Annotated in this window: 62 protein-coding genes (1 of these 62 only partly in view); 25 read left to right on the forward strand and 37 right to left on the reverse strand. The window is 46.3% G+C overall.

Translation table 11 applies throughout. From position 1 onward, the window contains the following. Positions 1–29 precede the first annotated feature (29 nt). The 14 genes from JWV37_RS07560 to JWV37_RS07625 form a co-directional block, all read right to left on the reverse strand. Entirely contained in the window at positions 30–317 is a 288-nt protein-coding gene (locus JWV37_RS07560) for a nucleotidyltransferase family protein (RefSeq protein ID WP_205459184.1), read from the reverse strand. An 84-nt stretch (positions 318–401) separates the two neighbouring features. Further along, entirely contained in the window at positions 402–644 is a 243-nt protein-coding gene (locus JWV37_RS07565) for a ComEA family DNA-binding protein (RefSeq protein ID WP_205459185.1), read from the reverse strand. Positions 645–766: 122 nt separating this feature from the next. Next, positions 767–1,042, reverse strand: coding sequence for a type II toxin-antitoxin system RelE/ParE family toxin (locus JWV37_RS07570; RefSeq protein WP_205459186.1), 276 nt, complete (start codon positions 1,040–1,042; stop codon positions 767–769). Further along, positions 1,032–1,286, reverse strand: coding sequence for a prevent-host-death protein (locus tag JWV37_RS07575; protein ID WP_205459187.1), 255 nt, complete (start codon positions 1,284–1,286; stop codon positions 1,032–1,034). The genes JWV37_RS07570 and JWV37_RS07575 overlap by 11 nt, the downstream gene beginning before the upstream one ends. 160 nt (positions 1,287–1,446) lie before the next feature. Further along, positions 1,447–2,235: a 3'(2'),5'-bisphosphate nucleotidase CysQ gene (gene cysQ, locus JWV37_RS07580; protein WP_240332101.1), complete on the reverse strand. Its 789-nt coding sequence runs from the start codon at positions 2,233–2,235 to the stop codon at positions 1,447–1,449. Next, entirely contained in the window at positions 2,229–3,593 is a 1,365-nt protein-coding gene (locus JWV37_RS07585; protein WP_205459189.1) for a phosphomannomutase/phosphoglucomutase, read from the reverse strand. Before JWV37_RS07585 ends, cysQ begins: the two co-directional genes overlap by 7 nt. Positions 3,594–3,601: 8 nt before the next feature. Further along, positions 3,602–5,740, reverse strand: a complete 2,139-nt coding sequence (locus JWV37_RS07590) for an STT3 domain-containing protein (RefSeq protein ID WP_205459190.1) — start codon at positions 5,738–5,740, stop codon at positions 3,602–3,604. Beyond that, positions 5,737–7,062 carry a UDP-glucose dehydrogenase family protein gene (locus JWV37_RS07595; RefSeq protein ID WP_205459191.1) on the reverse strand — a complete coding sequence of 442 codons (1,326 nt, stop codon included), beginning with the start codon at positions 7,060–7,062 and terminating at the stop codon, positions 5,737–5,739. The genes JWV37_RS07590 and JWV37_RS07595 overlap by 4 nt, the downstream gene beginning before the upstream one ends. Then, on the reverse strand, positions 7,052–8,050 hold the full coding sequence (galE, locus tag JWV37_RS07600; RefSeq protein WP_205459192.1) for a UDP-glucose 4-epimerase GalE: 999 nt from the start codon (positions 8,048–8,050) through the stop codon (positions 7,052–7,054). The genes JWV37_RS07595 and galE overlap by 11 nt, the downstream gene beginning before the upstream one ends. Then, positions 8,050–8,865 (reverse strand): DNA ligase, encoded by an 816-nt coding sequence (locus JWV37_RS07605; protein ID WP_205459193.1) that lies wholly within the window; start codon positions 8,863–8,865, stop codon positions 8,050–8,052. The genes galE and JWV37_RS07605 overlap by 1 nt, the downstream gene beginning before the upstream one ends. Beyond that, positions 8,862–9,914: an NAD-dependent epimerase gene (locus JWV37_RS07610; protein ID WP_205459194.1), complete on the reverse strand. Its 1,053-nt coding sequence runs from the start codon at positions 9,912–9,914 to the stop codon at positions 8,862–8,864. Before JWV37_RS07610 ends, JWV37_RS07605 begins: the two co-directional genes overlap by 4 nt. A gap of 9 nt (positions 9,915–9,923) precedes the next feature. Next, positions 9,924–10,715 carry a 3'-5' exonuclease gene (locus JWV37_RS07615; protein WP_205459195.1) on the reverse strand — a complete coding sequence of 264 codons (792 nt, stop codon included), beginning with the start codon at positions 10,713–10,715 and terminating at the stop codon, positions 9,924–9,926. Continuing rightward, a complete protein-coding gene (locus JWV37_RS07620) occupies positions 10,712–11,485 on the reverse strand; it encodes a BUD32 family EKC/KEOPS complex subunit (RefSeq protein ID WP_205459196.1) in 774 nt (257 codons plus the stop codon). The genes JWV37_RS07615 and JWV37_RS07620 overlap by 4 nt, the downstream gene beginning before the upstream one ends. Beyond that, positions 11,472–13,205, reverse strand: a complete 1,734-nt coding sequence (locus JWV37_RS07625) for an ABC transporter ATP-binding protein (protein ID WP_205459197.1) — start codon at positions 13,203–13,205, stop codon at positions 11,472–11,474. The genes JWV37_RS07620 and JWV37_RS07625 overlap by 14 nt, the downstream gene beginning before the upstream one ends. Positions 13,206–13,382: 177 nt before the next feature. Here JWV37_RS07625 and rfaD point away from each other — a divergent pair, with 177 nt between their 5' ends. From rfaD to JWV37_RS07700, 15 genes are read left to right on the forward strand one after another with little or no spacing between them, the layout of a single operon-like run. Continuing rightward, positions 13,383–14,384: an ADP-glyceromanno-heptose 6-epimerase gene (rfaD, locus tag JWV37_RS07630; RefSeq protein ID WP_205459198.1), complete on the forward strand. Its 1,002-nt coding sequence runs from the start codon at positions 13,383–13,385 to the stop codon at positions 14,382–14,384. After that, the gene (gene rfaE1 / locus JWV37_RS07635) at positions 14,377–15,792 is read left to right on the forward strand and encodes a D-glycero-beta-D-manno-heptose-7-phosphate kinase (RefSeq protein ID WP_205459199.1); all 1,416 of its coding nucleotides are present in this window, start codon (positions 14,377–14,379) and stop codon (positions 15,790–15,792) included. The genes rfaD and rfaE1 overlap by 8 nt, the downstream gene beginning before the upstream one ends. Continuing rightward, positions 15,789–16,364, forward strand: coding sequence for a D-sedoheptulose 7-phosphate isomerase (gmhA, locus tag JWV37_RS07640; RefSeq protein WP_205459200.1), 576 nt, complete (start codon positions 15,789–15,791; stop codon positions 16,362–16,364). The genes rfaE1 and gmhA overlap by 4 nt, the downstream gene beginning before the upstream one ends. Continuing rightward, complete coding sequence (locus JWV37_RS07645) at positions 16,339–17,121, forward strand: lipopolysaccharide kinase InaA family protein (protein WP_205459201.1); 783 nt, start codon at positions 16,339–16,341, stop codon at positions 17,119–17,121. The genes gmhA and JWV37_RS07645 overlap by 26 nt, the downstream gene beginning before the upstream one ends. Next, positions 17,122–17,880 (forward strand): glycosyltransferase family 2 protein, encoded by a 759-nt coding sequence (locus tag JWV37_RS07650; RefSeq protein ID WP_205459202.1) that lies wholly within the window; start codon positions 17,122–17,124, stop codon positions 17,878–17,880. Beyond that, positions 17,877–18,794 carry a glycosyltransferase family 9 protein gene (locus tag JWV37_RS07655; RefSeq protein WP_205459203.1) on the forward strand — a complete coding sequence of 306 codons (918 nt, stop codon included), beginning with the start codon at positions 17,877–17,879 and terminating at the stop codon, positions 18,792–18,794. Before JWV37_RS07650 ends, JWV37_RS07655 begins: the two co-directional genes overlap by 4 nt. Continuing rightward, positions 18,791–19,828: a hypothetical protein gene (locus JWV37_RS07660; RefSeq protein ID WP_205459204.1), complete on the forward strand. Its 1,038-nt coding sequence runs from the start codon at positions 18,791–18,793 to the stop codon at positions 19,826–19,828. Before JWV37_RS07655 ends, JWV37_RS07660 begins: the two co-directional genes overlap by 4 nt. Continuing rightward, on the forward strand, positions 19,825–20,760 hold the full coding sequence (locus tag JWV37_RS07665; RefSeq protein ID WP_205459205.1) for a glycosyltransferase family 9 protein: 936 nt from the start codon (positions 19,825–19,827) through the stop codon (positions 20,758–20,760). Before JWV37_RS07660 ends, JWV37_RS07665 begins: the two co-directional genes overlap by 4 nt. 9 nt (positions 20,761–20,769) lie before the next feature. After that, positions 20,770–21,555 carry a glycosyltransferase family 32 protein gene (locus JWV37_RS07670; RefSeq protein ID WP_205459206.1) on the forward strand — a complete coding sequence of 262 codons (786 nt, stop codon included), beginning with the start codon at positions 20,770–20,772 and terminating at the stop codon, positions 21,553–21,555. After that, complete coding sequence (rfbA, locus tag JWV37_RS07675; protein ID WP_205459207.1) at positions 21,552–22,442, forward strand: glucose-1-phosphate thymidylyltransferase RfbA; 891 nt, start codon at positions 21,552–21,554, stop codon at positions 22,440–22,442. The genes JWV37_RS07670 and rfbA overlap by 4 nt, the downstream gene beginning before the upstream one ends. After that, a complete protein-coding gene (rfbC, locus tag JWV37_RS07680; protein ID WP_369407667.1) occupies positions 22,408–23,019 on the forward strand; it encodes a dTDP-4-dehydrorhamnose 3,5-epimerase in 612 nt (203 codons plus the stop codon). Before rfbA ends, rfbC begins: the two co-directional genes overlap by 35 nt. Continuing rightward, positions 23,012–23,884 carry a dTDP-4-dehydrorhamnose reductase gene (gene rfbD, locus JWV37_RS07685; protein WP_205459208.1) on the forward strand — a complete coding sequence of 291 codons (873 nt, stop codon included), beginning with the start codon at positions 23,012–23,014 and terminating at the stop codon, positions 23,882–23,884. The genes rfbC and rfbD overlap by 8 nt, the downstream gene beginning before the upstream one ends. Further along, on the forward strand, positions 23,881–24,888 hold the full coding sequence (gene rfbB / locus JWV37_RS07690; protein ID WP_205459209.1) for a dTDP-glucose 4,6-dehydratase: 1,008 nt from the start codon (positions 23,881–23,883) through the stop codon (positions 24,886–24,888). The genes rfbD and rfbB overlap by 4 nt, the downstream gene beginning before the upstream one ends. Then, positions 24,885–25,949 carry a glycosyltransferase family 4 protein gene (locus tag JWV37_RS07695; protein WP_240332102.1) on the forward strand — a complete coding sequence of 355 codons (1,065 nt, stop codon included), beginning with the start codon at positions 24,885–24,887 and terminating at the stop codon, positions 25,947–25,949. Before rfbB ends, JWV37_RS07695 begins: the two co-directional genes overlap by 4 nt. Then, the gene (locus JWV37_RS07700) at positions 25,946–27,166 is read left to right on the forward strand and encodes an O-antigen ligase family protein (RefSeq protein WP_205459210.1); all 1,221 of its coding nucleotides are present in this window, start codon (positions 25,946–25,948) and stop codon (positions 27,164–27,166) included. The genes JWV37_RS07695 and JWV37_RS07700 overlap by 4 nt, the downstream gene beginning before the upstream one ends. On the opposite strand, the gene JWV37_RS07705 is transcribed toward JWV37_RS07700, so the two are convergent. The 7 genes from JWV37_RS07705 to gmhB form a co-directional block, all read right to left on the reverse strand. Next, complete coding sequence (locus JWV37_RS07705; RefSeq protein ID WP_205459211.1) at positions 27,153–27,980, reverse strand: glycosyltransferase; 828 nt, start codon at positions 27,978–27,980, stop codon at positions 27,153–27,155. The genes JWV37_RS07700 and JWV37_RS07705 overlap by 14 nt on opposite strands. Continuing rightward, a complete protein-coding gene (locus JWV37_RS07710; protein ID WP_205459212.1) occupies positions 27,977–28,849 on the reverse strand; it encodes an NAD-dependent epimerase/dehydratase family protein in 873 nt (290 codons plus the stop codon). Before JWV37_RS07710 ends, JWV37_RS07705 begins: the two co-directional genes overlap by 4 nt. Continuing rightward, a complete protein-coding gene (locus JWV37_RS07715) occupies positions 28,849–29,835 on the reverse strand; it encodes a glycosyltransferase family protein (protein ID WP_205459213.1) in 987 nt (328 codons plus the stop codon). The genes JWV37_RS07710 and JWV37_RS07715 overlap by 1 nt, the downstream gene beginning before the upstream one ends. Further along, positions 29,832–30,914, reverse strand: coding sequence for a glycosyltransferase family 4 protein (locus JWV37_RS07720; protein ID WP_205459214.1), 1,083 nt, complete (start codon positions 30,912–30,914; stop codon positions 29,832–29,834). Before JWV37_RS07720 ends, JWV37_RS07715 begins: the two co-directional genes overlap by 4 nt. Then, positions 30,901–31,791 (reverse strand): lipid A biosynthesis lauroyl acyltransferase, encoded by an 891-nt coding sequence (locus tag JWV37_RS07725; protein ID WP_205459215.1) that lies wholly within the window; start codon positions 31,789–31,791, stop codon positions 30,901–30,903. Before JWV37_RS07725 ends, JWV37_RS07720 begins: the two co-directional genes overlap by 14 nt. After that, entirely contained in the window at positions 31,784–32,764 is a 981-nt protein-coding gene (waaC, locus tag JWV37_RS07730) for a lipopolysaccharide heptosyltransferase I (RefSeq protein WP_205459216.1), read from the reverse strand. The genes JWV37_RS07725 and waaC overlap by 8 nt, the downstream gene beginning before the upstream one ends. Positions 32,765–32,853: 89 nt before the next feature. Continuing rightward, a complete protein-coding gene (gene gmhB / locus JWV37_RS07735; protein WP_205459217.1) occupies positions 32,854–33,354 on the reverse strand; it encodes a D-glycero-beta-D-manno-heptose 1,7-bisphosphate 7-phosphatase in 501 nt (166 codons plus the stop codon). 115 nt (positions 33,355–33,469) lie between these two features. On the opposite strand from gmhB, the gene JWV37_RS07740 reads away from it, so the two are divergent. Then, complete coding sequence (locus tag JWV37_RS07740; protein ID WP_205459218.1) at positions 33,470–33,769, forward strand: c-type cytochrome; 300 nt, start codon at positions 33,470–33,472, stop codon at positions 33,767–33,769. Positions 33,770–33,774: 5 nt separating this feature from the next. Here JWV37_RS07740 and ccoS read toward each other — a convergent pair whose 3' ends face one another. Together ccoS and JWV37_RS07750 are read right to left on the reverse strand one after the other, a co-directional pair. Beyond that, positions 33,775–34,008 (reverse strand): cbb3-type cytochrome oxidase assembly protein CcoS, encoded by a 234-nt coding sequence (gene ccoS, locus JWV37_RS07745; protein ID WP_205459219.1) that lies wholly within the window; start codon positions 34,006–34,008, stop codon positions 33,775–33,777. Further along, positions 34,005–36,422, reverse strand: coding sequence for a heavy metal translocating P-type ATPase (locus JWV37_RS07750; RefSeq protein WP_205459220.1), 2,418 nt, complete (start codon positions 36,420–36,422; stop codon positions 34,005–34,007). The genes ccoS and JWV37_RS07750 overlap by 4 nt, the downstream gene beginning before the upstream one ends. 92 nt (positions 36,423–36,514) lie before the next feature. On the opposite strand from JWV37_RS07750, the gene JWV37_RS07755 reads away from it, so the two are divergent. From JWV37_RS07755 to JWV37_RS07770, 4 genes are all read left to right on the forward strand, one after another. Next, a complete protein-coding gene (locus tag JWV37_RS07755) occupies positions 36,515–36,910 on the forward strand; it encodes a hypothetical protein (protein ID WP_205459221.1) in 396 nt (131 codons plus the stop codon). A gap of 186 nt (positions 36,911–37,096) precedes the next feature. Continuing rightward, the gene (gene rho, locus JWV37_RS07760; RefSeq protein WP_205459222.1) at positions 37,097–38,428 is read left to right on the forward strand and encodes a transcription termination factor Rho; all 1,332 of its coding nucleotides are present in this window, start codon (positions 37,097–37,099) and stop codon (positions 38,426–38,428) included. Between the two features lie 2 nt (positions 38,429–38,430). Further along, positions 38,431–39,192: a glutamate racemase gene (gene murI, locus JWV37_RS07765; RefSeq protein ID WP_205459223.1), complete on the forward strand. Its 762-nt coding sequence runs from the start codon at positions 38,431–38,433 to the stop codon at positions 39,190–39,192. 195 nt (positions 39,193–39,387) lie between these two features. Next, entirely contained in the window at positions 39,388–40,959 is a 1,572-nt protein-coding gene (locus JWV37_RS07770; protein ID WP_205459224.1) for a DNA polymerase III subunit gamma/tau, read from the forward strand. 70 nt (positions 40,960–41,029) lie between these two features. Here the strand turns inward: JWV37_RS07770 and JWV37_RS07775 are convergent, their stop codons facing one another. Together JWV37_RS07775 and prfB are read right to left on the reverse strand one after the other, a co-directional pair. Beyond that, positions 41,030–41,356 (reverse strand): hypothetical protein, encoded by a 327-nt coding sequence (locus JWV37_RS07775; protein WP_205459225.1) that lies wholly within the window; start codon positions 41,354–41,356, stop codon positions 41,030–41,032. Continuing rightward, positions 41,353–42,459, reverse strand: coding sequence for a peptide chain release factor 2 (prfB, locus tag JWV37_RS07780; protein WP_205459248.1), 1,107 nt, complete (start codon positions 42,457–42,459; stop codon positions 41,353–41,355). Before prfB ends, JWV37_RS07775 begins: the two co-directional genes overlap by 4 nt. A gap of 67 nt (positions 42,460–42,526) precedes the next feature. Here prfB and panC point away from each other — a divergent pair, with 67 nt between their 5' ends. Genes panC through tilS form a run of 3 tightly spaced genes read left to right on the forward strand, consistent with a single transcriptional unit; the run spans position 42,527 to position 45,624 of the window. Then, entirely contained in the window at positions 42,527–43,348 is an 822-nt protein-coding gene (gene panC / locus JWV37_RS07785; RefSeq protein WP_205459226.1) for a pantoate--beta-alanine ligase, read from the forward strand. Position 43,349: 1 nt separating this feature from the next. Then, positions 43,350–44,663, forward strand: coding sequence for a 30S ribosomal protein S12 methylthiotransferase RimO (gene rimO, locus JWV37_RS07790; RefSeq protein ID WP_205459227.1), 1,314 nt, complete (start codon positions 43,350–43,352; stop codon positions 44,661–44,663). After that, positions 44,638–45,624, forward strand: a complete 987-nt coding sequence (gene tilS / locus JWV37_RS07795) for a tRNA lysidine(34) synthetase TilS (RefSeq protein ID WP_205459228.1) — start codon at positions 44,638–44,640, stop codon at positions 45,622–45,624. The genes rimO and tilS overlap by 26 nt, the downstream gene beginning before the upstream one ends. Here the strand turns inward: tilS and JWV37_RS07800 are convergent. The 7 genes from JWV37_RS07800 to JWV37_RS07830 form a co-directional block, all read right to left on the reverse strand. Continuing rightward, positions 45,599–46,132, reverse strand: coding sequence for a hypothetical protein (locus tag JWV37_RS07800; RefSeq protein ID WP_205459229.1), 534 nt, complete (start codon positions 46,130–46,132; stop codon positions 45,599–45,601). The genes tilS and JWV37_RS07800 overlap by 26 nt on opposite strands. Continuing rightward, the gene (locus JWV37_RS07805) at positions 46,125–46,646 is read right to left on the reverse strand and encodes a hypothetical protein (protein ID WP_205459230.1); all 522 of its coding nucleotides are present in this window, start codon (positions 46,644–46,646) and stop codon (positions 46,125–46,127) included. The genes JWV37_RS07800 and JWV37_RS07805 overlap by 8 nt, the downstream gene beginning before the upstream one ends. Further along, positions 46,643–47,695 carry a DUF8341 domain-containing protein gene (locus JWV37_RS07810; protein ID WP_205459231.1) on the reverse strand — a complete coding sequence of 351 codons (1,053 nt, stop codon included), beginning with the start codon at positions 47,693–47,695 and terminating at the stop codon, positions 46,643–46,645. The genes JWV37_RS07805 and JWV37_RS07810 overlap by 4 nt, the downstream gene beginning before the upstream one ends. A gap of 96 nt (positions 47,696–47,791) precedes the next feature. Next, a complete protein-coding gene (locus JWV37_RS07815; protein ID WP_205459232.1) occupies positions 47,792–48,244 on the reverse strand; it encodes a hypothetical protein in 453 nt (150 codons plus the stop codon). Next, entirely contained in the window at positions 48,234–48,800 is a 567-nt protein-coding gene (locus JWV37_RS07820; protein WP_205459233.1) for a lysophospholipid acyltransferase family protein, read from the reverse strand. The genes JWV37_RS07815 and JWV37_RS07820 overlap by 11 nt, the downstream gene beginning before the upstream one ends. A 52-nt stretch (positions 48,801–48,852) precedes the next feature. After that, entirely contained in the window at positions 48,853–50,160 is a 1,308-nt protein-coding gene (gene miaB, locus JWV37_RS07825; protein ID WP_205459234.1) for a tRNA (N6-isopentenyl adenosine(37)-C2)-methylthiotransferase MiaB, read from the reverse strand. Further along, positions 50,160–50,402 (reverse strand): HP0268 family nuclease, encoded by a 243-nt coding sequence (locus tag JWV37_RS07830; protein WP_205459235.1) that lies wholly within the window; start codon positions 50,400–50,402, stop codon positions 50,160–50,162. Before JWV37_RS07830 ends, miaB begins: the two co-directional genes overlap by 1 nt. Positions 50,403–50,593: 191 nt before the next feature. Between JWV37_RS07830 and nusA the strand changes: the two genes are divergently transcribed. Next, positions 50,594–51,712, forward strand: coding sequence for a transcription termination factor NusA (nusA, locus tag JWV37_RS07835; protein ID WP_205459236.1), 1,119 nt, complete (start codon positions 50,594–50,596; stop codon positions 51,710–51,712). On the opposite strand, the gene JWV37_RS07840 is transcribed toward nusA, so the two are convergent. Genes JWV37_RS07840 through gap form a run of 5 tightly spaced genes read right to left on the reverse strand, consistent with a single transcriptional unit; the run spans position 51,709 to position 56,407 of the window. Further along, positions 51,709–52,677 carry an ABC transporter permease gene (locus JWV37_RS07840; RefSeq protein ID WP_205459237.1) on the reverse strand — a complete coding sequence of 323 codons (969 nt, stop codon included), beginning with the start codon at positions 52,675–52,677 and terminating at the stop codon, positions 51,709–51,711. The two genes, nusA and JWV37_RS07840, sit on opposite strands and share 4 nt — an antisense overlap. Next, complete coding sequence (gene fabI, locus JWV37_RS07845) at positions 52,678–53,499, reverse strand: enoyl-ACP reductase FabI (RefSeq protein WP_205459238.1); 822 nt, start codon at positions 53,497–53,499, stop codon at positions 52,678–52,680. It abuts the gene before it with no gap. Then, positions 53,496–54,194: a triose-phosphate isomerase gene (locus JWV37_RS07850; protein ID WP_205459239.1), complete on the reverse strand. Its 699-nt coding sequence runs from the start codon at positions 54,192–54,194 to the stop codon at positions 53,496–53,498. Before JWV37_RS07850 ends, fabI begins: the two co-directional genes overlap by 4 nt. Beyond that, positions 54,191–55,399 carry a phosphoglycerate kinase gene (locus tag JWV37_RS07855; RefSeq protein ID WP_205459240.1) on the reverse strand — a complete coding sequence of 403 codons (1,209 nt, stop codon included), beginning with the start codon at positions 55,397–55,399 and terminating at the stop codon, positions 54,191–54,193. Before JWV37_RS07855 ends, JWV37_RS07850 begins: the two co-directional genes overlap by 4 nt. A gap of 9 nt (positions 55,400–55,408) precedes the next feature. Beyond that, a complete protein-coding gene (gap, locus tag JWV37_RS07860) occupies positions 55,409–56,407 on the reverse strand; it encodes a type I glyceraldehyde-3-phosphate dehydrogenase (protein WP_205459241.1) in 999 nt (332 codons plus the stop codon). 68 nt (positions 56,408–56,475) lie between these two features. Here gap and nadD point away from each other — a divergent pair, with 68 nt between their 5' ends. Continuing rightward, positions 56,476–56,778 carry the start of a nicotinate (nicotinamide) nucleotide adenylyltransferase gene (gene nadD / locus JWV37_RS07865; RefSeq protein ID WP_205459242.1) on the forward strand. The gene runs 561 nt beyond the window's last position, so 303 of the gene's 864 nt are visible here — the first part of the coding sequence; the start codon lies at positions 56,476–56,478; the stop codon falls past the right edge of the window.

The raw sequence follows: 56,778 nt of genomic DNA on the forward strand, positions 1-56,778 counted from the left end.
TAAAAAGCTCAAAATCTCTCTCTTCTTTTTTATGCATAAAGAATCTCTTTGGCAATTTTTTGTTTATAGAAGTCTCGAAAACTATCAAAATAGCCCACATCAACTGGTGTTTTAAAAGAATTTTGAAGATATTCTCTTAAATCCTCGCGAAGAAAAAAGTCTTTTTTGGTTGTAACGATAGCCAAATCAATATCACTGTTTTGATGTGCTGTTCCTCTTGCGTAACTACCAAATAGCCCTATTTTAGTGACAGCATATTTTTGGCGCAATTCATCTTTGTGTTCTCGCAAAAAAGTCAAAATCTCTTCTTTTGTCATGGACCACTCTCTTCTTTGGCTTTGATTGATTTTAGCGCACTTTAAATACAGAAAGGCAAGGCCCAAAAGCTTGGGCCTTTTGGATTACTTGACTTCGATGGATTCTTTTAAAGACTCGACGGTTTTTTCGCCGATACCTTTGACGTTGACGAGTTCTTCAACGCTTTTAAAACCACCATTTGCTTCGCGGTAGGTGATGATGGCCGTGGCTTTTTTCTCCCCAATGCCTTTGAGGGTCGCTAACTCTTCCGCGGTTGCGGTGTTGAGATTTACCTTGGCCCAGAGGGCAACTGCCAAAAACAAAAACAACATGATACTTCGTAGCATCATTTCTCCTTTTGGTAAGATAGGGAATAATAACATAAAGTATTATTTTATGTTGCTTAAACGTATTTAAAAATAAAAAAGAGAGAAAGCCTTACTGTTTTTGTTCAGAATGAGGTTGCTTGCTAATAAACCTCATCATGCACGCCAATATCTATGGGGATTATTTCTTTCTCATTGAGAATAAAATCTATGACTATTCTATATTGCATAGTAATAGAAACACTATAATAAACCCCTAATTTTCCTTTTAGTTTGTGCAGTCTTAACGAAGGGTGATAGGGGTCTAATTCAAGTAATTCTATGGTTTTTACATAGCGACTTAGCACGTCGGGGTGTTTTTTGATAAACTTTTTTAGCTTTTTAAAATACTCATCCGTTCGGATGATCTTATAGCGCATCCATCAACTCTTTCACGTGTTCTGAAGCTGTTTGGATTTTGTATCTTCCTTCTTTGACATCTTGCATTGCCTTCATATGCGCAATGTCTAACTCGTGCTCCCTAAAGGCCTTGTACCTTTCTATATCAAGAATCACGTATTTGTTTTTTCCGCGAACATTGACAATAAGTTCGTCGGTCTTTTGAAACATTTTTTCAAACATGGACACGCCGTTCACTTTGACTTCATTTGCTGTGATTATCATAATAGTACCTCCAATAGTACTTTTAATGGTATTTTACTCCAAAGAGGTTTAAAAGAACCAAAATAAAGTAGCGTAGTTGTTACCTTTGACCAACGAAGTAGCCGCTAAAAGCGCTTAGACATAGAAAAATATAGACGGGTTTGCTACTTTCTGCCAACGCCTACACAGCGATAAAGCTAGGATTATAGAGCGAGGGCTTGTTATAGATTAGGGGCGTAACGCCTTGGCGCAAGTAGTAGTGCGAGGGGGTGAGTTCGGGGTTGTACATGTAAATCTCGCCACCCGCTTCTTTTAAGATGGCATGACCTGCAGCGGTGTCCCATTCCATAGTGGGAGCGACGCGCGGGTAGAGGTGTGCTTTTCCTTCGGCAATGAGGCACAATTTGAGCGAACTTCCCCGTTGTTGGACTTCCACTTCTGTAACTTCTGCTTTCAAAGCAGCGATGAAACGCTTGGTCTTGGAAGAAAGGTGCGATTTACTCGCCACCACGATGCAATGGCGCGTGTCAAAAGGCGTTACATGTAAGGCTTCGCGCCCTTGTACGGTCTCTTTAAACGCGCCTTTTCCCTCTTGCGCCCCATAAAGCACATCCCAAACAGGCGCTTGCACCACCCCAAGCACGGGCACACCGTGACGAATGAGGGCGATGTTTACCGTAAAATCGCCCGTTTTTTTAATGAACTCTTTTGTCCCGTCGATGGGGTCCACACACCAGTACTCTTCCCATCCCTGCCGCTCCTCATAAGGCGCGGCTTTGGTCTCTTCGGAGAGGATGGGGATGTCTGGATATGCCGCGTTCAACGCATCACAAATGAGGGCATTGGCCAATAAGTCTGCTTCAGTGAGGGGCGAATTGTCCGCTTTATACGTAACCGCAACCTTGCGCCCGTACACCTTCAGCACCTCAGCACCTGCTACCTTGGCAATGCCCACAACTGTTTCTAGCATGAAGGACTGCATCTCTTAAGTGCCTCTTCTAGGGCTTTTTGATAGGTGCGCATCAATGCGTGGGTCTTTGCCTCAAAACGCGCCACAAGCACGGGCGTAGTATTGGACGCGCGCACGAGCCCCCAGCCTTCTTCAAACACCACCCGCACGCCATCCACGGTGATGATTTCTTTGATGGCAGGAAAATCACTCGGCGGGGTTTCCAAAAAGGTTTTGAGCTTCACGATGGTTTCAAACTTGGTTTCTTCGGTCGTGGGGATTTTAAGCTCTTCGGTGGTAAACATTGTGGGAAGTTTGGCCAGTTCCGCGTCCAAATCTAGGCCTTTGTAAAGCAACTCTAATGTACGTAGCATCGCGTAAATCGCATCGTCGTACCCAAAATAGCGGTCAGCAAAAAAGATATGTCCGCTCACTTCTGCGGCAATGTCGATGCCAAGCTCTTTCATTTTGACTTTGATGTTGCTGTGGCCTGTTTTGTACATGTACGCCGTGCCAATCTTGGCTACTTCGTCATACATCACTTGAGAGCATTTCACCTCGCCCAAGATTTTGGGATTTTTAAGAAGCTTGGCGTACAAAAGTGCCAACTGGTCGCCCTTGAAGTTGTTGGTTTGAGTGAGCACCGCCAAACGGTCGGCATCTCCATCAAAAGCAAAAGCGATGTCGCCATTTTGCGTTTTCAACAAGGCTTTTACATCGTGCAGGTTTTCTTCTTCGCTGGGGTCAGGGTGGTGATTAGGAAAGGTGCCATCGGGCTGGGCGTAAAGAATGGTGGTGTTTAGCTCCAACGCTTCGCACAGTTTTGGCACCACCACGCCCGCGGCTCCGTTGCCACAATCAATAGCAATGCGCGTTTTCATGCCTCTTAAGTGGGCAAACGCTTTGACTAAAAAATCCGTGTATAACGCAAGGGTATCTACGGCTTTACATGTAAGGTTATCAGGAATGTGTTGTGAAAACGCCATCACTTCTTGCCCAAGGGCAGTGATATCTGCGCCAAAAAACGGGGCTTGGTTTAGGGTGATTTTGAGGCCGTTGTATTCGGGGGGATTGTGTGAGCCTGTCACCATCACCGTCGCATCTGCTTTGTGCTCATGGTCAAAAAAACCGCCAAAATAGTTACACGGCGTGGGTACAAGCCCCATGTTTAACACCTCAAGCCTTGCGTGGTTGAGGCCACTGGTAAGCCACCCTGCAATGGTAGGAGAATGCAGCCTTGCATCGTACCCTATGGCTACGGTGTTGCCAACCTTAGCAATGCGTTTGCCCAACAAAAAACCGATGGTTTTAATGCTGTGTTCGTTTAAATCTTTTTCGTAAATGCCACGAATGTCGTATTCTCTAAAAATGTGTTGCATGGGTTTCCTCAACGGTTAAGTTTATAAATCTTTGCCCACGGCGTGAGCGAAACAGGTGTAAAAAATCTTTGGTCTGGGTTTTCTAACACAAAAAGTTGCACAAAAGTAGAAGCGAACATGGGCTCATCCACCAGTAAAAACGTCTGGTACGGCTCCATGAAAATGAGCGTGAGCGCACCATCTGGGTGTAGATTTTGAGCCTCATAAGCCAACGCGCCCGCTTCGTAACGGGTTTGTATGAAACGCTTTAAAGGCACTTGCTGATCTCCAAGGTGCATGATGCCGCGCACTTTATCAAGCTTAACGCCTCCACCAAGGTGCAGCGCCTCTTTGGTATCTTGAAAACGCGATGTCATAAAAAACAAAGGCGGGCGCTTGGAAGTACCGCTCATCACATCTAGGGCGCTAAATTGGGCAACAGTTTGCATAATGGGCATCATACGATAGGGCAAGTACATGTAAACCTCATGGTTTTTAGGCGGCAGTGCCACATGGGGCAAATCGTCCAAAAACGCATTAGCGTCTTCGTAGCCGTACTCGCTCATCATCCACGCGAGGTTTGAACGGGGCAAAAGCACACGGTCGTCTTTGGGCTTGGTGCGGTTGTCTTGGCCGATGTCGTAACGCATTTGGGTATATTCGACCTCCAGGCGCGCCATAGCTGCGGCACTTGTTTGGTCAGCGTGCAACATAAAACTCACAGGAAAATTCACCGCCCCAGAGTGCTTCCCCCCATCAATTAAAGTGCGCATTTTGCCATAGTAACGGAGTGGGTATCCATAATCCCACCATGAAACCACGTAAGCTTCCTCGCCCACACTCTCCCCAAGGGTTTCAAGTTGCGCCACTTCGTTCGCGTTCATGACTGTAGGTACACGGTAATTAATAACATGTGTAATGTTAGGGTATAGCGCCCCAAGTGTTGCCACGACTACCAACGCCCCGCCCATCAACACCACGTTACGCTCTTTGGCAAAGCGCGTCGCAAACCACTCTTTGCACCACACAATCCCATACCCAAGGCCCAAAGCAGCGATAGGAACGGCGTAAATTGTAAAGCGAAGCCCGCCCACATAGGCCAAAAATCCAAGACCAAGCAGGGGAAGACCAAGGAGCATCACGGGATGTTTGCGCACCAAAAGCAGGTACCCAAGAAGCGACACGACAAAGGTCGCTACATGCCCGCTAATGCGCACTGCAAAGGTTTCAAAGGGAATATGCCCTGCCTCGCGCACCGTTTGCATGACACTAAAAAAATGCAAAATGATTTCATCTTCATAACTTGCAGTGCTAGCGCGAAACACATACCCTTGCAGTTGCTTCCAAACAGGACCAAGCCCGCCCGTGGCAAAAAACAGCACAAGTGCCACGCCAAGTAGGGTCACAGAGTGCCGTTTTAAGGTTTCAACACGTTGGAGTCCAAAAAGCACAAATACGCCAACCAAGCGAACCACATCAGGCAAACCCATCATGGCAACAAGCATCATCGCAAGGAGTTGGTAGTTGTAAGTGTTTTTACGCTCATATACAAGCACATACAGCAAAACCAATCCAAAAAAAGCAAATTCAAGAGAGTAGCTTTGCGGGTACCACCACCGGTAGGCCACCATTTCAAGGCCTGTGATGAGCAGATATTTGGCTTCCTTAGTTTGCAGGGCAAGGGCTAGCGACCACACCAAGAGCATAGGAAATACGATGTTAAGCATGTCTGTGTCGTAATAACCCGACATCGTCCGGTTATAATAACTCACCCCAATACTTGCCACCAATGCCCCAATAAACGCAGCGCCTCGTTCATTTAGATGGTTTCCCAACAGCAAGATGGGCACCACCACCAAAGAACCAAGCACGGCGGGCATATAGAAAATAATAGTTTCAAAGGAAAAAGGTAGCACAAAAGCAAAAAGAGCCGTAAGTTGGGCGAGCGCGGTGCGAGTAGGCGAAAAAATACCCGCCTCGCCGCGCAACAAATCCCGCGCGCCCTCGGCAAAATAGTACCCATCATTAGTATTAATCATAAACACACCATTGTGGTACACGCTTTCTATGCCATCAAATTGGTACACCCAAATGAGGCGCACGGCGAAACTAAAGGCAAACGCAAGGGCAATGAGCACCCACAGCGGAAGCGTGTTTAAACGGCTCATAGCGCGCCTATTTGGTGGTATTCAAACCCGTATTTTTGCATTTTGCTTTTAGTGAATTGGTTGCGTCCGTCAAAGAAAATGGGGTTTTTGAGGCGTTGTTTCATCTCCACAAAATCAGGACTTCGGAACTCTTGCCATTCGGTCACGAGTACCAATGCGTCCACACCATCAAGGGCGTCGTATTTGCTCTTGACATAGTGTACATGTAAGGCCTCTTTAAGGTAGTGTTTTTGGGCTTCTTCCATGGCTTTGGGGTCATACGCTACCACTTTTGCGCCACGCTCGCCCAGCAAATGAATGAGCGTTAGGGAAGCGGCTTCACGCATGTCGTCGGTTTCAGGCTTAAAGGCAAGTCCCCACAGTGCAAAAGTAAAACCGTGCAAATCTTCCCCAAAACGGGCAACGATTTTTTGCACCAAAAGGGTTTTTTGGTCTGCGTTTACCGCTTCAACGGACTCCAAAATGCGCGGCGTGTAGCCGTAATCTTTGGCGGTTTTTACCAGCGCTTGCACGTCTTTGGGAAAACAGCTCCCGCCGTACCCGCACCCTGGATAGATAAAACTGTACCCGATGCGACTGTCTGAACCGATGCCATTGCGCACTTGGTTCACGTCCGCTCCCACGCGCTCACAAATGTTGGCTATTTCGTTCATGAAGCTGATTTTTGTGGCTAGCATGGCGTTGGCGGCGTATTTGGTCATCTCGGCACTTTTGATGTCCATGGCAATAAACCTGTCGTGGTGCAACATAAAAGGGGTGTAGAGTTCTTTAAGCACTTCCAGGGCTTCAGGCGCGTCTGTGCCCACCACCACGCGGTCGGGCTTCATGAAGTCTTTAATAGCAGCACCCTCTTTTAAAAATTCGGGATTAGAGGCCACATAAAAAGGCACAGCAAGGCCGCGTTTTTCAAGGGCTTTGGCGATGCTTTGGCGCACTTTGTCGGCTGTTCCCACCGGCACCGTGGACTTGGTCACGACCACCAAAGGGTGCTCCATGTGTTCGCCAATGCCCTGAGCAACAGCCAACACGTAGCGCAAATCCGCGCTCCCGTCTTCGCCCATGGGCGTGCCCACAGCGATGAAAACCGCCTGTGCGCCCTGCAAGGATTCAGGCAAGCGGGTTGAAAACACCAAAGAACCTTTTTGGGCATTTTGTTTTACCATCTCTTCAAGACCTGGTTCATAGATAGGGATAATGCCTTCTTGAAGCTTGGCGATTTTAGCCTCGTCCACATCCACGCACGTCACAGCGTTGCCCATTTGAGCAAAACACGTTCCTGTTACCAATCCCACATACCCTGTTCCGATGACACTAATTTTCATGCAGTTTTTTCTCCCATGCTAATGCTGTTTTGCAAATGTGTTCCAAGTCGTCGCATTGGGGTTCCCACCCCATGCGCGTTTTGATTTTTGTGCTGCTAGCTACCAGTATAGCAGGGTCGCCCTCGCGTCTTGGAGCCATTTCAACCTTAAAATCCACCCCACTCACGCGCTGCATAGTTTTAATCACTTCGCGCACACTAAAGCCGTGCCCGTATCCCACGTTAAAGGTATCGCTTGGGTGCGTTTTAAGGTATTCAAGGGCCTTTAAATGGGCATCTGCCAAGTCTTCCACGTGGATATAATCGCGCTCGCACGTGCCGTCTTTCGTGGGGTAGTCCGTTCCAAACACCGCCAACGCATCGCGCGCACCAAGGGCCGTTTGTGCCGCGACTTTAATAAGATGGGTTGCATCAGGAAAAGACTGACCAATGCTTCCGTCTCCCGCTACTCCAGCCACATTAAAATAACGTAAAATCACATGTTTGAATGCAGGATGAGCATTCGAAGCATCCCTCAGTACTGTTTCGCTCATGAGCTTGCTTCTACCATAGGGATTAATGGGCGCAAGCAAAACGGTCTCATCAACAGGGTTTGTCGCGGGCTCCCCGTACACCGCCGCAGTTGAGGAAAAGACAAAGCGTTTGACCCCAAAGTTTACACACAGTTCGATGAGCCCCGTGGTTTTAGCCGTATTGTTTTTATAGTATTTCAGCGGATTTTGCATCGATTCGGAGACTACGATAGACGCGGCAAAATGCAACACGTCCGTTACTTCAAAACGTTCGATGAGCATTTCGAGCATTTCGAGATTGTCAAGGTCAATCTTGGCAAAATGAAAATCCCGAATCTCCAAGAGCGCGTCGATGCACGCTTGGTTTCCAGTGGAGAGATTGTCCACCACGACGATGTTTTCCTCGGTTTTTTCCAAAAGCTGTTTGAGCACATGGGAACCGATGTAACCCGCACCGCCGGTGAGTAAGATGGCCATTAGCGCTCACTCCTTACATGTAAGAACACAGGAAAGCGTGGCAAGCCCGAATTTGTGGTGCCATAGAACTTGTATGTTACTGTAGCGCCAAGAGGGGGTGGTGTGCGACGGTCGGCATTTTTAAGACCTGAGCCAATGCGAAACTGTGTGCCGTTTTTGTCCTTACATGTAAAGGCCCCCAGCAAGCCTTCAAACTTCCCTTTGCCCTCATGGTGTGCCACTACTTCGCACTCGGCGTCTTCGTAGCGCTTGACCTTCAGGGCCAAGGGTGAACGACTGGTTAAATACCCGACATTAGGGTCGCGCACCACCACGCCCTCGCCTCCTTGGTCTTCCACAGTGGCTAAAAAATCTTCCAAAGAGGAGGTATCTTCGCACACATACTGAGGAATCACACGAACAAAAGGCGTGGGAATGCGTTTAAGGTAATCTTCCAAAACACTCAAACGTTGTGCCAATCCACCCTGCCCGTCTGGCACGTCAAACACATGAAAAGCAAGCTTTCTCCACCCCTCGTGGGGTGTAAGTTGCGCCGTGATAGAGGCAATCTCTTCAAACGCCCCGCGCCCACTCCACAGTTCACCATCAAGGGCAAAAGGTGGAAAATCTTCGGTAAACCACGGGGGTGCGGCAAAAAGGTTACCGTTGCGTGAATAGAGCGCCGTCCCATCCCAGTAGGCGCGCACGCCATCGAGTTTTTCGCTCATGAGCCACCCCGAAACGTTATGGTCACGGTAAGTTTCAAGAAGCATGAGGGCGGGTTTTTGCGCCCAAAGGGAAAGGGAGAGAAAAAGCAGTAACGCCCAAATCCTCACAACTTCACTCCAAAAAACTGCGCGTACCACTCCACAAAACGGTCAATGCCTTCTTGGATGGGCGTGGCGGGTTGGTAGTTCAAATCCTCCACCAAATCGCTCACGTCTGCATAGGTGGCAGGCACGTCGCCTGCTTGCAAAGGCAAGAGATTTTTTTGGATAGGCTTGCCAAGTTTTCGCTCAATGGCTTCGATAAAATCCATCAATTTCACGGGCGCATTGTTGCCGATGTTGTAGATTTTATAGGGAGCAAAAGAGCGTGAGGGGTCTTGGTGGTTCCATGTGGGATTAGGCGAAGGTGGGTTGTCGATGACCCGCACTACGCCCTCTACGATGTCATCCACGTAAGTAAAATCCCGTTGCATATTGCCGTGGTTAAACACGTCGATGGGTTTGCCCTCAAGTGCCGCTTTGACAAACAAAAACAACGCCATGTCGGGTCGTCCCCACGGTCCATACACCGTGAAAAACCGAAGCCCCGTGGTAGCGATGCCAAAAAGATGGCTGTAGGTGTGCGCCATGAGTTCGTTGGATTTTTTGCTCGCCGCGTAAAGACTGATGGGGTGGTCGACGTTGTCTTTGGTGGAAAAAGGAAGGCTTTCATTGAGTCCGTACACCGAACTGCTCGACGCGTAGGAGAGGTTGTTCACGCCGTGATGGCGGCAACACTCTAAGATGTTTAAAAACCCGATGATATTACTGGTCATGTACGCGTCTGGGTTGGTGAGTGAGTAACGCACACCTGCTTGGGCGGCAAGGTTGCACACGGCATCAAACTTTTCGGTGGCAAAAAGGGTTTGCAAGGTTTCTTTGTCTTCGAGGTTTGCTTGAATGAAACGGTAGTTGGCGTGTTTGGTGCTTTGGGTGAGGGTGTTTGGTGCGATGGCCTCCCCCGCAATGCCCGCTTCGCGCAACCTGCCGTACTTAACCCGCACGTCGTAGTAGTCGTTGATAGAATCAAGCCCGACCACCTCATCGCCTCTGGAGAGAAGACGGTTTGCAAGGTGAAAGCCGATGAAGCCCGCGGTGCCTGTGACTAAAATGCGCATGTTTTTCCTTTAATGTGTTGCTACTTTTTCAAGCGCTTTGGTGATGGCTTCTTGAAACACGGGGGTGTACGCTTTGTCTTTGGCAAGTTTTGCGCCCATTGCTTCAAGAGAGAGGGCATAATCTTCACATGTAAGGTTGCCTTTGAGCAGTTCGTACTTTAAATAGAGCCAGTAAGTGTTAAGCACGTCGCTTTCACAGTAGGTTTTGATTTTTTCCAATTCCCCTGCAAAATAGAGCGCCATCACTTGGTCGCCGCTCACGTCGTACTTGCCTGGCATCCCCGCCATGGCGCACAAATGGTCTAGTTTTAGCCCTCGCGCGGCCCCAAAGTCGCTGATGTGGTCCATCAAATCCACGTGAAAACGGTCGCTAAAGCGCGCGCGGTAATGTTCCCATTTGTTTTTCCCAAGCTCTTTGTTGTCCATCTCAAAATACGCAGGACACGAGAGGTTGTGCGCCAAGGCGCGCACCATTAACATAGGCATGTCAAAACTACGCCCGTTAAAGCTCACCAGTTTTGGGTTATGACGGTCGATAAACTGCAAAAACGCCTTAAGCAGCGCTTCTTCCGTGTCGCCTTCCATGCTATTTACACGCAAAAAGACGCCAAAATCATCGGCAATCACCGCCGAAATCGCCACGACTTTGTGAAAAGCAATGGGCAAAAACCCGCTGCCCGTTTTGGCTTCTTGCGCTTCCACGGCCGCTTGTGCGACGGCTTCGTCACTTCCTTCAAAGCCATGAACACGTCGCAACAACGCGCTATCAGGGATAGTTTCACAGTCAAATACACAAATCATGCTTCTTCCTTTAATGCCAACGTGCCAAGAATGCCAAGCAACCTAAACGCACTTTTAGAGTCTTGGTCTAGTACCTTTTGCGCTAGCGGGGTGTGCGCCAAGCGCGCTAACGCTCCAAAACTCCCAGCAAGGGCTTTGACACGTTTTGCCATGCCTTTTTTAGTGCGCGCCTCGTACAGGCCTATAAGCTTCGCATAATCAGCCTCAACCCTGTGTTTTGCAAGGGAAAACAAAAACAAAAAAAGGTCGCGAAATTGCAAATCTTCCAAAGGAATGGCTTTATCAAAAGCTTCTTCAAAGTCAAGAGCAAAGACTTTTCCTTCTTTACATGTAAAGTTTTTTATCTGCGCCCCACCGTGAAATTCTCCCTTTACATGTAAAGCACTCAACACCTCAACCACCTTTTCTAAAAGCCCTGGCACATTAGTGACTTCACCGTTACGGATGGCATTAAGGACGCTAGAACCTTGGTCTTCTAGGATAAAAAATGTTTCATTGACAGTTACAACGCTAGGGACATTGACACCTTTTTGCTCTAACCGCACAAGCTTACTTGATTCGTGCATAAGGGCTTGTTGAGGACTTTGCACGAGAGAAGGCACCAATAAAGGGTGTTTTAGCACCGCGTATGCGACACGGTGAATGCTTCGTGCGCCCGTTTTGCGCGCCCGTTTTACCCAATACTTCACCCCTTCGACGTCCATACTCACAACATCAAACGTCTGGTGTCGAGCCAGTGCGGCACTGGCTTCTTGCTCAATCCGCGTCATGAGCCAACGTTCCCGCAAGACGGCGGTATGCGTCGCAGTGCTCTAGCAAATAGGCCTCATTGCCCATATCCACAATCTTTCCACGGCGTAACACAGCAATTTTATCGGCTTGTTTGATCGTGCTAAGGCGATGAGCAATGATGATGGTGATACGGTTTTTACTCACCGCTTCGATAGCCTCGGTGATTTTTTGTTCACTTTTGGAATCAAGCGCGCTCGTAGCCTCATCAAAAATCAAAATCTGCGGGTCTACGTACAATGCCCTTGCAATGGCGATGCGCTGACGTTGACCGCCAGAAAGGTTGGTGCCATGTTCATCAAGCACCACCTCCACACCGCCCATTTCCTCCACAAAATCTAGCGCATTGGCTTGGTGCAAGCACGTCTTCACGCGCTCCAAGTCGATTTCTTTACCGTAGGCCACATTGGCCGCGATGGTGTCGTTGAAAATATACACCCGTTGTGTAACAATAGAAACACCGTTTCGCAACTGTTCCAATCCCACCTCACATAGGCGTGTCTCGTCTAGGTAAATCCCTCCCGTATCGGGGTCAAAAAAGCGCACAATAAGATTCACAATAGAGCTTTTCCCTCCGCCACTGTCTCCCACAAGGGCCAGTTTTTCCCCTTTTTTCACCTCAAAACTCACCCCATCAAGGGCTGTTTTGTCCCCATAACGTAGCACCACATCTTCAAAACGTAAGGCTTGCACACGGGGCATAGGGAGATTTTTTTCAGAAATAATACTGGGCTTTTGGTCAAAAATGTGCAAAATCCGCTCACTGGCCGCAATGGCATCTTGGATAGCGTTGTACAAATCCGAAATACGCCGAATAGGGGTGTAGAGCATAAAAAGAGCCGTTAAAAATGAAAAAAAGCTCCCTACCGTCATCTGCCCTTCGATAACTTCACGACCGCCTATCATGATGACGGTTGCTACCCCAATAGCACCCGCCACTTCCATCAACGGGCCTGAAAGCTCGGAAGTTTTGACCGACTTCATGTTGAGTTTAAAAAACTGCATGTTTTCTTTGGCAAAAATACCATGTTCGTGCTTTTCAGCCGCGTGGGCTTTGATGATTTCGATGTTGGTAAAAATCTCTGAAAGTTTAGAGGTAATGTCGGACGTTTTTTCTTGAGAATGATGAGAGAGTCTTTTTAGTTTTTTAGCAATAAGGCGTAGCGGAATGATGATGAGAGGAATGATGATGAGCGCAAAAAAGGAGAGTTTAGGACTTTGGTAAATCACTACCCCCAAAAGCCCACAAGCGGTCAACCCCTGTCGTCCCATCTCAGGAATGAGCGTAGAGACGATACTACGGATGCGCTCCACGTCGTTGACATTGCGGCTAATAAGTTCCCCTGAGCGCAAGCGGTGAAAAAAGACAATGTCTAGGTGTAGCATGGTTTCAAGGAGTTTATTGCGCACTTTACGGATGATGTCCTGTCCAATGAGTGCCGAATAATAGACTTGAATATACTTCCCGCCGCCTTTTAAGAGGTATACCCCGATGATGGCGTAAGGCAGCAAATAGAGCAAATCGATGTCTTTTTTAACAAAAATCTCATCCAGTACAGGCTTAACAAGATAGGCGGAGGAGGAGGCGCCGATGGCGGAGAGCACCATGCCCAAAATGGCCAATAAAAAATAGGGAATATACCCTTTAAAATAGGGAATAACGAGGCGACGAAGCACCATCCGAATGTCTTTCACACCCATCCTTTGAACTGTTTTTGAACTGTTTAGGGCATTGTACTTTGTCGTTGCTGTGCAGTTAATAAAAATAACCTAAAACAGGACACGTAAATTGGCACATCAATACTTTTACGTTCCTTAAAGTCCCCCGTGCTATAATTTTCCCTCATTTTAGCGCCACTTAACACCAAAGGACTTTTCGTGCCCACTACCACGCAAACATTTGAAAACAAAACCATCCTCATCACTGGAGGCGCTGGGTTTATCGGCAGCAACCTCGCTTTTTATTTTCAAGAACACCATCCCAAAGCCACCGTCATCGTCCTTGACACGTTTCGCAATGAAGAGCGTTTTAGCAACGGCAACCTCAAAAGCTTTGGCCATTTTAAAAATCTCCTTGGCTTCAAAGGCAAAATCCTCCAAGGAGACATCACCAAAGACTTAGGCATTTTAGAGTCCCTAGACATCGACTTCATCTTCCACCAAGCCGCCATCTCCGACACCACCGTGATGGACCAAGGCATCATGATGCAAACCAACGTCAACGCCTTTGAAGACTTGCTTGGCCTTGCCTTGCGTAAAAACGCTGTGATGGTCTACGCCTCCTCGGCCGCCACCTACGGCAATGCCCCAAGCCCTCAAAGAGTAGGCCATGAAGCCCCTGAAAATGTCTATGGTTTTAGTAAGCTTGCCATGGACAACCTCGCCCGCCTTTGGGCTGCTAAAACCGACCTAACCATCGTCGGGTTGCGCTATTTTAACGTCTATGGCCCACGGGAATTTTATAAGCAAAAAACCGCTTCCATGGTGGTGCAACTGGGCCATCAAATCCTTGGCGGGCGTGCGCCCCGCCTTTTTTATGGTTCGGACGCTATCGTGCGGGATTTTATCTACATCGAAGATGTCATCCAAGCCAACATTCTTGCCGCTACAAAGGGTAAAAGCGGGGTGTACAATGTGGGCACAGGCAAACCCCGAAGTTTCCAAGACATCGCCGATATTTTGCAACAAGAACTGGGCACGAATCTAGGCACAGACTACTTTCAAAACCCCTACAGCGCCTATCAAACCCACACCGAAGCGGACATTTCCCTTACATGTAAAGACTTGGGCTACGCACCTCGTTTCACCCTAGAACAAGGCATTCGCGCCTACGTTCCCGAAATCAAACGGTTGTTTGAAAGCGAGGTCAAGGGTGCATAGACTCCACGGACGCACCCCAACTCTTTTGGTGGTGGGGGATTTGATGTTGGATCATTACCTGTGGGGTGCGTGCGAACGCATCTCTCCCGAAGCGCCCGTGCAAGTGGTGGACATCAAAAACGAAACCACCGTCCTTGGTGGGGCGGGCAATGTGCTTTCCAATCTTGCTAGTCTTGGGGCCAAAGTGCATGTGGCTAGCGTCATTGGCAACGACGAAAACGGCAACGCATTAGTGGAAAAACTGCACACTCTTGGCATCAGTCACCAAAGCCTTGTGCGTCAAGAGGGGCGCAAAACCAGTAAAAAAAGCCGCGTCATGGCAAGCCACCAACAAGTCGTGCGCTTTGATGCAGAGTCCAAAGAGCCCATCACTGCCCAAAGCGAAGCCGCTCTTTTGACTCACGTGCAAGGGCTTTTGGACGCGGCAGATGCGGTGTTACTTTCTGATTACGGCAAAGGCGTGTTGACCCCCTCATTCACCCAACGCCTCATCGCTCTCTCAAATGCTCGGGGCATCCCTTGCCTTGTAGACCCCAAAGGCAAAGACTACAGCAAATACCGCGGTGCCACGCTCATCACCCCCAACCGCGCCGAAGCAGCCCTAGCTACCAACATCAGCATCACCGATGACGCGTCGCTTTTGGATGCTGGCATGAAGCTCAAAAACAACCTTGACTTAACCTACGCCATCATCACCCTCTCCGAAGATGGGATGGCTATCTTTGACCAAAACGTGGAAAAAATCCCCACCGTTGCGCGCGAAGTGTATGATGTTACAGGCGCGGGAGACACCGTGCTTGCCAGTCTTGGCTTTGCCCTGGCGTGCGGCATGAACATCACAGAAGCCGCTTTGTTTGCTACTTCTGCCGCAGCCGTGGTGGTGGGGAAACTGGGCAGTGCAACAGCCACTCTTGAAGAAATTATCCAGTATGAACGCTCCCTTGCCACCCCATCGCTCCATGAAAAAATCCTCACCGCGCAGGCGCTTAAACCGCTCCTTAGTGCCTACAAAGAGGGGACAGTTATTTTCACCAATGGCTGTTTTGACATCCTTCATGCAGGACACGTGCGCTACTTAGAAAAAGCCAAAAGCTTTGGAAACGTGCTAGTGGTGGGGCTAAACTCCGATGCGTCGGTGAAACGCCTCAAAGGTGAAAAACGCCCCATCAACCCCCAAGAGGACCGCGCCTTTGTGCTCTCAGGACTAAATTCAGTGGATTATGTGGTCGTGTTTGACGAAGAGACACCCTACCGCCTCATCCAAGAACTTTCGCCTGATATTTTAGTCAAAGGGGCAGATTATGAGGGCAAAGAGGTCGTGGGAAGCGACCTTGTCAAAGACGTGCGCCTTGTGGAGTTTTTAGAAGGGCGCAGTACAACGCAGATACTTAAAAAGGCACAACAATGAAAACAATGATTGCACGGGAAATGGCCGCCCACCAAGCGACGCTAGAAGCCACCATGCACAGCATGCAAGACGCCATCGAAGCCGCGGCTATCATGATGGTAGAAGCCTTAGAACAAGGGCACAAAGTCCTCTTTTTTGGCAACGGCGGGAGTGCGGCAGACGCGCAGCACTGGGCGGCGGAACTGAGTGGTCGCTACAAAGTAGAGCGCGGTGGGCTTGCAGGCATTGCCCTCACCACCGACACGTCCGCCCTCACTGCCATTGGCAACGACTACGGGTTTGAGTTTATCTTTTCACGCCAAGTCGAAGCCCTTGGACGCAAAGGAGACGTACTGGTGGGCATTTCCACGAGCGGCAACAGCCCCAACGTCTTGCGCGCCTTTGAAAAAGGCAAAAGTCTTGGGTGCAAAAGCATCGGTTTTAGTGGCAGAGGCGGCGGAGTGATGGCACCTTTGTGTGACGTGAACCTCATCGTTCCCTCCAACGACACGCCCCGCATCCAAGAGATGCACGGACTCATCGGACACATCTTGTGCCAAGCGGTCGATGACGCCTACGCGCCCAAAGGCTAACATGCGCACCTGCCGTTTTGAACTCTCGCCCGCTTACGCGCATTTGGAAGAGTTTTGCAAAAACATTGCACAAGAATTTGCCCAAAGCAACGCCACCATTCACCGCGCGCGCAACGAGCTAAAAACCTTACATGTAAAGGGTGAAGCACTGGTGGTGAAGTCTTTTAAAGTGCCCAATCTTTTTAACCGTATTGTGTACACATTTTTTCGAAAAAGCAAAGCCGAAAAATCTTTTAAGAATGCGCAAAAGCTTTTGGATTTAGGAATTTGTACCCCAGAACCTATCGCTTATATTGAGTTTTTCAAAAATGGCTTGTTACATACGAGCTATTTCATTGCCAAAGAATGGCCCTATGATTTCACTATCAGGGAACCTTTGTTGGAGGAAAATTTTCCAGATAAAGAGATTGTCTTAAATACTTTCGCACACTTTGTCCACACCTTGCACCATCAGCACATCACCCACAAAGACCTCTCCCCTGGCAATGTGCTCATTCGACGAGAAAATCTACAGATGTGTGTCGTAGATATCAACCGCATGGGCTTTTCTTCTTTAAACATGAAGCAAAAGTTAGTAAATTTCTCAAAACTGTGGGCAAAAGACGAGGATCTTGAAAAAATCATAACCGCCTATGCTGATAAAGAAAAAATCGATGTGCAAGAAGCTAATACAATAGCATTGCATTACTCTCAATCGCTAAAAAGAAAGAAGGGGTTAAAAAGAAAAATGAAAGCACTCTTCACAAAGCGTCCGTAAATGATAAAACATATTTCTGTCGTTATTATCGTAAAAAATGGTGCCCAAACACTCTCAAAGACTTTAGACAGCATAAGAGCGTTTGAAGACGTTATTGTTTATGACAACGGCTCCACAGACGCCTCCTTATCCATCGCCTCTTCGTATGCTAATGTTACTTTACACCAAGGAGATTTTTTTGGCTTTGGCGAAACAAAAAATCTAGCAGCAAGCCTTGCAAAAAACGACTGGATTTTTTCATTAGACTGCGACGAAGTGGTGAGTGCAGAACTTTTAAAGAACCTCCAAAAAACCATTTTTAATAATACTTTTGTATATGAAGTTTTTAGAAATAATTATTACAATAACAAACGCATTATGTATTGTGGGTGGGGGAAAGAATCTATTCCAAGAATTTACAACAGAATATTTACTTCCTTTACCGATAGCATGGTGCATGAAAAAATTCTCACAAAAGACTTAAGTCTTATGCCTATTTATGGTGAGCTAATGCATCATCCTTATGCTTCCTTAAGTGATTTTATCATCAAAGCTGACCGCTACTCTTCTTTGTATGCCACTAATAATGTGGGTAAGAAAAAATCCAGTCCCTCCAAGGCCTTTTTTAACGGACTCTACTCTTTTATGCGCACTTATGTTTTAAAACGAGGCTTTTTAGACGGTTGGGTGGGACTAGTTATCGCATTTTCGCACATGGTGACTAACTTTTTTAAATACATGAAACTCTACGAAGCCAACAAAGAAGCAGGGTATCAGTGAAGCTTCTCATCACCAGACACGATAAAATCGGTGATTTTATCACTGCGCTTCCCTTGGTAAAGGCCATCAAAACCCAATACCCCACCACGCACATCACCTTGCTTGTGGCTCCTGTCAATGCCCAGTTTGCAAAAACCCTCCCGTGGGTAGACCATGTCATCGTGTATGAAAAAAAAGGGTTTTGGTCCCTCGTGCGCACTTTGCGCCGTGAAAAATTTGACGCGTCTATTAGCTGTTTTATTACCACGCGGCTTGGAGGGTTGCTCTGGCTTAGCAATATTGGGGTGCGGGTTGCCCCTGCTACGAAATTTGCGCAAGTTTTTTTCAACCGTCGCATCACCCAACGCCGTAGCCTTGTCGCCATGACCGAATGGCAATATAACCTCGAACTTGGCATGGGGCTTTTCCCTGATTTTAACCCTGTTTTTACCCCGCCCTTGCTCACTTATAACACTCCTGTGTCTAGCGAAAAAAAAGTGGTTTTTCACCCAGGAAGCGGAGGTAGTACCGATAGAAACGTGCGGGTTGAAGAGTACGTACATCTTGCGCGCATCGCCAGTCACGTGCCTAACACCCGCGTCTTTTTTACCTTTGGGCCTGATGATGTGGCCCTTAAAACACAGGTGGAAGCGCAGGTAGATTTTCCCGCCACACTGCTACCTGCCTTTGAAAGCTTGGAAGCTTATTGCCGTTTTTTGAGTGACTGTGCCTTGTTTGTTAGCACATCCACAGGCCCCATGCATTTAGCGGGTGCAGTGAACATCCCTACGTTATCTTTTTTTGGTAGTTCCGCTTTTGCCTCTAGCAAACGTTGGGCACCCGTGAACGACCCACAAAAACAACACAATTTCATGTTGAAGCCTGATTACCTCCTTGCCCCCATCGAAACTGCCCTCAAAGAAGCTCTTGCATGAAACCCCCGTTTTCTTGGGATGCTTACTCTGACCAACCCGCCCTTTTAAAAGACAAAGCCTACAAAAATGCTATGCGGCGCGCCCAGTGGAGAGAACATCTTAAAACCCTTGGTACGGCACTTTTTGCCCTCCCTCTTGCGCTGTGCGCCATGCCTTTTTTCAAGCCCAAAAAGCGCTTTGAGTTAGGATTGTGCGTGAACCTTGACAAAGGGCACGAGCAAGTAGCCCTCGTGGAAGAGCTTGGTGTGAAACACCTGTTGTGCCGTTTTCCCCTGTGGGAGATGGAACATCTGGAAGCGTACGCGACGTTTATCAAGAGTTTTGGGAACGATAAAACCGTTGTGGTGTGCGTGCTTCAAGACCGTGAACACATCGAAAACCTCCCTCTTACTGCCTTACATGTAAGGAAAGTTTTTGAAGTGCTTTCCCCTTTGGCGAGGGAATTTCAAATAGGAAACGCTATCAACCGCGCCAAATGGGGCTTTTTTAGCGTGGGCGAATATTTGCGGTTTTTTGAGTGTGTCCAAGCGGTGCGCGACACCCACTTTCCTCACCTCAAACTCCTAGGCCCCTCCGTCATCGACTTTGAGTACCACTACACCGCGCGGGCACTCTTTCATGGGTTTAACACCCGCTTTGACGCCCACACGGCACTCTTATACGTAGACCGTCGGGGCGCGCCCCACAACAAACAGTTGGGTTTTAACACGAAAGCGAAAATCGCCTTTTTGTACGCCCTTGCGAAACTTAGCCCCAAAAGTAGCGATGACCTTTACATCACCGAAGTGAATTGGCCTCTCTCCAACACCGCACCTTACGCCCCAACCAGTGAAAAAGAGTGCGTGGACGAGGCGACCTATGCGCGCTATTTGAAGGCGTACGTCACCACCGCCAAGCAAAGTGGCAAGGTGCGTAAACTCTTTTGGCACCAACTCATCGCGCCAGGCTATGGGCTTGTCGACAACCGCGAAGGACTCCACAAAATGCAAGGATTTGATACCTTTAAAAAACTCCTCCAAGAAAGTGCCCGATGAGACTCTTTATCGAAGTGCCCGTGTGGCTAGGCGATACCATCATGGCAAGCGTGGCGGTGGAAAATGTCATGACCCATTTTAAAGGTGCGGAAGTAGTAGTCTTTGGCTCAAAAGTCGCCACGGAAGTGTACAAAGCCCATCCTAGCGTGAGTTCCGTGGAGGTGGATGAGAGCAAACAAAGTAAAAACCGCTGGCAGTGGCTTTATCAAAAAACTAAGACTTTGGGAGAATTTGACCTTGCTGTCTCGTTTCGCAGGCAATGGAGTACACGTTTTTTGCTCTGGTGCGTTAACGCGCGTCAAAAAGCGCGCTACCGTCGCCTTGACAAAGCAAGCATTCACCAAGTCAAACGCTACAACGATTTTGCCGCCCACGTTTTAGGCGTAGCGTTACCGCTTGGGGATTTGGTCTTGCCCTTTGCACCCCACTCCTTTGCGCGCCCTACCCTAGGGCTCAACCCTGGCGCAACCTACGGGAGCGCCAAGCGGTGGTATCCTGAAGAGTTTGCCAAGGTTGCCATCGCGCTTAGTTCCACCCACGACATCGTCATTTTTGGAGGGCCAAGCGAACAAGACATCGCCTTGGAAATCGAAACCTTACTCCATGAAGCACACGTCACCAACGTGCAAAACTTAGCGGGGAAAACCACTATCGCACAATTGTGCGCCTACATCGGAGGGCTAGCGTGGTTCATCACCAACGACAGCGGCCCTTTACATGTAAGCGCGGCGTACAAGGTTAACACCGTCGCCATCTTTGGTCCCACCATGAACACCGAAACCCACGGGTGGCACAACCCCAATGAGCGTATCGTAAAGCTCGACCTACCCTGCCAACCCTGCATGAAGCGTGTGTGTCCCTTGGGACACCATGCGTGCATGAGAGGGGTAAAGGCTAAGGATGTTTTAGATAAAATCGCACTTTTAGCATAAAGGGATTCTATGTCGTTTTGGATTATTGTTGCAAACCGTTTGGAAAAAATCTTGGGCACCGTGGTAAAAACTCTTGCGTATCCATTCCATACTCTTTTTCCAAAAAAACGCTTTACTATCCCTACACATGCGACACCTTTATGCACCTCTAAACACAAAAGTGCCATTCCTAAAATCATCTGGCAGACCAATTACACCAACCGCGTTAGCCTTCCTGTATATGCCAATTACCTCTTTAATCGCCTCATGGGATACGATTTTGAGTACCGCTATGTGAGCACTGAAGAGCGATTAGTGTTCATTAAACAGCACGCATCAGAACGTTTTATTTCAGCTTTTGAGCAACTCTCTGACGGAGCGGCCCAGGCGGATTTTTGGCGGATTTTTGTGCTTAACCACACGGGTGGCGTGTATATGGACATCGATGCGCATGCGGTATGGCCTTTGTCAAAAATGATTCGGCCTGAAGACAGCGAAGTTATTTTGATGACCAAACACAACTACAGTAATTATTTCATTGCCACTGCGCCCAACAATCCTCATCTGGCAAAAACGTTAGAGATTATTGTGGAAAATATCGAAAAAAAAGATGTAAGGGGTGGCGTTTATGATTTAACTGGTCCAACAGCCCTCAACAAAGCAATTGGAGAAAGTATGGTAAATCATCGCCATAGTAAAATCACTTGCATTCAAGGAAGCTTCACCAACGAACACTTCCAGTATATCGATAAACCAAAAGGGAAGTGGACACATAAAAAGCAAGATGAACTTTTAAAGCAAGGGGGTTTAGAATGAAAGGTATCATCCTAGCAGGCGGCAGTGGCACAAGGCTCTACCCCATCACCAAGGGCGTCAGCAAACAACTTGTCCCTATTTATGACAAACCGATGATTTACTACCCTCTTTCTGTGTTGATGCTTGCAGGTATTAAAGAGGTGCTTATCATCTCCACACCCCATGATTTGCCCCGTTTTGAAGAGCTTTTGGGCGATGGGTCGAGTATTGGGATGGCCTTTTCTTACGTGGCCCAGCCCAACCCTGATGGCCTTGCCCAAGCGTTTATCCTAGGAGAAGCCTTCTTGGGGAGTGATGATGCGTGTTTGGTCTTGGGGGACAATATTTTCTACGGCCATGGCCTCACTCATCTTTTAGCCCAAAGCGTTAAAAACGTTGAGCAAGAAAACAAAGCGACTGTGTTTGGCTACTACGTCAAAGACCCCCAACGGTACGGGGTTGCCGCTTTTGATACCAAGGGAAATGTGGTCTCCATTGAGGAAAAACCCAAAGAACCAAAATCAAATTACGCCGTGGTCGGACTCTATTTTTACCCTAACGATGTTGTTAAAAAAGCCAAAGAAGTACAGCCAAGTGAACGAGGGGAGCTTGAGATTACCACGCTTAATGAAATGTATCTAGGGGAACAACGCCTTAAAGTCGAGCTCATGGGGCGCGGTTACGCGTGGCTAGACACAGGCACCCACGAGAGCCTCCTTGAAGCGAGCCAATTCATCCAAACCATCGAAAACCGGCAAGCCCTAAAGGTGGCGTGTATTGAGGAGATAGCTTACGAAATGGGGTATATCTCCAAGGAACAGCTTTTGGTTCTTGCAGAACCTTTGCGTAAAAACCAATACGGCCAATACCTCCTTGAGCGCGCCAATCATCCACGGGGGGTACGCTAAGATGGAATTTGTACGCACTGCTATCCCTGATGTTGTTTTGATTAAGCCAACCGTGCACGGTGATCACCGCGGGTATTTTGTCGAGACCTTCCGTCAAGACGCCCTTGCGTCTTTTTTGGGATTTTCGGTGGCATTTTGTCAAGACAACGAAAGCAAGTCTAGCAAGGGCGTGTTGCGTGGCCTTCACTACCAACTTCCTCCTTTTGCCCAAACCAAACTGGTCCGTGTTATCCAAGGAAGTGTGCTTGATATTGCCCTAGATATTCGCCAAGGCAGCCCAACCTTTGGGCGTCATGTCAGCGTCTGCCTTAGCGAAGCCAACAAACACCAACTTCTCGTCCCCCGTGGTTTTGCCCATGGCTTCGTCGTTCTAGAGGAAGAGACTGTTTTTGCTTACAAGGTAGATAACTACTACAGTCCCGAAAATGACCGAGGCATTGCTTATAACGACCCAAATCTTGGCATCGACTGGCAACTTCCCCACGAAGCCCTTAAACTCTCCGCCAAAGACACCACCCAGCCCTCCTTCAACGAGGCCAAAGATTTCTTTTCTTACGGGGTAAATTATTATGGCTAACATCTTAGTCACGGGCGCGAACGGCCAAGTGGGTAGCGAAATCAACGCCTTGTACGCCTTTTATCCCAAGCATCGTTTTGTCTTTACATGTAAAGAGGAGTTGGACATCGCTGATGCCAGTGCCCTTACCCTTACATGTAAGGCTCACGCTATCACCCATCTTATCAACTGCGCCGCTTACACGGCCGTGGACAAGGCTGAAACAGACGCACAAAGAGCGCAACATGTTAATCACTTGGGTGTGCGCAATCTTGCCCTTACATGTAAAGCGTTGGACATCGCCCTAGTGCATCTTTCCACCGACTATGTGTTTGATGGCAAGCACTACAAACCTTACACCGAAACCGACACGCCAAACCCCCAAACTATCTATGGGCAGACCAAATTAGCAGGAGAGCAGGCTATCTTAGAGATAAGCCCAAAAAACACCCTCATCATCCGCACCGCTTGGGTCTACTCCTCTTTTGGGAACAACTTTGTCAAAACCATGTTGCGCCTTGGCAAAGAGCGAGAAAGTCTTGGGGTAGTGTATGACCAAGTAGGCTCACCCACGTACGCTAAAGACTTGGCAAACATGATTTTAGACCTCTTGCCACGCATCCAAACTTCCTCGCCTACAATGTACCATTACACCAATGAAGGCGTGGTGAGTTGGTTTGATTTTGCCAAAGAGATTATGCGCATGGCAAAGCTACCTTGCCGTGTCAATCCTATCGAAACAAAAGAGTACCCCACCCCCGCCAAACGGCCTCATTATTCCGTACTAAACACACAAGCCCTCAAGCGTGACTTTGGCATTGAAGTGCCCTACTGGAAAGACAGTTTGGACGCTTGTTTAAACGCATTAGGAGAAAGACGCTCATGAAACACCTTTTACTCACTGGCACCGCTGGCTTCATTGGCTCCAACTTCGTGCCCTACTTCCTAGACGCCCATCCAGACACCAAACTCATCAGTCTCGATGCCCTTACCTATGCTGGCACTCTGGATAACCTCCAAGAAGTTGCCACTCACCCCCGCCATGTGTTTGTGGAAGGCAACATCACTTCACGCTCTTTAGTACAACATCTTTTTGAAACCTACCCCATCGAAGGTGTCATCCACTTTGCCGCTGAGTCTCATGTGGACAACTCCATCAAAAACCCTGGCGTGTTCATCGAAACCAATGTCAATGGCACCTTTACCCTGCTGGATGTGGCCTATAAAAACTGGATGGAAAAACCCTTTACATGTAAAGCGGGATTGGAGCACGCTAGGTTTCACCACATCAGCACCGATGAAGTGTATGGAACCCTAGGTGAAACAGGACTCTTTACTGAAACCACCCCTTATGCGCCAAATTCTCCTTATAGCGCCAGCAAAGCCGCAAGCGATATGATTGTGCGCAGTTACCACCACACCTATGGGCTCAACACGGTCATCACCAATTGTTCCAACAACTATGGCCCCAAACAGCACGATGAAAAGCTCATCCCCACCATTATCCGCAATGCCTTGCAAGGCAGCCCTATCCCCATTTACGGAGATGGTAAAAACGTCAGAGATTGGCTGTATGTGCTCGACCACTGCAAGGGCATTGATTTGGCTTTTCACAAAGGCAAAGCGGGAGAAACCTATAATATTGGCGGAAGAAACGAAAGGACGAACCTGCAAATCGTCCATGCTATCTGTGAGATTCTAGACAACATACACCCAAGCCAAAGAAGCTACAAAGAGCTCATTACTTTCGTAGAAGACCGCGCAGGACATGACAGACGCTATGCCATTGACGCCACTAAAATCGAAACTGAACTTGGCTGGAGAGCCGATGAAGACTTCGAGAGTGGGATTGTGAAGACGGTAGCGTGGTATTTAAAGAGGCTTGCTTGAAAAAACTCAATACAGCCATTATTTGCCTCTCGCCAAACTCTGGAGGCATGGAGATTGATACAATCAAATTAGCCAAAAAGCTTTACCCGCACACATCAATTACTGTTATAGCCAAACAAGACGGGTACATTGCGAACACTTTTCGCGACCACCTCAGCGCGCCACAAGCCACGGTCGAAACAGTCCAGTTTCGCCATTCACTGAGCCTATCAATCATTGTAAATGTTAGAAAAATTATTAAAAAGCACAATATTGTCAATGTAATATTTTTTGGAGCAAGTGAACTAAAATCTTTATATTTTGCTTTTCTCGGACTCGAAATCAACCTTATTGTTAGACATGGAACAACAAAAAGTAACCCAAAAAAAGATTGGTTTCATAGACTCATCTACAGCAAAGTGAATTATCATGTTTCCATCTGTCAACACCTCCAAAACAATGTTAACTTTATTGTTCCTTTTGGAAAAAATGCAAAATCTGTATTGATTTATTTATCAGTGGACATCAAGGCAAAGCAAGTAGATTCTCCTCGTCTGCCAACACTTCTCCATGTGGGAAGAATAGCCCGAGGGAAAGGTCAAGCCGATGCACTACTTGCATGCGATATTCTTTATAAAAATAATATAGATTTTATATTTTATATTATTGGTGGTTTTGAGGATGGCTACAAAAAAGAATTTACCTCTCTTCTAAACTCACTTCCTTATAAAAACAATATTCAGCTTATAGGATTTACAAAAAATATCGATGAATATCTAGAAAAATCCAATATTTTTCTTTTTCCAAGCCACGGAGAAGGCCTTGGTAATGCTTTTCTTGAGGCGCTTAGTGCTGGTTTATCTTGTATTTGTTTCAATAATACCTCTTTTCCAGAACTTCTATCTTTGGGCTTTAATTTTCAAATGGTGGAAAATAAAAACTTGCCCGCCCTCAAAGAAGCGCTCATGAATTTAATTTCAAATAATGTTTTTCACAACAAAAATCAGCATAATCACGAGCTTGCAAAAAAGCTCTTCTCGCCCCAAAGGGAAATTTCTCAATATCTGGAGCTATTACGATGAACATCCTTTCCCGTGCCAAAGAAAATCCTTTTATCGGCTTTGTTTTTCTGTTTATTTTTTTAATGCCTTGGAATATAAACAATGGACAAATGAGTCTTCTTAGTATTATTTTACTCATTTGGTGGATGATTATTGGGCGGAAAAAAGGCTATTTTTCAAAACTTAAAAATATTTTTCACACCACTCCACTTGTACTATTGATATTTTTTCTTCTGTATGCTTACGGCTCCTTGCTCTGGTCCCAGAACATTGCTTTTGGAATTGATTCGACACTCAATTTTTATAAATACTACTGGATTATGGTACCCATACTTTTTACAGCTCTTTCTCGCCAAGATGCCCTCTGGGGAATGTATGTTCTTATTTTTAGCTTTAGTGTTTATGGTGTGCTTTCTCTCATGATTTTCCTTGACATAATTCACATTCCCTCTTCTTCTCCAAGAGACCCCAAAGGACATCTAGCGTACGCAGTAGTAACTGCTTACATGGGGCTGGGTTCGCTTTTAGCAATGGCTGCTTTCTTTTTTGCAACAAGCAAAAAATCCAAGGTTTTTTTCCTCGCCTGTTTTGCGATTTGCACAATTGGTTTATTTATAAACCAAGGACGTGCCAGTCAATTGGCATTTTTGGGTACCATTGTGGTTTTAGCCATTGTTTATAGAAAATACATTTTTACAAACTTAAAAATATCTTTAGCTTTTTTGGGAATTGCAAGTATAGCTTTCCTTCTTTTTTCCCAAACATCACAATTCGATAGATTTGCACAAGGTTTTAAAGAGTTACAACACATAGAAGAAAAACATTTTGCTGGGAGCTGGGGACAGCGGGCATATATGTGGTATGCCTCTGCACACATCATTAAACAAGAGCCACTCTTTGGCGTGGGAGTAGGGGACAACATTGATGCTTTTATAGATTACACCAAAGAGCATCCAAGCGAAGCCACATGGCTACGCTCCTTCCACAATCAACATCTTGACTATTTGACAAAATTTGGGCTAATAGGATATATGGTATTTTTATTAGGCATTTATGCACTCTTGAGAAAATGTTCAAAATCAACTATCTTTGGAAGCCTTGGAATTATATTTTTCTCTTTCGTGTTTATAAATTCACTCGGAGATATTTTGCTTTTAATGAAGCCTTTCAACAACATCTACATGCTTGTCTTTATCCTGATAACCATAGGTTGCATACGCCCCCCTAGTGCTGCTTGACTCCACTCTTGCACTCAAAAAGTCCGTTAGCTTTATTTAAGCGCATTTGCTCAAGAGCCTCAGTGGAATCCACTGAGTTTCGGAATCCTCTGGAATGATAAAGGTGAAAAACATTGGCAACATTTTTAACAGACCTAACCTCACATCCATAGGTCCTAAATCTCCACTCCAAGTCTGTATCATCACCAACGGCTGTTTCTCCATACCCCTCATCATACCCATTAATTGCCATCATGTCTTTCTTAAAGCAAGAATAATTACACCCTAAAAGCCCAGTACTTGCTCTTCGCTTGCTTAAAAACATTCGATATACAAGGCCTGTGGGTGAAAAACAAAACCCATCTTCGCTGTGATTTTCCTTGCAATCAAGCGCTATGAGTGGAAACCTCAAAGCAAAGGTACGTTCAAGTCTTAAGGAAGAAATTTTGCCACTTCTAAGCATTGCTGAATATCTTGGTCCGAGGTTTACTCTTCTTCCGCTTAGCACCACTCCTGCTTCTGCCAAAGCAACATGGTTTTGAATAAAAGTGCTATAAGGAACACAATCGCCATCAATAAAAATCAAGTATTCGCCCTCACTGGCGATAATCCCGTTGTTTAAAGAACGCGTTTTGCGAATACCCAAATCTTCCTGTGTTGTGTGTTTAACCCTAAGTCCCTGAATGCTTTTTATATACTTCTCCATGGCTTCATTTTGCCCATCTTCTGCAACCACCACTTCAAAATTTTTATAGGTCTGCTGTTTTAAAGCCTCAACAATGAGGCTTAACGCTTGCACATCTTTGTATACAGCAACAACAACACTGACTCTCATTTCAATACCCAATTTACAGATTGTAGCGTAGCAATATACTCGCGCACACTTCGCTTAGCACTCCATCCAAGGGCTTCTGTTTTATCAGTAACCACATCAGCGCTCATGCGATTTCCTTGTCTCTGGGGTAGCATTTCTATTGGGCCGCCAAACATTTGAGCGATTTCAAGAACACTATAGCTCTCAGGACTGCCAATACCAAACTCATCCCCATAGCCATGTTCGCCAACCAAGACAAGACCATCAACAATGTCATCAATATGGGTAAAGTTTCTTTTTTGAGCGCCAGGGCTTACCACGGTGAGGCTTTCCCCTTTGCGCATTTTTTCTGCAAAAAGAGCGATTAGAGTAGCATATTTGCCCGTGGCAATTTCTCGCTTTCCATAAACATTATAAAAGTAGACGATGGCATAGGGAATATTAAACCATTTTCCATAATTCTCAACCAATTCTGTGTTGGAAGCCTTTGTCCATGCATAAGGACTCTGACTTCTCCCCAGCCCCCCATCTCCAAATTTTGTACTGCTTCCCGCATAAATCAACTTTGCACCCGTTTTGCGCACAAACTCTAAAATACTAAAAATTCCATCCTTATTGAATCTCCACACCGTTTCTATGTCATCAAAACTTTGCTCTACGCGCGAATACTCTCCCAAATGATAAATCACGTCAGGTGCAAAATCAATAAGTTCAGAAACTTCCGCGGTGCTCCCTTTGATGTATTTCACTCCCTCTATATGGTTTTTCTCGCTACCCGTAAAATAGTTATCTAGAGAATAAACTTCATTTTTTTCATTTTCAACAAGTCTTTCACATAAATTTGAGCCAATAAACCCTGCGCCACCTGTTACAAGAATTCTTCTTTTCATTATTTTCCCATCTCTTTAATTTTTTTAAAAATATACGCCACCCTTTTTGTGTCCGTATGACAAGCAAGAAGCTTTTGATGCCCTTGCTTTGCTATTGATTCGCGCTTTTCCTCATGCTTCAGATAGTACTCTCCCAACTCCAACAAGTCAGATAAGTCATCTTGCGCAAAAACAATCTCTTTTTCATTTTCAAAATTATCAGGAATTACAATCCCTGGTTTTTGGCTTAGCATAAAACTCCCTACCGCAGGAACTTCCCAGTAGCGCATGGTATCCCATCCGCCGCCCCTTAAGTTGAGCACAACTTTACATGCTGCCAATTCTTGCAAATAAAACTCCCCTTTGCGCTTGTACTTACTCATTTTCTGATTTTTATATGTTCCGTTTTCCCTGCAATCAAAAACATTTTCAAGCATTTCCAAAGCCTTAGAGCGCACAGGGTCGGACTCCACTGCCCAAAAAGAGAAATCATACTTTTTCAGGGGTCCGATATCAGGAAGTCTGTCTAAATTAAAACTCATTGGAAGTGGAAACACATTAGCAGCATACTCTCCACCAATCAAGTATTCTCGTTTAAAAATGATATCAAATGGGCGTTTCTGGATTGCCTGTTCGTACAGCTCAGGTCTTCCGTATGTCGTTAAGTCCACGCCCACCTTATTTCCATCGCCACCGTCTATAAATACAACAGGAGTAGAGGCTGGAATTTTGTCCACAACTTCCAAGTACGTTTCAAAGGCTTCCACTTTGCATGCGCCAACAAACACATAGTCAACCGCCTTAAAGTCAACACTTCTAAACAGGGTTTGAAAAAAAGAGTGTTTCATGTAGCCATTGTTTTTTGGGTATTTTTTATAGGGAATGTGAAATTTTTTATTCCATTTATAATCTATGACATTGCTTAAACCAAACTCTTTCACAAGCCCGCTATAGGTTAAATCCTGAACATAATCAAAAGATGGAGTATTGATATAGAGTATTTTCATTTTTCTTTTCCCTGATAGTTTTTTAGCATTCCCCTGACTTCCCTAAACTGCTTCACCGCATCAAAACAAGCTTTTGCGCGCATTTGGCCCCCTTGGGCCAACTTGCTTCGCAGCTCCCCATCTCCCAAGACCATTGCCAGCTTCTTTGCCAAATCTTCCGCGCTCATGGGCTCAAATAACACTCCGCTCACCCCATCTTCGATGATCTCTTGGGGTCCTCCGCTGTTGCTTCCAAGCACACTCACGCCCGCATGCATCGCCTCCACGAGCACCAGCCCAAACGTCTCTTTTTCAGTGGCAAGCACCACACAATCACATGCTTGCATTAGCGCGCCAACTTCATGGCTAAACCCCACAAATACGTCTTTGCAAAAACGCTCTTGGAGTTTTTTCTCATAAGCCTTATCCATCGCCCCGCCGACCACGAGAGTCTTGACCTCCAGCCCTTGTTGGCGCAAGCGCTCTGCCGCCTCAAGTACCACATGCTGCCCTTTGGCTGGCTCAATGCGCCCAAAAATACCTACCACAAAGCCCCCATCAAGACCATAAGCGCGCCGCAACTCCATCGCCGCTTCAGGCGTCAACATCTGCGGCGTCTCTACGCCGATGTACGAAGTAAAAACCTTTGGTCGTACCGACTGGGGCACAAAAGCCTCAATCTGCTCATGCACGCGCTTGGTCACCGCAATCATCCCATCAATATATCGGTACAAAAATCGGTGATACATATCATCTTTAAACCGTGTCATATGCATGTGTCTTGTTTGGATTATCTTTGGTTTTTGGTGAGAGAAAAGCTTTGCAAAAACAGCCACAGAAAGGTCTTTTGTCCAGTGTACATGTAAAACATCTGCTTTACATGTATCAATAATTTTAGCTAATGCAAAAGGATTTTTTCTGCCAATTTTCTCATATTTTAAGTCTTCTTCCTCAAGATATCCTGCTAACTTTGAATCTTTTGCTATAACCATACTTGTTTTAAAGTGCTTGGCACAACGCAATACATACAGCTCCAACCCCCCAAGGTCAGGGGAAAGACACACTTCTAAAATGCGTACATCTTCTTTACATGTACGCATGAGCATGCTCCCCTTTCCAGCGTTTGTGAAACCAAAACCACTCATCGGGCTTAGCACGGATGGCCTCTTCGGTGACACACGCTTGGGCTTGGGTGGCTTCCAAGATGTCTTTTTCCATATCCTCGGTCTTAGCCACTTCAATGGATGGGTAAAAAGTCAGGGTAAAATGCTGATGGTCAACTGTTGTCATAAACACGGGCACGATAAGTCCATTAACGCGCCTTGCAATAATGCTAGCCGCTGGCGTATGGCGCACTTTTTTTCCAAAAAAATCCACCAATACCCCAGTCTTGGAACCCGTACTTTGGTCTACAAGCAATCCCAAGTTTCTCCCTGCTTTGGCTGCTTTTAGCATGGGGCGCATCGCGCCGCGCTTGTCGATGAGTTCGATATCTAGCTGCTCTCTGTTGGAGCGCACGATTTCATTCATTGCGCGGGAGTCTAGCGGACGGCCAACACCACTTAGGGGTCCGTATTTTGCCGCCAACGCTAAAGGCACCAATTCCCAATTTCCATAATGGGCCGTCTGAAACACCAAAATTCTTCCTTGGGCAAGTGCCTCATTTAAAACACCCTCATTAACAAAGGTAACTTTGCTTAAAATCTCTTCTTTAGTACTGTTTTGGTTGCGGATGAAATCTGCCCCGTTGAGTGCAAGATTGCGGTAGCACGCCTTTAAAATCCGCTCTTTTTCAGCCTCGTCCATACTCTCCCCATAAGCCAAATCCAAATTGATACGAATGATACGTCGGTGTTTTTTATTTACCCACCTTACACCATCTGCCAAGACGTGCAACAAGGGTTTTAGTACCTCAAAGGGTACCCAGCGCACCAATGTCCTAAACCCATAAAAAAGTGCTAAATACATCTTATCCATGCAGCAGTTCCTTTGCCCTGGCCACAATGGTCTCAGGCGCAATCGTCTTTATACACATTTCGTGTTTATTTAAGCGTTTTGCATCAATTTTCTTACCGCAGTCTATTGTCACATTAACCGGCGTTGTGTAGGTATTGCGCGCGCTTGGCGTAGGCCCAAACAGGGTGATGCTAGGGCGATTTTGCGCCCAAGCTACGTGCGTAGGCCCGCTATCTGGCCCAATCACTAAAGCACATTGTTCCACCAAAGTCACAAGCTCAGGCAAGGAAAGTTTAGGCAAAACCTGCGCGTGCGTATGCCCCGCAATCCACTGGGCCATCTCTTCTTCTGCCGCAGTTCCCCAACACAACCACACCGAAGCACTCTCTAGCCTTTCGGCAACAAGGGCCATTTTTTCTTTAGGGTAAACCTTGCTGGGCCAGCTTGACCCTAACACAAGTAACACATTGGGGGGCGTTTGCTCAAGCGTTACATGTAAAGGGGATTTTGAGAAAAGGCAAGGGGCTTTGGTGTCAATGGCACGCCTGTCAAAAGGGAGTTTGAGTGCTTCGCAGACCAATTTTACATTGCGCACAATCACATTTTCCTCATAGGCCACCACTGCACGAACGTCATACAATAAACTCGCAGGCCACTCCCGAGTCGAACGCCCCGAAAATCCAGCCACGCATCTACCGCCAAGCGCCCTGCTCACCACGGCGGATTTGATTAATCCTTGCAAATCAATCACCATGTCGTAGTTTTCTCTTTTTAGTGCTCGCAAAACCTGCCATTGCCGCCATGCGTTTTTCACAGAACCTTTGGCTTTTTTAAGTGACACAGCATGTACTTGGCGCAAAAGTGGGTGGCCTTCTAGCAAAGGTGCAAACCGCTCCTCCACCACCCAATCAACCTGCACATCAGGAAAATGGGCATGGATAATTTGCAAGACAATACTCGCATGCACAATATCACCAAGGGCAGAAAGTTTCACTAGGGCGATTTTCATAAAATATCTTCTTTACATGTAAGCTTTGGGGTTTCAAAAGCCTTTATTTTACAAAACCCAAACAAAAAAAGATGTTAATCAATCACTCCAAGTGCCTCATGCAGCGACCCGACACTGGGGTAGTCTTCACTTTTCAAACCCACCAGCAAACATTTCTCAACCCTTGCATTCTTGCCCGCTTCCATGTCGCTAAGCTTATCGCCCACCATCCACGAACGCGCAGGGTCGATGCCAAACTCTTCAATGGCCTCTTTTAACATGCCAGGACGCGGCTTGCGGCATTCACATTTTTCTTCTGGCGCATGGGGACAGTGGTACACTTTGGCAATGGTGACGCCATTTTTTTGAAACTCTCCAAGCATCCATGCCGTTAATATTTCGTAAGCTTCTTGGGTGCAATACCCCCGCCCGATGCCTGATTGATTCGTCACAATGATGAGCAAATACCCCCGCGCCTCAAAGGTGCGCAAGGCTTCAAAAACCCCTGCACAAAAGGCAAAATCCTCAATACGAGAAACGTATCCTTTGTCTTCATTAATCACCCCATCACGGTCTAAAAAAAGTGCTTTTTTCACGTCAATTTCCTTTACATGTAAGGATTATACCCTAGCTTTTAATACGTTGCAATAAGCTCACACAAAGGCAACTTCATTATAATAATGGAAAATTTTTATTGATTGGAGTGGTGTAATGAAAAAAGTACTTTTCGCACTTTTGGTCGTAGGTGTTTCTTCTTTGGTAGCTGCTGATGGCGCGGCGGTTTACAAAAAATGTATCTCCTGTCACGGAGCCAGTGCAGAGAAAAAAGCCCTTGGCAAATCTGAAGTCATTGCAGGCTGGGCAGCAGACAAACAAATCGCAGCCCTCAAGGGCTATAAAGACGGCACGTACGGCGGTCCTATGAAAAACCTCATGAAAGGCCAAGTAGCCAACCTCAGTGACGCGGAAATTGAAGCCGTTTCAAAATACGTCGAAAGTCTTGCCAAATAACCCTGTTACTCGGGCATTTTTTTGCCCGAGTTTTTTCTTCTCTCCTGCGCTTCTTTTCTCTTTTGCTCCATCATCGCCGCATCCCGCAACGCCTCTTCATCATCAAAATGCACCGCATTAATAAACTTACTCTGGTCATCAAATTGTCCCGTCCTAAGCCCCCACAATAGTGCCAGCAATGCAACCGCACCCAATCCAATCGACACACTCACCATCACCATCACCAATCCACCGCTCATTGTTTTCCTTTTTTTAGCATGGTGCGAATACGCATCGCATTTCCAATCACCACCAACGAACTTAGCGACATGGAAATCGCTGCAATCATCGGATTCACAAACCCCAAGACCGCCAAAGGCACTGTGGTGACATTATACAAAAGGGAAAAGCCAATGTTTTGCTTGATGGTTCGGTAGGTTTTACGCGAAACCAAAAATGCATCTTCAAGGCTTTTTAAAGAATCATTCAACAACACCACATCACTAGCACTCACCGCCACATCCGCCCCCTCGCCCATGGCAATGGCAATATCCGCTTGCGAAAGCGCCAAGGTATCGTTAATGCCATCCCCCGCCATCACCACGTGCACGCCTTTGGCTTGGTATTCCTCTACCACTGCGGCTTTTTCGTGAGGAAATAAGGAGTGGCGCACCTGCGTTATCCCTACTTCGCGCGCCACTTTCCACGCGGCAGTTTCATTGTCGCCCGTTAACATTTCTACTTTAATGTTCATCTTTTGCAAATGCGCCAACACAGCTTTAGCGTCTTTTTTAGGCGTATCCTCCAAAGCAAAACGCGCCAACACGACTCCATCGCAACTAAACAGATAATGGGTCGCCCCAACGCGCTCATGCGCAATCCCAAGCTCCTCCATAAGCCGTCCACTACCCCCCGCAATGGCGTGTTCTTTCCACTTAGCCTGCACCCCTTTGGCTTCCACCACTTCCACATCCAAAAGTGTTGCCTCTTTGAGTGCTAAGGTATGTTCTTCCAAATACTCTCGCACTCCTTGACTTACTGGATGGGACGAGGTGCCAAGGAGCGCGAAGAGCACATCAACTTCGCACGCAGGGTCTATCCAGGCTTCTTTCACCTTGGGGCGTCCCTCGGTGAGTGTGCCTGTTTTATCCAGCAACAACACGCGACTTTTGGCCATGTTTTCCAAAAAGCTTGCCTCTTTAAACAGCACTCCTTTTTGCGCTCCCACACCAAGTCCCACCAACGTCGCCACAGGTGTCGCCAAGCCCAAAGCGCACGGACACGCAATCACGATCACCGAGATCGCCACTACCAGTGCCGTTTCAAAAGAGCCCGTAGCGACAAACCACCCGATAAACGTGAGTAGTGCAATGCTTAACACTACCAAAGAAAATTTCCCCGCAATGCTATTGGCCAGCTGTTCGATGCGGGGTTTTTTGGTCATAGACACTTCCAAAAGGGTCACGATTTTAGAAAGGATAGAACCTTGATGGGTCGCGCTTGCTTCGTAGCGCACCACACTATCAAGGCAAATCGACCCGCTCAAAATCGCCTCTTTTTGGCCTTTGAGTTTAGGTTCACTCTCACCCGTGAGGCTTGATTCATCAAACGACGCTTCACCGCTAAGCACCACTCCATCAATCACTACCTTCTCGCCAGGACGCACTTCAATCACATCGCCCGCTTGCACTTCTTCTACATGTAAGAGTATTTTTTCCTCGCCCCGAATCACCATGACCTCTGTAGGCAAGGAACCTATCATGGCATCCAAGGTATCAACCGCGCGTTTCTTGGTAAGTACTTCGAGGTATTTTCCTGCAAACACAAAGGTTACAATCATGGTCACTGAATCAAAATAAGTCTCACCATTGCCCGAAAACATCGCGTACAGCGAAAATCCGTAAGCCAAACTTGCTCCTGTAGCGATGAGCGTGTCCATGCTTACATACCCGTGCTTAAACCCATAATACGCTCCACGGTAGTACACCCAACCGGTGTAAAACAGCGCGGGCGTTGCTAGCACAAACTCCGCAAAATTAAGCACGCTTTTGATGTCACCACGCATCCCTGTAAAATACCCCGCGTACTGGGCGATGGCAATCCACATGATATTCATCGTAGCAAAAACCCCCACCAAAAGGCGTGAGTAGTATTCGCGTCTGGCCGCATTAGCGTGTTCTTCTTGGAGTTTTGGATCGTAAGGATGGGCGTTATACCCGATGGCACGAATAGTCTGGATAATGCTTGAAAGGCTCGTGGTTTCAGGGTCCCACACAATCCTCGCCTTGTGACTGGTGCCGTTTATGCTCGCTTCCAACACCCCTTCTTTTTGGAAGAGCACCTTTTCATTGAGCCACACGCACGCCGCGCAATGAATCCCCTCGATAATGAGCGAAATCTCACAAAAACCTTCGTCATTAATCTTAATATAACACTCTTTAAACTTCTCCAGATCAAACTTTTCAAGCCCTGAAGAAGTAGGTGTTTCAGGAGGAGCGATGGATTGACCGCCCAATTTATCATAAAAACTCTCAAGTCCTTCACTTTGAAGTAAGTGAAATACCCCTTGACACCCTTTGCAACAAAAAAAACGTGCCTCTTTAAAGGTTTCATCACAAAGCAATACGGCCTCTTCGTACAACAATTGGCAATGGTCACATCGACGTTTGGACATGGTGCAATCTTTACATGTAAATTAAAGTGAAATTATAATGTAGCTTTCCTCAGGATGACCTAAAAACCCATATTTATGCTAAAATTCGCCCCATGAACAGCTCTTTTTCTGCCCTTTTGTTGGCACTTGTTTTTTTTGAACTTTTTGAGGTTTTGTGGCAGCAAGGTCGCTCTACGCGCCAATATCTTACAACGTTACTGCGTGTCTACCAGCGTCATATTCTCCTTTTTATTGCTCTGCATCCTAGTTTTTATTTTGTGTTGTTATGCATGATGCTTTTTAACGCATACACCTTTGCCGCTTGGCTACTTTTGGGAATCAAAGGGGTTGACATTGTGATTAAGCTTCTTTTTTTAGACCGTCTTTCTCAACATAAAGACCTAGGGCCTTATGGCGTCCTTGTTTGGACTGATCAACCTTTTCCCTTGATATTAAAACTTGTACCTCTTGCTATCTATGTTGTACTTTTTTATTTGGCCTTCGCTTGACAAGAAAGGGGGTTTAGTATAAAATTGCACCCGAAGTTAACCGAATACGTGTCCAAAACTTCTCACTTTGCCCCGAACTTATTTCTCGCACACCAACTCTAACGCCGTGCAACAAACGGGCAAGCACCATTATCGCTACATAGCAACCGGTAACCACTCCAACAAACCAAGCAAAAAGAAGGAACCATGGGCGACAGCACCACCACGGGAAACGGTAAGTCAAATACCAAATCCCAAAACCAACGCACTCACATCCCTGTTGAGGGCTACAGAATCGAAGATTTACGCACACGTGATTTAAAACAACTCCTAGAGATTGCCGAAAAAGCCGGCGTTGAAAACCCTCAAGAGCTCAAACGCCAAGATTTAATGTTTGAGATTTTAAAAACCCAAACCTCCAAGGGTGGGTTTATTTTGTTCACGGGCATCCTTGAGATGTCTTCGGAAGGCTACGGCTTTTTACGCGCCACCGACTCCAACCTTACCCCAAGCCCTAATGACGCTTATGTTTCAAGTACGCAAATTCGCAAATTCGCCTTACGCACCGGCGACATTGTCACGGGTCAAGTGCGTCCTCCTAAAGACCAAGAGCGCTATTATGCTCTTTTAAAAATCGAGGCTATCAATTACTTGCCCATGCAAGAATCCAAACAGCGCCCACTCTTTGACAACCTCACACCTCTTTATCCTACTGAAGCGCTAAAACTTGAATTTGACCCCATGAAACTCACTGGGCGGATGCTTGATTTGTTTGCGCCTATTGGCAAAGGACAACGGGGACTCATCGTTGCGCCCCCGCGCAGTGGTAAAACGGAACTCATGAAAGAGCTAGCGCATGCTATCGCCAAAAACCACCCCGAAGCCGAACTCATCGTCTTACTTGTGGATGAGCGCCCCGAAGAAGTCACCGACATGCAACGCTGTGTCAATGGAGAGGTATACAGTTCCACTTTTGACCTACCCGCCTCCAACCACGTGCGCGTAGCAGAGCTCGTCATTGAAAAAGCCAAGCGGCGCGTAGAGATGGGTAAAGATGTTATCATTTTGCTTGACTCCATTACCCGCCTAGCGCGTGCTTACAACACCGTTACACCTTCTAGCGGAAAAGTGCTTAGTGGTGGGGTAGACGCTAACGCGCTTCACAAGCCTAAGCGTTTTTTTGGTGCGGCAAGAAACATCGAATTTGGCGGAAGCTTGACCATCGTTGCTACCGCGCTGATTGAAACAGGCAGCCGCATGGACGAAGTGATTTTTGAAGAATTCAAAGGCACAGGCAACAGTGAAATCGTCCTAGACCGCAATATCTCTGACCGACGCATTTTCCCTGCTATTAACATTATGAAATCTGGAACCCGCAAAGAAGAGTTGTTGCTCTCACCTGATAACTTGCAAAAAATCTGGGCCATCCGTACCGCCATTAGCCAAATGGATGACGTGGAAGCCCTGAAGTTCCTCTACGCCAAAATGCTTAAAACTGCCAACAATGAAGAGCTTTTGGCTGCTTTAAACGACGGTTAACCGTGCGCGCAGGTGTCTTTGACAGCGGCGTAGGAGGCTTGAGTGTTGTGCGCAGCCTCCTTGAACACCGTTTGTTTGATGAAATCATTTATTATGGCGACACCGCGCGGGTACCTTACGGGGTAAAAGACAAAAACACCATTATTCGCTACTCTCTCGAAGCGGTGGAGTTTTTCAAAAACTTCGACATCGATACCCTCATTTGCGCATGCAACTCCGTTAGTGCTTATGCTATCCCAGAACTTCGCGCCAAGGCACCTTTTCCTGTTTTTGGGGTTATTGAGCCTGGCGCCATTGCGGTGCACAACACCATCACCAATAAAGATGCGCATATTCTCATCTTAGGGACACGTGCCACCATCAACAGTGGCAAATACCAACACTTGCTCGAAGGGTATGGTTTTGCAAACATTACAGCCCTTGCGCCTTCTCTTTTTGTGCCTATTGTTGAGGAAGGATTGTTCAATGGACCCATTCTTGAACAAGCGATGCACTATTACTTTAAAGACTTAGCCCAAGCCCCCGATGTCATCATTTTAGGATGCACACATTTTCCACTCATTAAAGACGCTATTGGGGCTTATTTTCCAAAAGCACTTTTAATTCACTCAGGCGAAGCGATTGTAGAACATCTTGAGGGGCATTTGACGCTAGAAAAACAGAAGCAAAAAACCCAACTCAAGCTTTTTGCTACTGAAAATCCCGAGGGACTTAAAAAAGTAGCGGCAACTTGGCTGGGTTTAGAAAAAGGAATGCTACTTTGAGCGATGCATGGGGTGCTGGTAGTCATTGCGCTCACACCCGCTCAAAGCCGCACCAACACCAAGCGCGATGAGTGTTGCTAAAATTACCTGCTTCATTACTCGCTCCTTCGTTATAAAATTTTGCCCATTATACCAAAGCTTAATCAAAAATCCAGTACAATCTCCCCATTCGCTTTGTGCATTCAGGAGTTTATCGTGCCCGAAAAATCCCAAGTTTTAGCGCTAAAATACCGCCCAAAATCCTTTGACAAGCTCATTGGACAAGAGGCCATTACCCAAACACTCATTCAAGCCTTAAGCGCCAAACGCCTCTCCCATGCTTATCTTTTTTCAGGCCTCCGCGGAAGCGGCAAAACCTCCACCGCACGCATCTTTTCCAAAGCCCTTGTCTGCGAAAAAGGTCCGACACCTACCCCTTGTGAAGTGTGCCCCAATTGCGTTATGGCCAATGAAAACCGCCACATCGACATCATCGAAATGGACGCAGCCAGTAGCCGAAAAATCGATGACATTCGCGATTTGATCGAACAAACTAAATACCGTCCAAGCATCGCCGCCTTTAAAATCTTCATCATCGACGAAGTGCACATGCTCACCCGCGAAGCCTTTAACGCGCTACTTAAAACCCTCGAAGAGCCCCCAGAGTATGTGAAGTTTGTTTTAGCCACCACCGACCCACTCAAGCTACCTGCGACCATCCTTTCGCGCACGCAACATTTTCGTTTTAAGCAAATTTCACGCAGCGACATCGTCCACCACCTTAGCCACATCCTTAATCAAGAACACATCGCTTATGAAGTCGAAGCCCTTGAAATGCTTTCGCGCGCGGGTAACGGTTCTTTGCGCGACACACTAACTCTACTAGATCAAGCTATTCTTTTTTCCAAGGGTCACGTTAAGCCCAATATAGTGGCCTCCATGCTTGGGTTGCTCGATCCAGACCGCCTAGAAGAAATTTTTGAAATGGTTTTTGAAGAAGACCGCAAAGGAATTTTAGACGCCATCAAAGAGCTTGAAAGCCACGAATGCGAAGTGGTAATTGATGAGCTTATTGCTTATCTAAAAGAGCGTTTTCTGGAGCAAGACAGCCGTTTTTCTACTCTTATTTGTGAGCGTTTTTTCCGCATTTTAAGCGAAGCTAAACAGCTTTTATTTATCAACGCTGAGAGCGGTTTTGTCCTCAGTCTTGTCTTTTTCAAAATGCTTGAAGCCCTCAACATTAAAACTATCGATGAAATGATAGCCTCTTTGGAAAGTGAAAAATTTCGCCCATTTGAAGCGCCTCAGGTTGCGGCCGCGCCCATGCCAGCCGCGCCTGTTGTTTCCAAAAGCGGCTACGAACAACTCGTAGAAAAACTTTTTGACCGCGATTATGACTTGGGGCTTTGTTTTGAAAAGCAGATTCGTTTTGTCAGTTTTGAAGAGGGCCAATTAACCCTCGCTTCCTACGCAGACGAAGGGTGTCGTGGCCACTTGCGCAATGCTTCAAACATCATCAAGCATTTTGTTAAAGAAGTATTTGGACTCGAAACAACCATCAAAATCACCCAAGAAAAACCCGAAGCACTCCCCCAAAATGAGCCAGAGCCCTTGACGCCGCCAACAAAAGAAATTCCCGAAGAAGGTGCGACACAAGGATGCGTGAGTGCTCCTTATGAGGAAAACAAAAAAGAGTTAGATGCTAAAGAGGTACTAAACGACCCTTTTGTGCAAAAAGCGCAAGAGCTTTTCAGTCCTAAAAAAATTCAAATTCGACCCAAAATTTAGCTTTACATGCAAAAGATTTGATTTAAAAGCGCCTTACATGTAAAGCTTTACATGTAAGGTATAACGTGGGTTACTTTTTAAAGCCTAAAATATAAAAGGTCTCTTTGTTGGAAACTTTCTCTAGTTGGACTTTAAATTTTTCAGCCCATTTGTAAATAATTTCGTTGACTTCTTCTTGAAGTTCTGGCTCAGCGGCCATGTTTTTGATTTTAAAATAATCTTTGTTACTCGAAAGCGCTACAAACGAAAGGTGCGACTGCAAGTGATCATGCAAAGTCACCAAATGCTTTCCAATGTGTTCAAACCCCTCGGTGTTTTGAATCACGCGGTCGATTTGCGCCAAAGAGCTTTCGCTCACGCTATAGCCAAGCTGTGTTAACAGTGCTTCTGAAGTCATACGTCTCCTTTACTTTGTTGTGAAATTAAAACATCTTCTATCATTTTGGTAATATCGCCATCCAAAATAGCATCCACTTGCGAGTAAGCAATGTTACTGCGGGTATCTTTAACTTGCTGATACGGCGCTAGCACATAACTTCTAATCTGATGCCCCCACCCAATCTCGCTCTTTGCCACCCCGTCTTTTTCCGCTTGCTGTTTTTCAAGCTCCAACTCATACAAACGGGACTTTAACATTTTCATGGCGTTAGCGCGGTTTTTGTGCTGAGAACGGTCGTTCTGGCACTGCACTACGATGTTAGTGGGAATATGGGTGATGCGAATAGCGCTGTCGGTTTTATTGACATGCTGCCCACCCGCCCCGCTCGAACGGTACGTATCTACACGAATCTCTTTATCTTCAATGACAATGGCAATATCATCATCCACCTCGGGACTCACCATCACCGAAGAAAAGGAGGTGTGGCGCTTGGCGTTGGAGTCAAAAGGGCTGATGCGCACCAAGCGGTGGATGCCATTTTCCGCTTTCATGTACCCGTACGCGTTGTCGCCTTTGAGGATAAAACTCACATCCTTAAGGCCCGCCTCTTCGCCATCTTGATAATCCAGCACTTCCACCCCAAATCCCATGCGTTCCGCCCAACGCAAATACATGCGGTACAACATACTCGCCCAATCCTGAGACTCCGTACCTCCCGCACCTGGATGAATGGAAACGATGGCATTTTTGCCATCGTCCTCACCACTAAGCATCATGGAAACCTCCAGTGCTGTCGTGGCTTTTTCAAGACCTGAGGCATCGGCAATGAGCGCATTTAGGGTCTCTTCGTCTTGTTCGCTTGAAGCCATCTCAAAGAGGTCTTTGGCATCTTCCACGGCCGCTTTGGCTTTGCGGTATTTTTTGAGCATCGCAGCAAGTTTGGTTTTCTCTTTTTGTAGCACTGCGGCCGTTTCAACCGCCTCCCAAAAAGCAGGCTCTTGTTCTTGTGCTTCAATCTCTTCAATCCGTTTTTTGAGAACTTCGGGTTGAATAATTTGAGCGATGTTGGTAACTTTTTTGGTCAGTTTTTTTAACAATTCTGTGTATTCGTAGTGATCCAAAGGCACTCCCGTTTTTTTGGTATAATGTCTTCCTTTTAAAAACCCATTCTACTGTAAAGTCGCTAAAATGAAAATTGTTTCCCAACCCGAAGAACTCGCCCAATTTCGCCAAACCTTACAAGGAAGCGTGGGGTTTGTTCCCACCATGGGCGCACTCCACAACGGGCATCTTTCGCTGATTAAACGCTCCATCGCTGAAAATGACCACACCGTGGTTTCCCTTTTTGTCAACCCTACCCAATTTTTACCCGGGGAAGATTTGAGCACCTACCCAAGGCGCCAAGAGGCCGATTTAAAACTGTGCCGCCTTGCTGGCGTAGACGCCGTGTTTACACCCCAAGCTACCGCCATGTACAGCATTGAAGAGCCCATTCTTTGTGCGCCCGACACCCTGGGTTACATGCTTGAAGGATTGCGCCGCCCTGGCCACTTTGATGGGGTGTTGCGCGTGGTGCTTAAGCTGTTTAACCTCACCCAACCCGCCCATGCTTATTTTGGCAAAAAAGACGCTCAACAACTCTACCTCATCCAAAACATGGTGCGCACCCTCTTTTTGCCTGTGAGCATTGTCCCGTGCGACATTGTGCGCGAAGAAGACGGCCTTGCCCTCTCTAGCCGCAACGTCTATCTCTCACCCGATGAGCGCCAAGAGGCCCTCAAACTTTCCAAGGCCCTCAAACACGCCTCCCGCCTTGTGATACAAAAAGAGTTTCACGCCAAGGTTCTAGAGCGCACTATGCAAGAAACTTTAGCCCCTTTACATGTAGAGTACGCCCGCGTTTTACGCCGAGATTTTACGCCCCTAGAGCGCGTAGAACTTGGCAATACCCTCATCGCCATCGCCGCTTATGTCGGCTCGACGCGACTCATTGATAACCTCTGGATATAACATGCAAAAAACCCTTCACCTTGTCTCACTAGGCTGTAACAAAAACCTCGTCGATAGTGAAATCATGCTTGGCAAACTCAAAGCCTACACACTCACCAACGACCCAAGCACCGCTGATGTGCTCATCGTCAACACTTGCGGTTTCATCGGACCTGCTAAAGAAGAGAGCCTTAACACCATTTTTGAGCTTCACGAAGCGCGCAAAGAAGGCTCCTTGCTCGTTGTCGCAGGATGCTTAACCCAACGCTACAGGGAAGACCTCATGAGAGAACTTCCCGAAGTGGACCTTTTTACAGGCGTGGGGGATTATGGCAGCATTAATGAAATCATTGCCAAAAAAGAGAGCCGTTTTAGCCCACGCGTGTACCTCCAAGACACTTATGACCGCGTCATCACTGGCTCCAACGCCCACGCGTACATCAAACTTTCCGAAGGCTGTAACCAACAGTGCAGTTTTTGCGCGATTCCAGGCTTCAAAGGCAAGCTCAATTCCCGCTCCCTTGAAGACATCGTCGCCGAAGTAACCCACCTTGTCGCTCAAGGTTTTTACGACTTTAGCTTCCTCTCGCAAGACAGCAGTTCGTACTTGCGCGACCATGACATTAACGATGGGCTAATTGGTCTTATTGACGCAGTTGAGGCCATAGAAGGCATAAAAAGCGCGCGTATTCTTTACCTTTACCCCTCCACCACCTCTGATGCCCTAATTGACCGTATTGGCGCGTCGGCTTTGTTTCACAACTACTTTGACATGCCCATCCAACACATCAGCGACCCTATGCTCAAACGCATGCGCCGAGGGGCGGGAAAAGCGCGCATCCTAGAACAACTCCTTGCCATGCGCGCCCTGCCCAACTCCTTTGTGCGCACCAGCATCATCGCAGGACACCCAGGAGAGAGTGAGGCAGAATTTGAAGAAGTGCGGTTATTATTAGAGAGTTTCCCTTTTGACCGCGTCACGGTGTTTGCTTACTCAGACGAAGAAGAGACTCTTGCTTATGGCATGGAAGAAAAAATCGACACCAAAACCCTCAACAAACGCCTTAAAACCCTTGAAAAACTGGTAAGTAAAACGGTTGAAGCATGCTTGGAGGCTAGAATTGGCACCCAGACCAAGGTGCTCATCGAGGGCGAAAGTAGCGAACACAAACTCTTTATGGGAGCAAGAGATTTAACATGGGCTCCTGAAATCGACGGCGAAGTGCTTATTAATGATTCGGACATTGGGGCGTTAGAAGTGGGTAAAACCTACCACGCCACCATCACCCAACGCGCGGGAGACAAGCTGCTTGCAACCGTTACCGCACCTGCCTGAATCCCTCTTAGAGGGGCTGCGCACCTCCCATAACCTTTTGGCGTTCTCAGGCGGTGTGGACTCCTCGGCCCTCTTTTTTACGCTGTTGCATCAGGGCATTGCTTTTAGCGTTGCCCATGTTAATTATCAAACCAGACCCCAAAGCGACACCGAAGAGGCCCACGTGGCAGCGCTGTGCAAAAAACACAACATTCAGGCGCATTTCCTTACATGTAAGCTTTCCCCTAGCAATTTTGAACACCGCGCCAGAAAAACGCGCTACGACTTTTTCGAGCGCCTTGCCGCATCACACGGTTTTGACACCTTGCTAACCGCCCACCAATTAGATGACCGCCTTGAATGGTTTTTGATGCAGTTGTGCCAAGGAGCGGGAGCGGTAGAACTTTTAGGGTTTAAAGCGCAAGAGTCGCGGGAAGGCCTTCGCCTTGTGCGTCCTTTTTTAGAACACACTAAAGCCTCGCTCAAAGGGTTTTTACACGCCCACAACCTGCCCTATTGCCTTGATGCTTCTAACGACGACCCTGCTTTTTTGCGCAACCGCTTTCGCGCGCGCTTTGCAAGACCACTTTTAGAAGAATACAGCGGGGGGATTTTAAATACATTTCGTTTTTTAGCTAACGATGTGGCCCTCTTGGAGGGCACCTTCACCCATCACGCAGAAGAGCTCTTTGTCGCCAAAAACACGCCCTTGGCTTTGCGTCTTGTGGATAAAGCGGCGAAACATTTGGGTATCGTGATGAGCCAAGCCCAACGCAACGCAATCGACCAAAAAGATGGGGTCATCGGCGGGCGCGTGGCCGTGGGATGGACGCAAAAAGCGGTTTTTGTAGCGCCTTTTGTGCAAACGCCCATGCCAAAACCGTTTAAAGAAGCCTGCCGCAAAGCGGGGATTCCACCCCTCATTCGCCCTTACATGTACACCAAAAACATCACACCTAGCGCTTTAATTCAAACACTTTAATATTAAAGGTTGCGTGAATTAAACCCCCTTCTGCACGCATCTCAATGGGAAAGTCTGCCTTTACAATCCCCTCATAGCGCTTCAAGCTTTCCAAAAATTCGTAAAATTTCGAAGGGGTTTTAAGCAAGGAAGTCACCTTAAGTTCATACATCACAAAATCCTCTTCGTGCTCTTTTTGCTCCAAGCGTGCCAGACTCACCTCTTCAAAAAACTCGCTCACAAAACGCACAAAACGCTCTTCGTCAAAGCGACTCACAAACGCTTCAATCACCTTTCGATTTTCCACACGCAACGCTTGAAGTTGTGATTCTTTTTCTTGCAAGACGGTTTCAACCCGCCCGGTCGTCACGAGCTCGTACCCATAGGAAGCCTTCTCGCGCTTGTGCTCTTTGATGTTGGGCACAATAAATGCCAAGACCATAAAAAGGCTCATCGCCAAAAACAAGAGCAAAAATATAAGCAATTTAATAAGATCGAACTCTTCGAGGCTTTTATCTAATCTATTCATTGAAGCCCGCCGAATCGATAATTTTATTGGTTGAAACAAAGCGATAATACCCGTCGTTATCCAAGTAAAACACGGTATTTGAAGCATGAAAAATGGAGCGTAAAGGCGAGGCGAGCAAGAAATTATAAGTCTCTTTAGAAGGTGTTTTTCCATAAATTACTAAGGCATTTTTTTCCATCACTACCCGCGAAAGGGTGATCTGGTCTGGCACTAAGTCAAAAAGGTTTTTAATACTTTCCCTCAAAATGTCATTGGAGGCATAAATGCCCTCAGCGATGGCTTTTTGATGCTCAATAAACGCAATTTGCGCTTCGCTAGATTCGATTTTAGCACGATACTCTTCTCGCAACTCCACAAGTTGGCGCGATTGAGATTGAAAAGCGCCAATCTTGTACATAATAAAAAAATTAAACACAGCCATCAAAAAAAGCGTCAATCCAATGAATACCAACCAAATTTTAGAAAAAAGCGAAAACAGTGGTTTAGGCTTAGGGGCAATAAAACTGTAACTCATAGCCTCACATCCTTTTGCGCCATTTCAAGCATCAGCTCCAGTGTCTTTATTTTTTGTAATTCAATACGCACCAACAGTTCATTTTCCAACATATCAAAAACCGTTTGACTCGTCTCGTAATTATCAAAAATCACAATATCTTCAATAAAGTCGCTTTCATAATTTGGGTTTTGATAAAACTCTTCAATAGAAGACTTGATGTATTTATACATAAGCATACTACGTCCAAACAAGGCCATAGAATGCTCTGAATCTTTGGCGCTTTTTTCCACATCTATATCCTGCAAGGAGCCCTCATCAAAGCTTTGTTCGCCATCCTCCTCATCTCTAACCATTGCTTCGACACTGTCCAAATCATCCAAATCATCCAAGCTTTGGTAATCCTCTGTGTCGTCAATCTCATCGAGTTGAACAAGATTTTCAACCCCTTTTTCCTCTTCCGCCTCTTCCCATTCGTTTGGTTCTAGCCCATCATCTAGTTTTTGCTCTTCATCGCCCGTGGTGCGAAAGAAGGCACCAAAAAGCACTTTAGTGCCTTTGTAAATTGCGATAGCAAAAGAGTCTTGGTGGTTATACATGTAAAGGGTTGGGCGCGCTGGAAAACCCTCTTTTTTAACACATTTATGCAGAAGAACGAACGGCGAATAGAGCAAATCAAGGCCTAGGTTATCAAACAAACCTTGTGCCCAATTAACTTCAATATAGGAGGCATACACAGACCAATCATCGTCCATTTTAATTTGACGTACGTGTTTTGCATCAACACTGTAGCGCCCAAATTCAGCAACATGCGCAGTGGGCACAACGCCCTGCCCCATAGCATCTAAAAAATAAGCCACATACATATCAAGGCAATCTGCTTCCTTGTGTTTAATGTATTCTATAATCTTATAATCTAATCTATCGGGGTCTGGGTTATCAAACGCTGCTTCGTAGGTCCGCTTTGTTTTACCATTTTTAATGACTTTTGCCAATAGGTGACATTGGCTATTTTCAATTACAACAGCAACAAAGAGGTTGGAAAAATAACGTTGAGGAACAAACGGCATCTCTCTCCTTTTGCAGACCACATCCCACCTCTTTTAAAAGGCGAATCGTTTAAGCATATGGTAAACTATTTTCCCTTAAGGGTAGCTCTAAACGCCCTAAAAAAGCTCCTTGTGAAGCTGTTTAAATTTTTTATACACAACTGCGGCTCGCTCTTGCAACCCCTCATCTGTCAAGGGCGTCGGAGAGAGGGCGGTGTATCCATCTATCATAATTTCACACATAAGTTTAATACGACTGCGATCTGCATCACTTACCTCAGTTTTAGTGCTAATGGCATCAATTTGCGCCAAATATTGATTTCCTTGTGTGATGTAGGCTTCGTATTTTAGGGCGATGGTGCTTTGAGTAAGCACTGTAAAAGCCATCTTATTGTAAGAATCTTTAGCATAAGCACTGGCAGACAATGCATTTGCTTTTGCATAGTCTCCCAAAAAATAATAGACCCTGCCCTGAATAGAGTCCTGATAAGAGCTATTAAGGGCAAAAAAAAGCGCGCTGAGCGCTAAAAGCAAAATCGCTCCAGCCATCACAACAACCCTAGAAAGCATGGCGCATCAACCTTTCACGAAGTATTGCTTTGGCTTTGTCTTTTGAAAGCCCTTTTACCTCAAAAGGCTCTCCAATAAAAAACTCTATTGTTGAAAAGGGCTTGGGAAGAAACATTTTATCCCAACTTTTAAATTGCCAAACTTTTGAAGCGCGGCAATTAATGGTCACAATAGGGGCATTGTTTCGGGAAGACAAAGCCACCACACCTTCAGCAACAAAATGGCGCGGTCCTCTTGGTCCATCGGGCGTCACCGCCACATCACTACCTTGTTGCATCGTTCGAAATGCCTCCTTTAAAACACCAACTGCTCCTCTACTAGAGCTCCCTCGTAGCGTTTTAATGCCTAATCTTGAGACAATCTTAGCTAATATTTCCCCATCCTTGTGTTGGCTAACGATAATTGCCAATGAGCGGTTTTTGGGAAAAAACCGCTGATAAAACACAGGCATCATAACCAACTCTCCATGCCATAGAGCAAACACGCAAGGGGTTGCCAAAGGCCTCCACTCCCCCTTTAACTTTACTTTACATGTAAAGGTGATTAGACGCAACACGTTTATAAAAACAAACGGCGCAATCGCTAGCAAAAAGGATCGAAGAAAGCGTTTACGCAACCACTTCCCCGTACAAGACCAAGCGTCTCGGATTGGTAATGCGCACCAATGAAGTTACCCCAAGAAGCGAAGCATCCCCTGGGGCTTGCACTAAAAAATTACTAAAGCTTCTACCCGCTAGCATGCCCTCTTCACGCGCTTCCTCCCAATACACTTGCATCTGCTTACCAAGCTGCGCCCCAGCAATCTCATCCAAAATCTGCTCATGTCGTCCTTGCAAACGCGCAAGACGCGCTGAGGCAACCTCTGAAGCAATAGCGCCTTCCATGGTTGCAGCTTTGGTAAGTGGGCGCGGAGAATATTTAAAGGAGAACATCTGCTCAAAACGTACTTTTTCTAGCACATCCATTGTCTCTTCAAAATCAGCCTCACTCTCCCCAGGAAACGCCACAATCACATCGGTACTAATAGCAACATCAGGGACCATTTGGCGAAGTTTCATGGCGCGGTCCAAAAACCACTCCTTGGTGTATCCTCGCTTCATTTGGTTTAAAATATGGGTCGAGCCACTTTGCAATGGCATGTGCATGGACTTACAGATTTTCGGATTTGAAGCAAACACTTCCAAAAATTCATCATCCATATGTAACGGATGGGGCGAAGTAAAGCGAATGCGCTCAACTCCCACCACTTCGCTCACGCGTGTCAATAAGCCTGAAAAGTTTATTTTTGGCTCATTACCACTAAAACGGCGACCATAGTTGTTGACATTTTGCCCTAAAAGAAAAATTTCCTTTGCTCCCTTTGCCGCAGCTTTTTCCACTTCTGCCACAATCAACGCAGTAGGAATAGAAATCTCTTCGCCGCGGGTGTGGGGAACAATGCAATACGTACATTGCTTATCGCACCCGATAGAAATATTCACATACGCCTTGTGTGTAGAGTGACGAAAATCACTAAAAGCATAGGTGCTTTCATCATAATCAATATCCACATCCATAAATTTAGACGTGCGCACTGCTTTGGTGATTTTAGAGACATTACGCGCCCCCAACACAAAATCCACTGCAGGCGCACGACGAAAAATCTCTGCGCCCAAGTGACTTGCAGTACACCCGCATACTCCAATTTTTGCACCTGCTTTTTTATGCTTAGCAAAGGCGCCAATTTCAGAGAAAAGCTTGTGTACGGGCTTTTCGCGCACACTGCAGGTATTGATAACAATAACATCTGCTTCTTCTGCGCTGGTAGTCAATGTATAAGCTTCGTCCTTATTAAGCTCTGCAATCATGTGCTCCGAATCACGCACATTCATGGCACAGCCCAGTGTCTCGATAAAAAGTTTTTTAGTTTCTTGCATTAGAGAATGTGAACCTCGTACATGTAATCGCCCTCATCCAGTCCATACTTGACCTCACGCAAGTAAACACTAAAGTCTTTTGCCTCAAAGTACTCCACTAATGCCACAAGATCCTTGTGTGTGTTTTCCTTATCAAAATAAAAAATCTTTTGACCGTCTTTTAGGAGGATTTCTTCAATCTTGTCGAGTTGAATGGGTCGCGGTTTCGCATTGATAGTGTTGCGTGCAAGTTTTAATTCCATGGGTTCCTCTTTTGATTATCTCTCCCGCGTTTTAAACGCAGGATATCGTAGATAGTCTAACATCATTTCAATAAATATCTTATTAAAGTTAACCAAAGCCCCGTTTGAGTATAATACCCCTCTTCGTGGCAATCAAACCTCACACCTCATCTTGACGTTCGTATTGCAACATTTTCAATTAAGGAAAAACTGTGGAAAAAATCGTTGATATCATTGAGTCTATCGCCAATGAAAAAGGGTTAAAGATAGAAGAAGTGAAAGCGACTGTTGCGCTTGCTATGGCAAAAACTGCTAAGCGAGTTTATGGCGAAGAATACGAATATGATGCCATTATTGATGAAAAGAAAAAAACACTCTCCTTGTTTCAAAAAGTCATTGTTGTTTCCCCAGAAGACGAGCGCCTTGAAACATCAAAAGAAAAATACATCGCCTTAGCACAAGCCAAAGAAATTGACCCCGATATTGAAATTGGCGATGAACTTACTTATGAACTGCCGCTTGATAACCTCGGTAGAACTGCCGCAGCGACACTGCAACGAGAATTAGAATTCCATATTCAACGCTTATTGGAAACAAAAATTTTTGAAAAATACCAAAACATGATGGGGAAAAGTGTGTTTGGTTCTGTAGTGCGTATTGATAATGAAGAAAATACGTACATTGAAATTGATGAGGTCAGGGCAGTACTTTCTCGCAAAAACCGCATCAAGGGTGAAAAATTTAAAGTGGGAAATGTGGTCAAAAGCGTCATTAAGAAAGTCTATGTCGATAAAACCCATGGCATTCGCGTGGAACTTTCCCGCACCGCCCCCAAATTTCTTGAATCTTTACTCGCCCTTGAGGTTCCCGAAATCGCCGATGAACTAGTCATTATTAATAAGTCGGCCAGAATCCCAGGCGAGCGTGCCAAAGTGGCGCTCACCTCCATCCACCCTAATGTCGACGCCGTGGGCGCAACCGTAGGAACCAAAGGTGTACGTATTAATGCCGTAAGCAAAGAGCTTCATGGTGAAAATATTGACTGCATCGAGTACTCCTCTATTCCCGAGATTTTTATCGCAAGGGCCTTGTCCCCCGCTATTATCAGTAGCGTAAAAATGGAAGGAGATTCCAAAGCAATTGTAACCCTTCAAAGCGACCAAAAATCTAAAGCTATCGGAAAAAATGGTATTAATATTCGTCTTGCTTCTATGTTGTGCGGCATAGATATTGAATTGAATGAAATCGGCGGCGTTCGCCCTGATGGTGAAGAGAGTAAAGAACCAAAAGAAGCCCTTAAAGACTTGCGTGCCCTTTTTGGCGAAAGTTAAGCCCGTGCGCGTTTAAAATGTGGATTGAGTTTTAAAAGAACAATATCTGCTATCATATTTCCAAACAGTGTCAAAAGCGCCCCGATAATGAGAATCCCCATGATTACGGGATAATCACGGCTCAGGGCGCTTTGGTAAAACAAGAGTCCCATCCCATTTATAGAAAAAATTGATTCTAAAATAACACTGCCTCCGATAAGCCCAGGCAAAGAGAGTCCAAGCAGTGTCACCACGGGTGGCGAGAGATTAGGCAAAAGGTAAAAGCGCAACAAACGCCACCCCTTAATACCTCGTGTTTTAGCAAAAAATATATAATCACTTTTTAAAATTTCAACACTCAAGCTACGCACATACAGCGTTAAGCTTCCCACGCCCGTTATCACAACCACACCAATAGGCAACACCAAATGCCATGCAAAATCTAGCCAATACCGTACCCCTTCTTGAGCATCTACTGAATGAAGTCCTGCGATAGGAAACCAACCCAATTTCACACTAAAAACAAGCACCAATAAAAGTGCCAAATAAAAAGAGGGCATAGCATAGCTTACCAAAGAGGCTTGCGTAATAGTGCGGTCTGCTGTTTTTTCCTGCCGCATTGCCGCCAAAATTCCAAAAAAAAGCGAAAGCATAAACACTAGCACCATACTGATGATATTTAGTGTTAATGTAATAGGGAGCCGTTGCAAAATCTCTTCTTTGACCGTTTTTCCACTCGCAAAAGAGATACCAAAATCCAATTGCGCCACCGCCACAATCCATGAAAAAAATTGTTGCCACAAGGGCTTATCTAAGCCATACACGCGCTTGAGTTGCTCTAAAGATTCAGGGGTAATATTGGGGTTCAAATCCCCGCTAGCAAAAAAAGAGTTTGGGGCTAAATGAATTGCCCCAAAGGAGATAATTGCGATTAAAACCAACATTCCTGCTACATAAAATCCTTTGCGCAGCAAGAAAGGTAACATCTACTTTTGGGCATCCCAAGCTAATACGGTTTTACCTTCGGTATCGGTTGTTACCGCGCCCATACCCATGACATTATAACCCGCATCAACATAATGCACTTCGCCACTCACGCCACTACTAAGATCACTCAGCAGATACATACCACTATTACCTACTTCATCAATGGTGACATTTTTCTTTAGTGGTGCATTAGCTTCGTTCCATTTCAAAATGGTTCTAAAGTCACCAATACCACTCGCAGCTAAAGTTTTAATGGGTCCAGCACTAATGGCATTGACACGGATGTTACGCCCACCACAATCTACTGCCAAATAGCGAACACTAGACTCAAGGGCAGCTTTTGCAACCCCCATTACATTGTAGTGCGGAATGTATTTTGGTCCACCAAGATAGGTAAGAGTCAACACCGAACCTCCATCGTTGAGGACTGGCATACATGCCCGTGTTAGACTCACAAGTGAATACACCGATGTACCCATAGCAACATCAAAGGCTTCTTTAGTGGTCTCTAAAAAAGTTCCCTCCAGTGCTTCACGGGGTGCGTAAGCCACAGAGTGGACCACAAAGTCAATCTTTCCGAAATCTTTTTCCAAAGAAGCTGTTAACATTTCAAGGTGTTCAGGCTTATTAACATCCAGTTCATACACCACATCACTTCCTAGCTCTTGAGCAATGGGTCGCACACGTTTTTCCAATGCTTCATTAAGGTAGGTAAACGCAAGTTCCGCCCCTTGGTCACGACATGCTTTAGCAATGCCATAGGCAATAGATTTATTGTTAGCAACACCAACAATAAGTCCTTTTTTCCCCTTCATAATCATCTAATCTCTCCTTGTGTTGTATGATTTAAAATTTCTAAAAAAGCTTCTTTTTTCCAACTCGCCGAACCAATAAGCGCGCCATCGCACTCCTTTAATCCTACAATCGAAGCGACATTGTTTGCATTTACGCTCCCGCCATACAACAAAGGAGCACTCAAACGTGTTTTGATGTATTGATGGGTTTCTTGGATTTGCTCTACCGAGGCGCTTAATCCTGTCCCAATCGCCCACACGGGCTCATACGCCACAATTAAGCGTTCATAGGCCATATCAATGCCCTCTAGCTGTGTCTCTAGGTATGCCTTAACCGCCTCAAATCCTTCTTCGCGTACCTCTTTGGGCTCACCGATACAATACACAATCTCCCAGTTTTTTACTACTGCAAAAGCAAATTTTTGGCGTATCAATGTAGTAGGTTCTTGCAAAATATGACGCCGCTCGCTGTGGCCAATGAGAACACTTTGTATACCAAATTCTTCCAATTGCTCGGCCCCAATCTCCCCAGTAAAAGAACCACTTTGGACGGGATAGAAATTTTGAGCGCCCATCTTAATTTGGCAGTTTGTTTCAAAATTATCCAGTGCTGTAAAAGGCATAAACACCCGCACTTCACACTTAGGGGCCCCTAGGGCCTCCACAAAGGCCCTAGCAGAAGCTCGCGTGTGATTGGTTTTAAAATTACTTGCAATAATCATTCAGGCTTCTTTAGGCGCAAAGGTCTCACCCCGGGAAGTTCTTTGCCCTCAATCAGTTCCAAACTTGCACCACCTCCTGTTGAGATAAAGGTCATCTCATCTGCGTCCCCTGCGCGCGCCACCACGTCTGCCGTATCGCCTCCACCCACTACGGTTGTAGCGTGTGCTTCAGCGATAGCATGGGACATTTTGATGCTTCCTTTGGAAAATTTTTCAATCTCAAAAACACCCATGGGGCCATTCCAAAGAATTGTTTGGGCGTCACTTAGGGCTTCGCGGAACAGTCGCATGGAAGCAGGCCCAATGTCAAGCCCCATCCATCCATGGGGAATCTCTTGAGTGGTGACAAACTTCATTGTCGCATCTTTGGTACACGTTTGGGCCGCAACCACGTCCACGGGAAGGTAAAATTTTACCCCGAGGCGCTTAGCTTCTTCCATGATTTTTTTGGCCTCTTCAATCAACTCATCTTCCACAAGAGAATTGCCCACATCAATGCCTTGCGCTTTCAAAAAGGTAAATGCCATACCCCCACCCACGATGATTTTGTCAACACGGTGTATGAGATTATGCAAAGCCTGAAGCTTGCCACTCACCTTGCTGCCACCCACAACAGCAACAAAAGGACGCGTGGGACGCTTGAGGAGATTTTGGGAGAATTGAATCTCTTTTTGGAGCAAAAAGCCTGCTGCTTTTTTATCTTCTTCAAAAAAGGTAGTAATTGCCTCCACTGAAGTGTGCGCGCGGTGGCAGACTCCAAAAGCGTCGTTGATATAAACTTCACCAAATGCCGCAAGTGCTTTGGCAAGCGCTATGTCATTTTTAGTTTCCCCTTTTTCAAAACGTAGGTTTTCCAAAAGTACAATACCACCAGGCGCAAGTGCGGCGACTTTAGCTTGCGCGTCCGCACCAATCACATCGTTAGCAAACACAATATCATCTCTACCCAGCAATCGACGCAAGCGTTTTGCTACAGGCAAAAGAGAGTGTTTTTCATCACGGCCTTCTTTGGGGCGCCCCAAGTGGCTTGCCAATACCAAAGAACACCCTTGATCCAAACAATACCGAATCGTAGGAATAGCAGAACTCACACGGCGGTCATCAGTAATGTTCATAAACCCGTCCAAAGGTACGTTGAAATCGCACCGAATAAACACCTTTTTTCCTGCAATATCAATGTCTTTAATAGAACGAATGCCCGACATCGTACCCCCTTATTTGCTTACATGTAAAGCCATCTCAACCAGCCTCACCGAATAACCCCACTCATTGTCATACCACGCCATAATTTTTACCATATCCCCATCAATCACCTGCGTCAAATCTGCTGCTACGACAGAGCTAAAAGGTGAGGTTTGAAAATCTTGGCTCACGCGGTACTCTTCATCTACCAGCAAAATGCCCGCCAATTCATTTTGTGCTTTTACTTTAAGTAAAGCGTTAATCTCTTCCTTGGTGGTCGTTTTACCCACAAGCACGTTTAAGTCCACCATGGAAACATTAGGGGTTGGGACGCGCACGCTTTGGCCATGCATTTTACCTTTGAGCTGTGGCAGCACAAGGCCAATGGCTTTGGCCGCACCGGTTGTGGTAGGAATCATGTTAATCGCTGCTGCGCGCGCGCGGCGAAGGTCTTTAGCGTGTTTAACATCCAAAATATTTTGATCGTTAGTGTACGCATGGATAGTGGTCATAAGACCTTTTTTAATCCCAAATGCATCATCTAGCACCTTGGCAATGGGGCCCAAGCAGTTGGTCGTACAGCTAGCATTAGAAACAATGGCTTGACCTTGGTATTCGTGGGCATTAACTCCAAGCACAAAGGTCGGAGTGTCGTCTTTTGCTGGTGCTGACATAACCACGCGCTTGACGCCACTATCAATAAACACTTGCGCCTTTTCTTGGGTCAAAAATGCACCTGTGCACTCAAGCACCACATCCACACCAAGAGCGGCAAAAGGAAGCTCTTTAGGATCGCGGGTAGAAAACATTTGCACCACGGTGCCACCTAGTTGCAAACGGTCATTTTCCAGCAGTGCCACTTCACCCTCAAACGTACCGTGTACGCTGTCGTATTTTAGAAGTTGCTTGGTCATGGCACGATCTGCTGTGTCGTTAACTGCTACCAGCTCCACATCGTCTCGCCCTGCAATAATGCGTGCCACACATCGCCCGATGCGTCCAAATCCGTTGATTGCTACTTTTAAAGCCATGTCGTTCCTTTTGGTATAATACGCGTAAAATGCGACATTCTAGCAAAATCGAGGTTAAAGAATCGTAAATGAAACTTGCTATTTTTGGTGGCTCTTTTGATCCCCCGCACACAGGCCATGAAGCCATCATTACCGCTGCTTTAAAGCACCTAACCCCTGATCTTCTTGTGGTCGTTCCCACGTGGCTAAACCCTTTTAAAACCGCCGTAAGTGCACCTGCTAACTTACGCTTGGCGTGGGTGCATAAAGCGTGGGGCCACTTACCACATGTAGAAATTTGCCCTTTTGAAGTAGAGCAAGCGCGTGCTGTGCCTAGCATCGAGACAGTGAAGCACCTCTGTAGCACCTACCAACCTAGCCATATTTTTCTC

Source organism: Sulfurospirillum tamanense (assembly GCF_016937535.1).
In the GTDB taxonomy this organism is placed as follows: Bacteria; Campylobacterota; Campylobacteria; order Campylobacterales; family Campylobacteraceae; genus Sulfurospirillum_B; species Sulfurospirillum_B tamanense.

Bases quoted from the DNA above. Each gene is read 5' to 3' on its own strand.
- JWV37_RS07560 (WP_205459184.1), bottom strand. From the start codon at position 317: ATGACAAAAGAAGAGATTTTGACTTTTTTGCGAGAACACAAAGATGAA.
- JWV37_RS07565 (WP_205459185.1), bottom strand. From the start codon at position 644: ATGCTACGAAGTATCATGTTGTTTTTGTTTTTGGCAGTTGCCCTCTGG.
- JWV37_RS07570 (WP_205459186.1), bottom strand. From the start codon at position 1,042: ATGCGCTATAAGATCATCCGAACGGATGAGTATTTTAAAAAGCTAAAA.
- JWV37_RS07575 (WP_205459187.1), bottom strand. From the start codon at position 1,286: ATGATAATCACAGCAAATGAAGTCAAAGTGAACGGCGTGTCCATGTTT.
- cysQ (WP_240332101.1), bottom strand. From the start codon at position 2,235: ATGCTAGAAACAGTTGTGGGCATTGCCAAGGTAGCAGGTGCTGAGGTG.
- JWV37_RS07585 (WP_205459189.1), bottom strand. From the start codon at position 3,593: ATGCAACACATTTTTAGAGAATACGACATTCGTGGCATTTACGAAAAA.
- JWV37_RS07590 (WP_205459190.1), bottom strand. From the start codon at position 5,740: ATGAGCCGTTTAAACACGCTTCCGCTGTGGGTGCTCATTGCCCTTGCG.
- JWV37_RS07595 (WP_205459191.1), bottom strand. From the start codon at position 7,062: ATGAAAATTAGTGTCATCGGAACAGGGTATGTGGGATTGGTAACAGGA.
- galE (WP_205459192.1), bottom strand. From the start codon at position 8,050: ATGGCCATCTTACTCACCGGCGGTGCGGGTTACATCGGTTCCCATGTG.
- JWV37_RS07610 (WP_205459194.1), bottom strand. From the start codon at position 9,914: ATGCGCATTTTAGTCACAGGCACCGCGGGCTTCATCGGCTTTCACCTT.
- JWV37_RS07615 (WP_205459195.1), bottom strand. From the start codon at position 10,715: ATGATTTGTGTATTTGACTGTGAAACTATCCCTGATAGCGCGTTGTTG.
- JWV37_RS07620 (WP_205459196.1), bottom strand. From the start codon at position 11,485: ATGACGCGGATTGAGCAAGAAGCCAGTGCCGCACTGGCTCGACACCAG.
- JWV37_RS07625 (WP_205459197.1), bottom strand. From the start codon at position 13,205: ATGGGTGTGAAAGACATTCGGATGGTGCTTCGTCGCCTCGTTATTCCC.
- gmhA (WP_205459200.1), top strand. From the start codon at position 15,789: ATGAAAACAATGATTGCACGGGAAATGGCCGCCCACCAAGCGACGCTA.
- JWV37_RS07645 (WP_205459201.1), top strand. From the start codon at position 16,339: ATGACGCCTACGCGCCCAAAGGCTAACATGCGCACCTGCCGTTTTGAA.
- JWV37_RS07650 (WP_205459202.1), top strand. From the start codon at position 17,122: ATGATAAAACATATTTCTGTCGTTATTATCGTAAAAAATGGTGCCCAA.
- JWV37_RS07660 (WP_205459204.1), top strand. From the start codon at position 18,791: ATGAAACCCCCGTTTTCTTGGGATGCTTACTCTGACCAACCCGCCCTT.
- JWV37_RS07665 (WP_205459205.1), top strand. From the start codon at position 19,825: ATGAGACTCTTTATCGAAGTGCCCGTGTGGCTAGGCGATACCATCATG.
- JWV37_RS07670 (WP_205459206.1), top strand. From the start codon at position 20,770: ATGTCGTTTTGGATTATTGTTGCAAACCGTTTGGAAAAAATCTTGGGC.
- rfbA (WP_205459207.1), top strand. From the start codon at position 21,552: ATGAAAGGTATCATCCTAGCAGGCGGCAGTGGCACAAGGCTCTACCCC.
- rfbD (WP_205459208.1), top strand. From the start codon at position 23,012: ATGGCTAACATCTTAGTCACGGGCGCGAACGGCCAAGTGGGTAGCGAA.
- rfbB (WP_205459209.1), top strand. From the start codon at position 23,881: ATGAAACACCTTTTACTCACTGGCACCGCTGGCTTCATTGGCTCCAAC.
- JWV37_RS07700 (WP_205459210.1), top strand. From the start codon at position 25,946: ATGAACATCCTTTCCCGTGCCAAAGAAAATCCTTTTATCGGCTTTGTT.
- JWV37_RS07705 (WP_205459211.1), bottom strand. From the start codon at position 27,980: ATGAGAGTCAGTGTTGTTGTTGCTGTATACAAAGATGTGCAAGCGTTA.
- JWV37_RS07710 (WP_205459212.1), bottom strand. From the start codon at position 28,849: ATGAAAAGAAGAATTCTTGTAACAGGTGGCGCAGGGTTTATTGGCTCA.
- JWV37_RS07715 (WP_205459213.1), bottom strand. From the start codon at position 29,835: ATGAAAATACTCTATATCAATACTCCATCTTTTGATTATGTTCAGGAT.
- JWV37_RS07720 (WP_205459214.1), bottom strand. From the start codon at position 30,914: ATGCGTACATGTAAAGAAGATGTACGCATTTTAGAAGTGTGTCTTTCC.
- JWV37_RS07725 (WP_205459215.1), bottom strand. From the start codon at position 31,791: ATGGATAAGATGTATTTAGCACTTTTTTATGGGTTTAGGACATTGGTG.
- JWV37_RS07740 (WP_205459218.1), top strand. From the start codon at position 33,470: ATGAAAAAAGTACTTTTCGCACTTTTGGTCGTAGGTGTTTCTTCTTTG.
- ccoS (WP_205459219.1), bottom strand. From the start codon at position 34,008: ATGAGCGGTGGATTGGTGATGGTGATGGTGAGTGTGTCGATTGGATTG.
- JWV37_RS07750 (WP_205459220.1), bottom strand. From the start codon at position 36,422: ATGTCCAAACGTCGATGTGACCATTGCCAATTGTTGTACGAAGAGGCC.
- JWV37_RS07755 (WP_205459221.1), top strand. From the start codon at position 36,515: ATGAACAGCTCTTTTTCTGCCCTTTTGTTGGCACTTGTTTTTTTTGAA.
- rho (WP_205459222.1), top strand. From the start codon at position 37,097: ATGGGCGACAGCACCACCACGGGAAACGGTAAGTCAAATACCAAATCC.
- JWV37_RS07775 (WP_205459225.1), bottom strand. From the start codon at position 41,356: ATGACTTCAGAAGCACTGTTAACACAGCTTGGCTATAGCGTGAGCGAA.
- panC (WP_205459226.1), top strand. From the start codon at position 42,527: ATGAAAATTGTTTCCCAACCCGAAGAACTCGCCCAATTTCGCCAAACC.
- rimO (WP_205459227.1), top strand. From the start codon at position 43,350: ATGCAAAAAACCCTTCACCTTGTCTCACTAGGCTGTAACAAAAACCTC.
- JWV37_RS07800 (WP_205459229.1), bottom strand. From the start codon at position 46,132: ATGAATAGATTAGATAAAAGCCTCGAAGAGTTCGATCTTATTAAATTG.
- JWV37_RS07805 (WP_205459230.1), bottom strand. From the start codon at position 46,646: ATGAGTTACAGTTTTATTGCCCCTAAGCCTAAACCACTGTTTTCGCTT.
- JWV37_RS07810 (WP_205459231.1), bottom strand. From the start codon at position 47,695: ATGCCGTTTGTTCCTCAACGTTATTTTTCCAACCTCTTTGTTGCTGTT.
- JWV37_RS07815 (WP_205459232.1), bottom strand. From the start codon at position 48,244: ATGCTTTCTAGGGTTGTTGTGATGGCTGGAGCGATTTTGCTTTTAGCG.
- miaB (WP_205459234.1), bottom strand. From the start codon at position 50,160: ATGCAAGAAACTAAAAAACTTTTTATCGAGACACTGGGCTGTGCCATG.
- JWV37_RS07830 (WP_205459235.1), bottom strand. From the start codon at position 50,402: ATGGAATTAAAACTTGCACGCAACACTATCAATGCGAAACCGCGACCC.
- JWV37_RS07840 (WP_205459237.1), bottom strand. From the start codon at position 52,677: ATGTTACCTTTCTTGCTGCGCAAAGGATTTTATGTAGCAGGAATGTTG.
- fabI (WP_205459238.1), bottom strand. From the start codon at position 53,499: ATGATTATGAAGGGGAAAAAAGGACTTATTGTTGGTGTTGCTAACAAT.
- JWV37_RS07850 (WP_205459239.1), bottom strand. From the start codon at position 54,194: ATGATTATTGCAAGTAATTTTAAAACCAATCACACGCGAGCTTCTGCT.
- JWV37_RS07855 (WP_205459240.1), bottom strand. From the start codon at position 55,399: ATGTCGGGCATTCGTTCTATTAAAGACATTGATATTGCAGGAAAAAAG.
- gap (WP_205459241.1), bottom strand. From the start codon at position 56,407: ATGGCTTTAAAAGTAGCAATCAACGGATTTGGACGCATCGGGCGATGT.